Origin of the sequence: Sulfitobacter sp. HNIBRBA3233, from assembly GCF_040149665.1 — a bacterium.
GTDB classification, from domain to species: domain Bacteria; phylum Pseudomonadota; class Alphaproteobacteria; order Rhodobacterales; family Rhodobacteraceae; genus Sulfitobacter; species Sulfitobacter marinivivus.
Genome location: NZ_JBEFLP010000002.1, coordinates 1 through 57,671, shown reverse-complemented (window position 1 = coordinate 57,671; position 57,671 = coordinate 1). Strand labels below are relative to the sequence as shown.

Genomic DNA, 57,671 nt, shown 5'->3' with positions numbered 1-57,671 from the left:
TTTCTATCTTGGCTTCGAGGGCTTTCAGGACTGTTTGGTTCTTGGTCTCCACCATTCGCTCAACGAGTTCCAAAATTCTCTCATCAGCAGCCTTGGCCTGCTGTGCCCATTCCTCACGTTCAGCGCGCGCGAGTTCCAAGCGCCCGTTCCAAGCATCCTTGAACATCGCAATGGCGAGATCGAAGAGCTTCTTGGAAGGTTGAAGGCTCTTCATCATGTCCTCAAAGCCAGCTTCCAACTTCGAACGAGGGACGGACTTGCTTTTCTGACAGCACCCACGCGTCTCGCAGCGATAATAGGCATAGTGCTTGTACTTGCCCTTCGACCAAGCTCCCGTCATGGCGTTCCCGCATTCGCTGCACATCACGAAACCGCGCAAGGGGAAGTCAGCACTAAAGTCGGCGCGAGCAGGACCACGCGCACCTTCGATCAGGTTTTGCCTGATACGCTCGTGTGCGGCGAGACTGATCAGCGGAGCGTGATGGCCGCGCCGGAGCGAGACGCCCCATGTCTTGGCTTGGACGTAGCCCGCATAGATCGGATTGCGCAGTATCTTGGTGATCTTCCATGCCCTGATCTTCCCGTTCGGTTGATCCTTGGGGAACTCGGGCTTGCTTTCGAGAAATCGCTGAACTTCCGCTTGCGAACGGAAGAGACCGTTTGCGTAGCCGTTCAGAGCTTCGCGCAGGCATTCCGCTACGGGCTCGTCTGGAACCAGCAGCTTTCCATGGATACGGTCCGTCGCGAATTTGTACCCGATGGGCGCGTGAAAGACCCAGTAGCCTTTCTCGACGCGTGCCATCATCTTCTGTTTGACTTGCCGCCTGTTTTGCTCACGTTCCAGTTCGCCTTGGGCGGCAATGATCGTTTCAATGAATTTGCCTTCAGGCGTATCTTCAAATGAGAAGTTCAAGCATTCGACACGAGCGCCGCGTTCCGCGAATTCACGCCTCAGCTTGATGTGAAATTCCACATCGCGGGCAAAGCGCTTCAGATCATCGAAGATCACTACGTAGTCTTTATCGCGCTGTGCATCGAGGTAGGCCAGCATACCGCACATCCCTGGCCGCTTCATGAAGTCTCCGCCGCCTGAAGCATCGTCAGGGAAGACCATCTCTACTTCGTAGCCTTTGCTTTCCGCGTACTGGCGGCAGCGGTGTTCCTGGCTATCGAGGCCTGAGCCTGTGAGCTTCTGCTTGGTTGTCGAGACGCGACAATAGATCAGCGCTTTGACTGTCTCGGTTTTGGTTTGTGGGACTCCCATGAATCCTCTCTTTCCCGCCTGCTTCTATGGCGCAGGCGCTTCTTCATCTTGTTGTTTGCATTGATCCAATTGTACTTCAGTGGACTCCGAAAAGCCCGCCTGTTCAAGCTGTGTTCCGGGTTTTCCACAGGCTTGTTGGGCTGGATGAACGCCGAAGCCGAGTTGAACGAAGGCTGTGATGATCGTCCAAAGCGCCTCAATGATTTCTTTCTTTTGTTCGGGCGACAAGGCAGGTTCATCGAGGTAGGCTTGGTAGCGTTCCAGATCGATTTCCAATGAAGGCGTCGAACGTCGGTTGATCGCCGTTTCAATGGCTTCGTTCAGGTCAGATACAGACTTGGCTTCAACATCTTTCACGAACGGGTATCCTTTTCGTGCAAGGACGAAACGACCTGTCGCGTCTGCAAGGATGCGGCGCGCTTGAGCGTGTTTCGTGTTTGAATTTCATCGTGATGGGCATGAAGGCCCGATCACGGTTGGTGCGATGCAGCGTGAAACGCTTGCTGATTGAGGCTTTTGGCCGGAGCACCTAGGTTCATATTACCATGAATTGAGTCCACCAGCCAAATTTCGCCTTAGCGTTCACGGCCTTGGTCGCGGGCTCTCTGCCTCCCTGTTTGCTGCTCTACATACTTGGCGCGTTCCTGATCGCGCATCTGCTGAATGCTCTCATAGGCTTTCTGATCCAGCCTTGCCGCTTTCAAGAGATCACGTTCAGGGATGACGCTTGTATTCTGCCAGTTTCCGTCCTGATCGCGATAGGATCGGCTGCGCTCTGTATTGTAGACGGGGCCGTTGTCAGTCTCTCGCCGCCATATCGCGACCTCAACCGCGCCATCACGGTGCTTCGTGATTGGTCGGCTTGTATCTTCTTGATGATCACTCATCTCGCATTCTCCTCTCTCTTAGTTTGAAGGTTGAGGCCGGTAGCCACTCACGTAGGACCACTGGCCGCTTTCGCGGTACTGCGGCCAATCCCTGAGGCGTCGCGGCACTCTTTCGGTGACGACTTTTCGATGGCGCTGCCCGAAAAACGTGGAGATTTCCACGGTGCCAGGCTTGGAGTGAAACGGATCGCCGAGATAGAGCCCTGCGAGATCGCGCCGCTGCCAATACGGTCGAATTGTCAGGTAGGCGGGCTTTGCCAGTACGCCTGGCATAAAGACAAACGCTTGGCCGTTCTTCTCTCCGAGAATTTCATCGATCCCTCGAAGCTCACGCCCCATCTTAACGGTTTGCTGCGCCAAGCACTCTTGGTGACCGGCTTCCATCATCGTCAGAACGGGATCGCCTTGCCCCAAGATCATCTTGGTGATCGCACTTGATCGGGCAGCTTCGGCGCGCCCAACTGCGGCTTGATCGACATACTCAACGGTCATTCGCCCGAGCTGGCTCTGGATGATCCGTGCCTGTTCGGCGGAGCGTGTCCCCAGATAAATCTGCGTCCCGCAAGAGTTAGGAATGACGGTGCTGGCACCGCGTTTCAGGTTTTCGAGCTGTCGGGTGGATTGCACGACGTATGCGGGGCGAATGCCATAGCCCGCACCAATGGTCGCCAGCGACTCCGCGAGCGGCCAAGCTCCGATGTTTCCGATCTCCTGCAAGACCCAGAACTGAGGTCTAGCAGCTATGGCTCTACGCTTGTGCAGTAGCGCCGTCGAGAAAAGTGTCCGCACAATCGGACCGGACGTTTCGGCATATTCAAGGTCCTCCATGATCGAGACGAGACAAGAAGGACTGCCTTCTTCAGTCAGCATGTCGAACGAAAAATCGAACGGCGGAGATAGGGCTTCGCGAAGTTGGGGATCGAGCATGCAAGCATAGCTCTTAGAGAGTTCACCCTTGATGCCATCCCATCCACCACCCTTGAATTCGCCCGACTGAACCCGCTCTATCAGGGTCGCGACTTCTCGGATTTGCGGCTCGGGTTGAATTGAAATCTCATACTGAAACGACAACCATTCCTCAGTCAGATCGCCGAGTACGGCGACTTTGTCAGCCATGACCGGAAGCGTGACAGGTCCGATTGTCCGAGCATACGTGACGGAAATCGCTACGTTGATCTTCTGCGCCCATTGCTGGAAATAAGCCGCCTTGGGATCGGTTTCGGGCGTCCAGTTGGACGCGAAGACCATCGCGTCTGGCAGGAGCGTCGGAGACTTCGCCTCAAGATGTCCCAAGGCGTCGAACCTATGGGCGGGCATTCCACGCTGTTTTCTTGGGTTGAAGTAATAGGCGTGACGGCCATGACGGACTTGAAGAGCGGCGATTGCTCCATCCTGTCCTTTCCAGTCCAGTAGCACGATGTGGTGATGACCATGTGTCCCGCAAATGCATCCGTCTATCAAAAATGGTTGGACGAGACTGCCCTTCAAACTTCTTGCTCCGCCTGTCACGAGCAATGCACTCTGCTGGTCTGAAAAACACGGACGTCCAGCAGCGTCGTGGCCGATATAGGCTCCTTGCTTCCTGTAGAGGCCTGCTCGCCGACGCATACGCGCATCGGCAAAGCCAGCCGAGCCGAAGCGATCCTGACTGGGATCGATCATGTGAATTCTCTTTTGCGTTTGGTCCCGAGATTTGGGACAAGCGCCGTGGGTGATGTTGCCGCATCGCCCTCGGCCAGGGTTCTGGTTGAGCTAGGGGCGATCTCGCGAAGCATGCTTTGCGAGATCGCTTTTCAAAGCGGCGTCAGATCGATTGCTTCCCGACGAACGCGCCGTAGAAGCCGCCGAGCGAACAAAGCCCAAAGATAGCAATGCCTGCCTGCGACAGACCGCTGCCATCGTAGTTTGCCATTACCAGCAACGTGACATAGCCGAATGCGCAACCGCCAATGAACATGGCCACGCGTTGCGGCAGAGAGTGATATTTGGTCATATTTGCCATAGATTTTCCTTTCCTGATGACCGTGGGGTCAAACTTGGTCGAATCCAAATACGCCGCGAAAGATTCCGCCCGCAGCGAAGGCTCCGATGATAAATGCGACAACTAGGCTGAACTCGAATTCGCCATGCTGCGCGACCAAAGCGGCGATGATCATGCCGACGATGCCGATTGCCAGGTTATTTCGCCGTTCACTTGCGCTAAGGCGTTTTCTTCCTCTCATTGCCTTCGCTCCCTCACTGAACCCAGGACGGGACGCTGCCAAAGAAGGCCGCGACGACGAAGCCGAGGATGATGAGAACGGCGATGCCAGTTCCGAAATCCGGCCCTCGCTTTCGAAATCTTACTCTTGTGATATCCGCCATGGTGTTTCTCCTTTCATGGGTTGAGGTTGTGGCTCAGAAGAGCCGTCTCACGGCCCACACAGAAGCGGTTTGTAGCGCTGCCAAGATGGCGAGCCGCAGGATGACGTATGTCGCGGGGTAGCTTGAAATCTGCATCGCTTTGGAGAGCCACGACGCAGTTTGGTAATCGTACTGAGAAGAAAGTGCGTGCCATACCAATGGCTCAAGTGCCGGATACATGCTTGGCCCAACGAATACGGCACCGCCAAGCGCACCGATGGTCGCAACAGGTCCAAAGGCCGCTTGCAGGCCACCGCCGCGCATTTGAGAAAAGTTCTGCATTCTACCCAGCCCTCACGAATTGCCATTCGAGGGCATGCTGAAGGCAATAATTGCTGCTAGTGAAAACACAACTCCAATTGACTTGGGAGCAGTCAGCGGCTCCTGAAGCCAAAAGAATGCAAAGCATAGTGCCAGTAGTTGAGTCAGGGCGGAGACTACGACGCTCGCGAATGCCACCGAGTTATCTAACAAGGGAAGCATAAACCAATAGCCGCCCGCGAGCGTCAGGAACGCTAATGCCGCATAACGTTGATCACCTGTCTCGATGCCAAATTTGAAAGATATCGTCGTCAAGGCGAAACACGCGGCAGCTGCACTCGCATCGATAAGTCGGGGATCAAGTACGTCCATTTTGACCAGCCTCCATCGGTTCCCGACTCTCATCGGGATTGTCATGGCCGCTGAAGGCGGCTCACTGATTCTGTGTTGATGGGATCATACTGCCCCCATTTTTGGGGGCACGTCAATGCCCCCATTTCTTTGGGCAGGTCTAGTCAGGAATGGTTAGGCGTGGGGCGTAGCCAAGCTCGGTTAGAATATGGGTGGTCTTTTCAATAGAAGCAGTGCCGTTACGAGCGCGAGTGATGTCGTTCTTACCTACGCCAACTTTGGCTGCCGCCTTACGCTCGGAAAGACCCTCCTTAGCCAAAACTACGTCCAACGCACGCGCCATGGCCTCGCGGTTCAACTCCCCTTCAAATATTGGAGCCAACGCGGCCCCATCTAGCTTACTCTCTTCACTCACTGGGTCTGACCTTTCATCGGTCACACCCTCATCTACCTTTGTGCCAATTGTTGCCCTGTCGATTATTTCTCTAGCAACCAAAACTGCCATTGGCGCTGTTGGTGCAGGGCTGACCAAGCGTTCTATCATATCTTCAATGAAAAAAGCAAATTTGGACTCGCTAGATACTTCCATAGAAGGCCACGACTTGCAGAAATCATGAAGTCTTTTTTCAAAGAAGTATTTCGCGATTTCAATCTCCGCTTTGGGTTCTTTGAAATCCATGAACCCTGCTTCCAAGAAGCCTAGTGGCTCGATATCAGCGAGCCTCTGACCAATATGACGGAAAATGACAGAGCTAGGTTCAGACGCCCAAACTTCTATCTCCTCAAGACGATCTTTATGTGAAATCATTATTTTTTCTTTCTGTGATCTCAGACAAAGAGCGGACGGCGAACGCCTCGGTGTGATCACTGTAGCCCACACCATCACTAACACTACTTGGAAGTCCTTTCCAAACGAAGCTGTTCCTCAACTGCGCGGTCTCTTCGCTTTCGTCCTTCCACATCAACTGAAGCATTTCGCCAGCTCCTAAGATCGATGTTCGCCAGATTGAAAACAACAGCTCCGCCTCTCTTATTTCTTTGTCTAGGAGCTCTAGGTGCGCAGGCGCTAGCATTAGCTGTGCTCGGTTGTGAAGGTAGGAAATCCTCGAATACGCCGACGGGTAGCGCTTTCTCCACGCGATATCGTTGAGCAAAGCCTTTTTGGGATCATAGAGAATATCACGAGCCCAAGAAGTTCCATGTATCGTTGTGCGCCCCAAGACGTCATGAATTTCTGACCACATGAAGCCATTAAGAACCTGCCGAAAGAATAGTTTCAAAAGTTTCTCTGAATCTCGTTGGTCTCGAAGTGCACGATAGATGGCGCCAAAAGCGAGTTGGTCGGCGAGAAGCTCGTCTTGCTGGTGTCCAAAGAAATAGCGAAGACGATTGGTGCTTACCGCAACGGTATCTCGCTCCCTGCGGGAGAGTTGCTGGGTGATATGACTCAGTTCGGCCAACCTCACGGGACTCATGGCAAGCGGTTTCTCATCATTGATCCTAGAGCCGTGGCGAAGCGCTATATGAGCGTACTCATGCGCCATCATGAAGCTGAGCAGAAGACGGCACTCATCCAATTCGCCTGCATTCTCCTTTTCATACATGGCATTGGTCAGGCCACTTGTCTGGCATAGGAATGCTCCAATCGCGGCGAAAGTCATATCTCTCGCCAGATCGACATCGAATGAAACCTTCAACTCAGATGAGTCTATCGACCGTTGCCACTCCTCATGGGAAATTCTTGCGCGCAAGTCCTTGCTTGCAGAATTTACTACCCATGCAGTTCTAAGCGCATGTTCAGAAATCAATATGCATGCAACATCAATCTCTTCTTTCTCTATTGGCCTAATAAACGCAACCATACCAAATAAGGACGGCGCGTAGATGTTCGCAAATGGAGTGTCTTCCAACCCCTCGCAAGAAAATTCCAATTCACCGGACTTTTGATATTGTTCGAGGCACTCAAGTACAAAGTGGGAACCTGCGGCTAACTCCTGATAGTCGATTGGCGACTGGAACGGCGTCACGCGCATTGCTTCAAGAGCAAGCTGCGCCTCTTCGCTGTTGCGAGATGACATCTCCGCCATGAAGGCATCAAGGTTTGTCCTTTGCCTCTCGGCAGTTCCAGCCTCAACGTGATTAAGGAAGTCCGCTTGGATGTCTGCAACCAGCTCCCAGGTTTTGGGAGGATGCAGAGTGGACTTCAAAAGTTCGATCACAAATCTAGTGCCCCAAATGACGATCACATGGCAGCCTTGACAGGCCGCCTTCTTGTACCGCTCTCCAACTAGAATTTAAACATGTGCACTGCGACAATCCACCATGGCGATAAGGCGTGGCAACAGACTGCTTCGCGTCTCGGAGTGTCTGAGAGCACACTTCAATGAGGCTTACGGCGGCTCCGTTTGGATGAGACAGCATGGGCGGGTTTCCTCAGTGGCGATTTTGCCTGTGTGAGTTTTGCACCGCACAATTTTCACAGAAGTTTCCGGTTATCTGTCACCCGCAAGATGTGCGGTGTAGTACACCGCAATCTTGGCAAGGGAGCCCGCTGCGCGCTCCCGTTGCATCCCTCCGGCCATGGCTCTTACAGGGTATTGAACCCATCCAGAGCCATCAGAACGTGTCGCCGTTCCATCACTCGCGGGAGACTTCGCTCTCCCTGCACCCATCGATCCCTTCAGGAAGATCAAGGGCTATCGCGCCCCTTGAAACCCACTCGCAGGACTTGGAGAAGTGCCTCTCCACCTGCACCGAACCATGCACGAACGACTGGCCGTTCGATCACCAATCAGGGGAGCCTTCGAGCTCCCCCAATACCCCCATGAGGATTTCATCCAGACCAATTCATGGAGACGATTTCATCGAGACCAGGTAAGGGAGCTTTCGCGCTACCCTTCCTTGGAACCTTCCCTATGACATAGCGGCATTCCACCCCAAGACCCCAAACAAATTGTACAGGGATTGGATGCCGAACAGGGCTTTCACGCCCCGATACCCACGCCAGCTTCACTGAAACCAAACACTTGCGTTTAGATGCGACCTCCTTACCGAAGAGGGATCACGGCAGTTCTGACATTCACCTTGTCAATTTCTTTGGATCAAAGCGAGAGCTGATCAAAAGACACTTAACAGATGTGTATCCATTGGGTACACTTTTCTCGCCATGAAGGATGTTGGTCTCAGAATTAGGTTGCAACGGGAGTTGCGCGAGCGTTTTATCGCCGCGTGCAAGGCGGAAGACAAGCCCGCCGCTCAGGTTCTGCGCGAGTTCATGCGCTCGTATGTCGATGCACACGAGCCTCGAGCACGAAGCCGCCGCTCAACGGTTAACGATAACAAACAATCCAGACTCAATGTTGTCGGCAGCCGGCAGTTTCAGCGCGTGGATATTGAGGACAGCAACAATCGCGAGGGCAGCGCGAAGAAGGATAAGAAGTCATGACGGGGCAAGAGCAACGCGCGGCGTTACAGCGCAAAATCTGGGACATCGCTAATGATGTGCGTGGCTCGGTCGATGGCTGGGACTTCAAGCAGTACGTTCTGGGCACGCTCTTTTATCGTTTCATCAGCGAGAATTTCGCCGCCTATATCGAGGCCGACGATGAAAGTATTGATTATGCAGCTCTATCCAATGACGTAATCACCGATGACATCAAGGACGATGCCATCAAGACTAAGGGCTATTTTATCTACCCCAGCCAGCTGTTCGCCAATTTGGCGAAAGACGCCAACACGAATGACAGCCTGAACACCGATCTGGCGCAAATCTTCGCGGCGATTGAATCATCGGCCAATGGCTACCCATCAGAGCAGGACATCAGAGGCCTTTTCGCCGACTTCGACACGACCAGCACGCGCCTCGGAAATACGGTGACGGAGAAGAACAGCCGATTGGCCAAGGTCCTGAAACGCGTTGCGGAACTCGATTTCGGGGACTTCCACAACAGCCAGATTGATCTGTTCGGCGATGCCTACGAATTCCTGATCTCGAACTACGCCGCCAATGCAGGCAAATCCGGCGGGGAGTTCTTCACCCCACAACACGTCTCAAAACTCATCGCGCAGCTAGCAATGAATGGGCAGGAAAAGGTCAACAAAATTTATGACCCGGCCTGCGGTTCTGGCTCGCTCTTGCTGCAGGCGAAAAAGCACTTTGACGAACATATCATCGAAGAGGGCTTTTTCGGGCAGGAGATCAACCATACCACCTACAACCTCGCCCGCATGAACATGTTTCTGCACAACATCAATTACGACAAGTTCAACATCCAGCGCGGCGACACGCTCACCCACCCCCACTTTCAGGATGACAAGCCCTTCGACGCCATCGTCTCCAACCCTCCCTATTCGGTGAAGTGGATCGGCTCAGACGATCCGACGTTAATCAATGATGACCGCTTCGCGCCCGCAGGCGTGCTCGCCCCGAAATCAAAGGCCGATTTCGCCTTCGTACTACACGCACTCAGCTATCTGTCCGCCAAGGGCCGTGCGGCAATCGTGTGCTTCCCAGGCATTTTCTATCGCGACGGAGCGGAGAAGAAGATCAGGCAATATCTGGTCGATAATAATTACGTCGAGACGGTAATCGCATTAGCCTCGAACCTCTTCTATGGCACGACCATCGCGGTAACGATCTTGGTGCTTGCCAAGAACAAGACTAACACGAACACGCAGTTCATTGATGCTACTGGTGAAGAGTTTTTCAAAAAATCCACCAACACCAATTTAATGACAAATGATCACATCGCGCGTGTGATAGAGGTCTTCGATGCGAAGGAAAACGTGCCACACGTCGCCGCCTCCGTGCCGTATGAGACAATTGTGGAGCGCGGCTATAACCTCTCGGTCAGCTCCTATGTTCAGCCGCGCGACACGCGGGAGATAATCGACATTGATGCGTTAAATGCGGATATCAGCGCCACGGTAGAACGGATCAATCAGCTGCGCGGCGACATCGATGCGATTGTCGCGGAGATCAACGCATGACTGCGGCAGAATTCTTGGAGAAACTGCTGGATGGGGCTCCGGTTGAGTGGGTGCCGTTGGGTGATGTTTGCGTGGTAAAAACTGGGCCGAACATCAACAAGCAGATTATCGCCCAGCGACCGGGACCGTATCCAGTGATCAACAGCGGTCGGGAGCCGCTAGGTTATGTCGATCACTACAATGTAGAAAACGAACCCATAGGCATCGCATCACGCGGAAGCGTCGGCCTTGTGACTTGGACGTCGGGTCGGTTCTTTCGAGGCAATTTAAATTATTCGTGCGCACCCAAAGATCAGGCAAAAGTCGATACACGATTTCTATATCACTTCTTGCTGTTTTCTGACGCTGAGATACAAAGCCTCGCTACGCATCAGGGCATTCCTGCGCTGAATGCGGGCGCGCTCAAAACGCTTCCGGTGCCAATTCCGCCGATGGACACTCAAACGGAGATTGTTCGGATACTTGACAGCTTCACCGAGCTCACAGCCGAACTTTCTGCCGAGCTAACCGCCCGCAAAAAGCAATTTAATTACTACCGCGACCGGCTTCTCAGCTTTGAAGGGGGGAATGTCGAATGGAAACCCTTGGACGAGATTGGTGAGTTCATCCGTGGAAAGCGCTTCACGAAAGCCGATTATGTGGATGAAGGTATCGGCGCGATCCACTATGGCGAAATCTATACTCACTATGGTGTCTTTGCGCACAAAACTCTTTCGAACGTCAGAAGCGATATGGCTGCGTCTTTGCGGTATGCTGAGCCAAATGATGTTGTCATCGCAGGCGTCAGCGAAACAATCGAAGACGTCGGCAAAGCGGTCGCGTGGCTGGGAGAAGAGAAAGTCGCGATCCACGATGATAGCTATGCTTTCCGCCACAACATGAACCCGAAGTTCATCGCATATGCGATGCAAACAGATGCCTTTCATGATCAGAAAGCGCAATACGTTTCGAGCGGCAAGATAAAAAGGCTCCTGATTGATGGGGTTAAAAACGTACGGCTTCCGGTTCCTTACCCGGACGACCCTACTAGGTCTCTCGAGGAACAGACGAGCATTGTCGCAATCCTCGACACGTTCGACACCCTGACGACCTCTTTTTCCGAAGGCCTGCCGCGCGAAATCGAGCTGCGCGAAAAGCAGTACGCCTGGTTCCGCGATCAGCTGCTTAGCTTTCCCAAACCGGACGCGGAGGCTGCGTAAATGGCACAGACACTGACTGAGATCGCCGGAACGCTGCGGGACACCGACAAAAAGGTACAGTTGATCTATGCGTTCAACGCCTCCGGCAAGACGCGCTTATCAGGTGAATTTAGGGAGCTGATTGACCCAAAAACCGAGGAACGGGGCGACGATTATCGACCGAAAGTGCTTTACTACAACGCTTTCACTGAAGACCTGTTCTTCTGGGACAATGACCTGACCGGCGATACCGAACGGAAGCTTCGCATTCATCCGAATGCTTACACGAAATCCGCCTTTGAAGACCTCGGACTCGATACAAGGGTCATCACCGCTTTCCAGCGCTATACCCAACCAAACCTGACGCCACGCTTCAGCCCTGATTTTTCAGAGGTGACCTTCTCGCTTGAACGCGGAACCGACACTAGCACTGGTAATCTGAAAATCTCCAAGGGCGAGGAAAGCAACTTCATTTGGAGCGTCTTCTACTGCTTGCTGGATCAGGTGATCAGCACCCGCAACGTTGCCGAAGTCGATGAGCGTGAGACGGATCAGTTTAATGGTCTCGATTACATCTTCATCGATGACCCAGTCAGCTCACTCGACGAGAACCACCTCATTCAGCTTGCCGTCGATGTCGCCGACCTAATCAAGAGAAGCGAAAGCGCGAACGGTCTGAAGTTCATCATCACGACACACAGCCCGCTATTCTTCAACGTGCTTTTCAATGAGCTGAAGAGCAAAACCTGCTACATGCTGAAACGTCTTGAAGACGGAACCTTTGAGCTAGTCGCGAAGAATGGTGACTCCAACCAGAGCTTTTCTTACCACCTATACCTGAAGCAGACGCTGGAGCAGGCAATCGCGGCTGACAAGATTGAACGCTATCACTTCACCCTGCTGCGTAACCTCTATGAGAAGACGTCGAATTTCTTGGGCTATCCGCGTTGGTCTGAGCTACTGCCAGATGACCAGCAACTTTATTTCAACCGCATCATTCAGTTCACAAGCCATAGCACACTTTCCAGCGAGGCCGTTGCCGAGCCGTCGGCGCAAGAGAAGCAGACGGTGAGGCTACTGCTGGAGCATTTGCGTAGCAATTACAGTTATTGGCAGGAGGAGGCGTCGAGTGACTGAGCAGACTACTCCCATCGCCGAGACCAACCGCTTCATCATTCTCGATAAATATGTTCGCGCCTGGGAAGCGGCGGATAGCTACCAGTCCGAGGCCGATCTTGAGCGTGAGCTGATCCAGGACCTACGCAATCAGGGCTATGAGTATCTGGCCGACCTGAAGTCAACAGACACCATGTTGGCCAATGTGCGTGTGCAGCTGCAGGCGCTCAATGACGTTCAGTTTACCGATAAGGAGTGGGCGCGCTTCGTCGAAACATATTTGGACAAGCCCAGCGACAGCGCGACGGACAAAGCTCGCAAGCTCCATGACGACTACATCTTCGATTTCGTCTTCGATGATGGTCGGATTCAGAACATCTATCTCGTCGACAAGGCCAATGTTTGTCGCAACAAGGTTCAGGTCATAAAGCAGTTCGAGCAGGCCGGAACGCATGCGAACCGCTATGATGTGACGATTCTCGTGAACGGTCTGCCGCTGGTGCAGGTCGAGCTGAAGAAGCGCGGTGTCGCTATCCGCGAGGCCTTCAACCAGATTCACCGCTACAGCAAGGAGAGCTTCAATTCCGAAAGCTCGCTCTACAAATATCTGCAGATCTTTGTGGTCTCCAACGGCACCGACACGCGCTATTTCGCTAACACAACCAAGCGCGACAAGAACAGCTTCGATTTCACGATGAACTGGGCGCAGGCCGATAACAGCCTGATCAAGGACCTGAAGGACTTCACCGCGACCTTCTTCGAGAAGCGAACCTTGCTGAAGGTGTTGCTGGATTTCTCTGTCTTTGATGTCAGCGATACGCTTCTGGTGATGCGCCCCTATCAGATTGCCGCTACTGAACGCATCCTTTGGAAGATCAAAAGCTCATTCGCAGGCAAGGCGACTCAAGGCAAAATATTGGGCAAGCCCGAAAGCGGCGGATACGTCTGGCACACGACTGGCTCAGGCAAGACGCTGACCAGCTTCAAGGCGGCCCGCCTCGCCACCGAACTCGAATTCATCGACAAGGTCTTTTTCGTGGTGGACCGCAAGGACCTCGATTACCAGACCATGAAGGAATATCAGCGCTTCTCTCCGGACAGCGTGAACGGCTCAGACAGTACCGCCGGTCTAAAGCGCAATCTGTCCAAGGACGACAACAAGATCATCGTCACGACGATTCAGAAGCTGAACAATCTGATGAAAGGCGAAGGCGACCTGACCGTCTATAGCCAGCGCGTTGTCTTCATTTTCGATGAGTGTCACCGCAGTCAATTTGGTGAGGCGCAGAAGAACCTCAAACGCAAGTTCAAATCCTTCTGCCAGTTTGGCTTTACAGGCACGCCGATCTTTCCTGAAAATGCTTCGGGTGCGGAGACAACGGCGAGCGTTTTCGGGAGCGAGCTTCACTCCTACGTCATCACCGACGCCATCCGTGATGAAAAGGTGCTGAAGTTCAAGGTCGATTACAACGATGTGCGCCCTCAGTTTAAGGTCATTGAGACCGAACAGGACGAGAAGAAGCTGAGTGCCGCAGAGAACAGGCAGGCCCTTCAGCATCCTCAGCGTATCGGTGAGATTTCCCAGTATATCCTGGACAACTTTCGCCGAAAAACGCATCGACTGTATGGGGACAATAAGGGCTTCAATGCCATGTTTGCCGTCAGCAGTGTCGAGGCGGCAAAACTATATTATGAGAGCCTGAAAAAGCAGCAATCCAACAGCGACAAACCCTTGATGATTGCGACGATCTTTTCGTTCGCGGCCAACGAAGAGCAGGATGCAATCGGCGATATTCCTGACGAGACCTTTGAGGTTTCTGCGCTGAACAGCAGCGCCAAGGAGTTTCTCAGCGCTGCCATCGCTGACTACAATGCTTTTTTCAAAACGAACTTCAGCGTCGATAGCAAAGGCTTCCAGAACTACTACCGTGATCTGGCCAAGCGGGTGAAGTCTAAGGAAGTGGACCTGCTCATCGTGGTGGGTATGTTCCTGACCGGATTCGACGCGCCGACGCTCAACACTCTTTTCGTGGACAAGAATCTGCGCTTTCATGGTCTCATTCAAGCATATTCCCGCACCAACCGCATTTACGACGCGACCAAGTCGTTTGGAAATATCGTCACCTTCCGTGACCTTGAAGAGGCAACTGTCAAAGCGATTACGCTGTTCGGCAATGCGAACACTAAGAACGTAGTCCTAGAAAAAAGCTACTCCGAGTACATGCAGGGCTTTACGGACCATGCGACGGGAGAAGCTAGGCGCGGCTTTATGGATGTCGTGAAGGAGCTTGAAGAGCGTTTTCCCGACCCTTCAACGATTGAAAAGGAGGCCGACAAAAAGGCGTTCGCGAAGCTGTTCGGTGAGTATCTTCGTGTCGAGAATATCCTTCAGAACTACGATGAATTTGCAAGCCTTAGAGAGCTTCAGGAAATCGATCAGAGTGATGCTGAGGCTATTACAGCTTTCAAAGAAGTACATCATCTGACCGATGATGACGTTGAAGTTCTGAAGACTGTCAAAATGCCCGCCGATCGGAAAATCCAGGACTACCGTTCGACCTACAATGATATAAGGGACTGGCTTCGCCGAGAAAAAGCAAGTTCCGAACAGCTCGAGTCAGAAATCGATTGGGACGATGTCGTCTTCGAGGTTGATCTACTGAAATCGCAGGAGATCAATCTTGATTACATTCTTGAGCTCATCTTCGAGCACAACAAAAGGACCAAGAGCAAGTCAGAGCTCGTCGGAGAAGTTCGCCGCGTCATACGCGCCAGTATTGGTAACCGTGCAAAAGAAAGCCTCGTAGTCGATTTCATAAATCATACAAATATTGATAAACTCGGAGATAAAGCCGGGGTGATTGAAGCGTTTTTTGCATTCGCACGGGAAGAACAACGCAGAGAAGCGGAAGAGCTCATTGTCGATGAGAAGCTGAATCCGGACGCCGCTAAGCGATATATCGCAACATCAATTAAACGAGAATATGCTAGCGAAAATGGTACAGAGCTGAACTCGATCCTTCCAAAAATGAGCCCACTCAATCCGCAGTATCTGACCAAGAAACGCGATGTGTTCCAGCGCATCTCCAATTTCGTTGAGAAGTTTAAAGGTGTCGGCGGATCAATTTAGAAGGAAGTTATATTGGACTTTTCCCAATAAAGATCAGAGCGCCTGTTGAAATTAAATTTTTTTCATTCTAAATTTTTTAGTGATTAGATATTTTTTAAATTAATAATTTGCATTCTCATTTTGATGCAAAGGAAAGAAATATTTAGACAGTGCAAAAATCGCGTTCAAAAAATAGCGCACCCTTTAGGTCGGGCTGTCGTGAACCGAGCCCGCAAGCTGTCTCGGCCATTCGGCTTCTATCCCTTGCGCAGTTAAGGCCAGCCCCGAAGTGCTGACGCTTCTTTTTTGTTTAGGGGCTATGCAGCCCCATCCCCCGTCAAGACCAAGCCCTGCGTTGTAACTTCGGGCGAATGCCACGGAACCGTGGCTCGGCTTCGCCTGCGCCCGCACCACTTCCATGCCTTTCGGTCTGGACGGCCGTCCCCCCGCTCATTGGCGCGGGCCTAGTCCGGTTGCATGCGCAACCGACTACCCAAGAAAGAGAAAAGCCAATGAAAAAAGACGTTTATCAGAAAGTGACCGACAAGATTATTGCCGATTTGGAGCAAGGCGAACTGACATGGCTCAAGCCATGGAGCAGCGGAAACCTTGAAGGCAAAATCACCAAGCCATTGCGGCACAACGGCGTGCCCTACAATGGCATCAATATCCTGATGCTTTGGGGTGCCGCTGTCGAGGCAGGTTATCTCTCGCCGTTCTGGATGACCTTCAAACAGGCCAAGGAACTTGGCGCACACGTCAGGAAAGGCGAGCGTGGTAATTTGGTTGTGTACGCCAACACCATCACCAAGACCGAAGAGCAGGACGACGGATCAGAGGAAGAACGGAAAATCCCGTTCATGAAGGGATACAGCGTGTTCAACGTCGAGCAGATCGAAGGCTTGCCCGAGCACTACTATGCGAAGCCCGAGCTGATCACTGATCCCTCAACACGGATCGAAGATGCTGAAGATTTCTTCGGAAACACAGACGCAGACATTCGCCATGGCGGAAACCGCGCATACTATAGCGGCGGCAGCGATCATGTGCAGATGCCGCACTTCGAGACCTTTCGAAGCCCTGAAAGCTACTATGCGACTTTGGCGCATGAGCTGACCCACTGGACGAAGCACAAGAGCCGCCTTGACCGTGAATTCGGACGCAAGAAATGGGGTGACGAAGGCTACGCTCGCGAAGAACTCGTTGCGGAGCTTGGTGCAGCTTTTCTTTGTGCCGATTTGGAACTGACGCCCGAGCCTGGCACTGATCATGCAGCCTATATTCAGAGCTGGCTCAAGGTCTTGAAGGAAGACAAGCGGGCAATTTTCAGCGCCGCCGCCCACGCGCAACGCGCGGCGGACTTCCTCCATCGCTTGCAGCCCATGATCGAGGTGAGCCCGGCGCGGGCCGTTGCCTGAGAAGCGGAAAAAAAAAATCGGTTGGCCTCTCGGCCAACCGCGTTAGTGACTATTTTCTAAACTGTGAGTATAGGCTCCTCAGAGTCCTTGTGCACTACATCTAGTAGATGGTACCATTGTCAAAAAGGGCGAACTCGTGCAAAAACTTTTCGGTAAAGTCATTGAAACTAAAACGTTTTCCGCAGAGGAAAGGGAGGTGTCGCTCGGGCGGAAGTTGCAGGAGCTTAGAGAACTCGCGGGCATGACCCAAAGCGAGTTGGCGAGTAGGATCGGAGCTAGTCGATCTGCCGTTTCTCGTATAGAGAACCGCGCCGATGTTAGCGTTGCCGCACTAAAAAAGTTTGTCTCCGGACTAGGTGCCAGCTTGAGAATCGACGCAAGCTTCGATGCATCGTCGCCCGTCACGTTGCGCATTCGGGAAGCATTCGAAGTTGAGCAAACAAGTGACGATCAGTTGCTGTTTCCGATCTTCGAAGAGGAACCGTTTAGGACTGGCCGCGACGTCGTCCTAAGCATAAAGCCGCAATACTCCGCCCCGATCTTGGACGGAACGAAAACGGTTGAACTTCGGCGCCGCTTTCCGGTTCAGGTGCCGAAGGGAACACTCGTATACATCTATTCAACCAGTCCAATTCGCGCGCTGACCGGCACAGCCCGGATTTTAGGTGTCGAAAAAATCGCATTGGCGGAAATGTGGGACAAGTACTCATCAGTCGCATGCATTGAACGTGCTGACTTTGACGCCTATTTTACAGGCCTTGGTGAAGGTGTGGTCATTAAGCTTGGAAATGTCCATCAACTGGCTCGCGCCATTGGATTGGAGGAGTTGCGGGATCGATTTGAATTTGCCCCGCCGCAGTCATTTGTTTACGCAAACCCATTGTTGCGAGAAGCCTTAAAACATGAGTCATCCTCGCTACCTCATTGATACGAACGTATTCATTGGTCTCGAAGATGATCGTGAAATAGACCCGAATTTCTCGAAGTTCCTGCAACTCGCTTCAAAGAATGGCGTCAAAGTTTTCGTACATGAGGCCGCGAAAGATGACATCGCTAGAGACAAAGACGCAAACCGTAGACGCGTCTCACTAAGCAAATTTGAGAAATTTCCGGCCATTTCCAAAGTGCGTGGCTTGACCGAAGTTCAACTGGTCGAAAAATTCGGTGAACTTCGAAAACCAAACGACATTGTTGATGCAACTCTCCTGCATACCCTCAGCCTTGATGTGGCCGACTTCCTAGTAACGGAAGACCGGAAGCTTCACGAAAGAGCGCGCAAACACGCCCCAGAGCTCTCAGATCGCTTGCTCTTCGTAGCCGATGCTACATCGCTCCTCAGATCGACTTTCGAGCCGGTCGACGTCCCGATCAGATATATCGAGGAAGTCGAGGCGCATACTATCCCGTCCGACGATCCGATATTCGAAAGCTTGCGAAGCGACTACAACGACTTCGATCCATGGTGGAAAAAATGTGTCGTGCAGCAGCGGAAATGCTGGATTGTAACCCGCCACGGCGGTGGTGGAATCGCAGGAATACTAATACGGAAAGACGAAACTGGCGCTGATACGGACGCGACATTACCGGGCCAAAAGATACTGAAGATTTGCACCTTCAAAGTTGGCCCTGAAAATCGCGGTATCAAACTTGGCGAACTCTTGCTTAAGCAAGTGCTGTGGTTTGCTCAAAGCAACGGCTACGATGCCACCTATTTGACAACCTACCCCAAACAAGCCGCACTCATTGAACTGCTCGAGTTCTATGGCTTTCAGCAAACAATAGAACGTTCCGACGGTGAGCTGGTCTACGAGAAGCCCATTTCAACTGCAAGGCTGATTGTCCCGTCGGGCGCGACCATTTTCGACATTCAGCGCTCGAACTACCCCAGGTTTTCGACGGAACCATTCATCAAAGGCTACGGTGTCCCGATCAAGGAAGACTACCATGACGAACTTTTTCCCGAGCTGAAAGATGTCAGGCAAGCAGACATGTTCGAGCATGTGGGCTTGTCAGGTGGCCCGAGCCGCCCCGGCAATACGATCCGAAAAGTATATCTTAGTCGTTCCCCTGCAAATTTGAAGCAGCCCGGCGCAATACTCGTCTTTTACAAGGGCAAATCCAATAGCCCTCCGTCTCAGGCTATCACGGCGATTGGAATCTTAGAAAATATGGAGTTGGCGCACTCAACGAAGGAGCTGATGCAACTTGCGCAGAGGCGGTCTGTTTACAGCGAAGCACAACTCGAAAAATGGGGGGCCACGGAAGATCGACCTGTTAAGGTCATGAACTTCCTCCTCGCAGGGTATTTTGATGATCCTGTCGCGTTGGCAGACCTGCAAAAGATTGGCGTGGTGGGGAAGCATCCGAGCCAGGCGATATTTCAGATCGACCGTGCTCCACTCGAAGCGCTTCTCCAGCGATTAAACCTTGGGTTTGACGTGCTATGAAAACCATCGCATTCGTGGGGATATCCGGTATCGGAAAGTCTACATTTTTGAAAGCTGTCGTAGACGAAACGCCATTCCTGCATTTGGAGGCCAGCAACCTCATCAAGGACGAACTCTCTCTTGTGCGACAGCAAACTCATTCTTCCGAAGACTTGCGAATTGGTGCGGTGCTGGACAACCAAACATTGCTGATCAGGGCATTCAAAAGACATACCGCTGGACAGAACGGCCTAGTAATTCTGGACGGCCACACTGTTGTCGATACTGGATCTGGCCTGCTAAATATCCCCGCGTCGGTCTTTGGTGAAATGAACGTGCAGGCGATACTGTTTCTTCAGGACGACCCAGAAGCGATCCAATCCCGGCGAGCAGCAGACACTTCAAGGGTACGTCCCGTGCGAACGGCCGAAGAGATTCAGAGTCACCAGCAAGCGGCGCTTCTTTCAGCAGCAGACATTGCGCTAGAACTCTCGATTCCGCTGCATGTTGTCACGCACTCGTCGGCGCAGACGGTCATGGATATCCTTTGAAGACACGCCCGACCTATCGAGATCACTCTCAGAAAAACTGTTCGATTTAGGTTTGCGAAAACAACGTCTTTTGGTCGGCAGGCCTGTAGCCAGCCGACCAAGAACTATGGAGCAGGCGTACGGGTCGCTAGTTCCGACTCAATGCCATCAAGGGATGCCAGAGCATTGCTGCGCTCTTGCGATCCGCGTGCTGCAGTCATGAATGCTCGCAATGCCTCAGTGTGAAGCGCGAGCAGTTCAGGTGTGCTGCGTGATGCTGCGTCGAAGCGTGTGATGAGTCTCATCGTTACCTCCTGTTGAGTGTCAGGAGGCCCCGAACCGTTCAGGGCCTTTCGGCCCTCGCACACATCATCAATGGCCCAGTGAAGGCGCTGATGGATCGGGGCTACATGCCAACACATCAATTGGACGGTGCCGCTTGAGAAACGCGTAAACACACTTTCGATGTCAGGAATTTGCGCAGCATGAAGTGACCTTTGCCCGCGCGTGGCTTGCAGCAATTCGCCTGTCCCCCTGACCGAACGCGGATCGCGCATCAATATTCTGCCCGCGCCAGTTCGGCGGTGGCCTCACCCGTGTTGGAAATGACGCGGCGACCGTTTGCCTTCGGTCTCATCGGGGGGCGTTAGCAAGCCAACCCGAACAAAGGAGATCAATCATGGCACGTAACAACACCCAACCCTCGCAAGAGCATTCCCGCGAGTTCCGCGCACCGGAATTTCTGGCGTGGCACGTCACCCAGAAAGGTGAAAAATCCTACTGGAACAAAGTCGGCGCAGCCTGGGTGCATAGGGACGAAAAGGGCTACACGCTTCAGCTCGAATCCTTGCCCGTCGGCGGTCGCATCGTTCTTCGTCAGCCGCTCGATGACGCCGACGACAACGCAGCGGGGCGCTCATGAGCGCTCCCGTCACACCCAAAAAGTATCGCGTCGATCCCGCACGCCTTGCCTCCGGCACATGGTGCCACACGCGAGATAGACTGATCGGCGAAGGCGATATCAGCGCATCCTACAGTGCCGACAAAATCGGCTTGGAAGGAAAGGTTCGAAAGCCGTTTGCGTGGCAGAACGCTCTATGGGTCTGCACCGGCATGCGCTTGATGGAATCAAACCGTTATGCCGAAGCCTATCGACTTGTCCCTGAACGCTTCTTCAACGGTGAGCCAACGACCTATCAAGAGGTCGCTTGTCTACCAGCCGCCGAGAGGTTCAAGCCCGAAGGCTTCTACCACGGCATGCGTGTCCGACACGGCAAGCAGAACTTCATCCTCGTCGGGCCGTGCGCGTCCTTCGTTCCCAAGTCGAACAGCGAAGTTCCCAAACAGGCAGACCTATTCGATGCACTTTGACGAAGAGCGCCGCGCTTTTCTGCAGCGCCTTTGTTCTTCTTTTGTTCTTGACTCATCGGTTTTGTTTTTGATTGAATATCGCGATGTGGAACGCGACCAAAAACGAAGTCCCGAGATATCAGATCGATGCCGAGCATATGCGCGTCTTGGAAGAGGCCGTTCAGAATTGCGAGGAAGACTTCGATGTTCGCTCCGCAGCCGTCTACGCAGCGCTAGACCATTTTCAGGCGGATAGCGTCAGCACTTGGGGCTTCACATTGTTCCGACAGGGTCTCGAAGACTGGCAACCCCCCGCGCTGCACGAAGGGCTTCGTCTCATAAAACAGCATATCGGCTACGTTGATCATCGCACCTCAGGCTAGCGTTCGAACTCCGGCCCCCTGTCAGGATCGTCGCGTTTGCGCTCTCGTAGGCGGCGCAATCGCTCTTGGTTTTGGTCTTTTTGGTTTGTCGACTTGGCAGCCTTAGCGCGGAGTTCTTTCAAGCGGTCCTGGGTTGAAACCAAGCGCTCTTTGGAAATTTCTTTCTGCTTTGAGACATAGGCATCTTTCGTGGTTTCCCGTGCAGCGAAATTGTCCCTTACGTGATCACGCAGAATCAATACATGCTTCTTTGGCACCTCCAACTCGCTGGCCGCCTTCATAGCGCTTCTGACAGGTGTGAAGACCTTCTTGGCCAAAGGCTCCAACCCGCGCCGCATGAGCCTGTAGTTCGTTCGGTCATGGTGCAACCCCCGCAGCACGGCAGCGTGACGGCTACGTTCAGCCTTGATCTGTGCCTGTAGGGATTGGCGTTCTCTCAGTTGCTCGAACACAAGGGCTTGGCGTTGCTCGCGGTCGCGCTGAAGTGCCCAGACGGCTTCCATCTGGTTTTGCTTTTCCAGAGCGGCGCGTTTGCCTGTCACGCGATCCAAAAGGCCGCGTAGGCCTATTCGGAATCGTGCAGCGCGGTCTTTCGCTTCTTGGTCAGCGCGGGCTTGCTGCCCCGAGTCCAGCCTGCTGCGCTCATCGGAATGCTGAGCTTTCATGGCTAAACGGCGTTCGTTCAGGCCCGACAAGTTTTTCTGCGTGTCAGCCTGCGCCTTCGCAACATGCGACGCGATCTTTGGCAGGATGTCTTTCGCAATGCGTTGGCGGGTCTCTTCAACGCTCCCCAATTCTGAAGGCTTGCCGAGGCGTTGGGTAATGTCCTTTGACTTCTTGCCGATGGCACGAGGGATTGAGATTACTTCACCTTCGAAGGTAACGGCGACATGGCCGCGCTTATCTCCCCGCGCCAAATAGAGCCCGCGTTCTTCGAGCGCGTGCGAGAATGCCCGACGCGTGTCCGAGATTGCCCAGGCCTCTTGGATGTCTGCCTTTAGCTCGCCTGCATGCCGACCGACACGTTTGGCTTGTTGCCATTCTGCCAAGGTGAAGTTGCGCGGGTCGCGATCCTTGGCGTTGGTGAAACCCTTCGGCAACTGCCAGCCGTGTTCGAGATAGAGCTGCTTTGAGACTTCCATCAGCTTGTTCTTGAAAAAGGGAAGCGGCTTTGCCGTCATTGTCTCGGCTTCGATCCGGCTCCACACAGCATGGCAATGCCGTCGTCCTTCTTTTTCATGAAAGATGATCACGCGGGGCTGGTCCGTAAGCCCGTGCTTTTCTTCGATGGCCGCAATCGCTTGCTCGAAGGTTTCAACGCGCACGTTTTCTGTTTCGGGTGGATTGAGGCTGACCGAGAACAGGAACTGCTTGCACTTCGTTCCCTTGGAAATTGCCTCTGCTTCCCGCAATGCGCCAACAACATCTTCAGACATGAAACCGCGAATGTCGTGCAACTCGACATGCTCGTTTTCTTCTGTCTTCAGGAGATGAAGCCCGAGCTGCTTTGCGCCGCCTCGTTGTGAGCCTTTCAGGATCATGACGGCTCCACATCGGTACGATGGCCGAGCGCGCGAAGAAGCTCACGGCGAATCAGCGCCACGTCGGCGCATGCGCGCCGAATGTCGCGTTCCGTATCGGGCATCATTGGCAAAGTGCCAAGATTTGCAGCTTTGGCGAGCTGGTTCAAATTGTTGGCGATCCGCGATTGCCCGAGCATCGCCAATACCTGGGCGAGCCGCTGCTCATCTTTGATCGGGCGACGCTTACGGGCTCGTGCCCTCTTGGTGCCTGCGCCTTTGCCGTCAAAGACCTTGCGCTTGATGTATGAGCCCAAAGGTTCGTTTCCCGCCAGTTCCTCCAAGTGGGCACGTTCTTCAAAGGTTAGGCGTAGTGAAAACGGCGGCGGCTTCTTGCTGCGCTGCGAAGTCCCTAAGTCTCTGTTATTTCTATCCGAAGTGCTCATCATCGCACCTCAGATCGTTCAGATCATGTTGTGCGAGATGTTCCTCCCAGATGAGCAAGGTATCGAAGAGAGTGTTCAAACAATCTCTATCGAGCTGCACCATCCCCCGCACAAGTGTTGCCCCAAGCCAAACCGTGAGGCTGTTGCCCTCAGGCTGTCTTGCCGCGTGGCGCGATCGGCCACTGAAAGTTTACTTGTGCATGAATCGTTGCACCTTCCCGTTGCATTGGCCTAGCCTGTCGATACCACTCATACGGGTGGCACTTAGGGAGGAAAATATGAAACATATAAGAACCGGCCTTCTTGCCGGAGCAGCGGCATTGGCCATCAGCGCCATGGGAGTCTCCGCCGAAAACCTGCCGCGCGGCGATGCCGCGGCACTGGGTTTCGACACGGAGCAACTGGCGGTGATGGACAAGACCTTTGGCGCGCTGGTCGACAAGGGAATGACACCCGGTGCGATCATCATGCTGATCCGTGACGGGCAGATCGCGCATCTGTCGACCATGGGCAATCGCACGCCCGATGGCGAGCCGATGACAGAGGACACGATTTTCCGCATCTATTCGATGACAAAGCCGATCACCACGGTCGCCGCGATGATGCTGGTCGAGGAAGGCCGCCTGATCCTGAGCGCGCCCGTGGCCACCTATCTGCCCGCCTACAAGGACCTGACAGTTGCAACGGGCGAAAAGGATGCCGAAGGCAATCCGGTGACCCGGCCCGCAAACGGCACGATGACGGTGCTGGACCTGATGCGCCATACCTCGGGGCTGACCTATGGGTTTTTCGGTGCTGGCCCCGCGCGCGAAGCCTATAACGCCGCCGGCGTAAGCTCGCAGGACAATACCGGTATCGAACAGGCGAACCTGCTTGCCACTCTGCCGCTGGAGCATGATCCGGGCACGACATGGGAATACTCCCGATCGACCGATGTCCTCGGCGCGGTGGTCGAGGCCGTTTCGGGCCAGACCCTCGAAAAATTCATGACCGCGCGCATTTTCGAGCCGCTCGGCATGACCGACACTGCATTCTACGTCGACGACGAAGCCGATCATGCGCGCATCGCGGAGCCCTTCGAGGATCAGGCGAAAATCGGTGATCGCGGGGTTTTCGATCCGCGGGTACGCAAGCCCAACCAGTCCGGCGGTGGCGGCCTGATGTCGACGGTACACGACTATTCCAAGTTCGCGCAGATGATGCTCAACGGGGGCGAGTTGAACGGCACGCGCCTGCTGTCGCCCAAGTCGGTGCAGCTGATGACCTCGGATCACACCGGCAATATCAAACCGGGTAAATACTACCTGCCCGGCCCCGGCTACGGATTCGGCCTCGGGTATGCCGTGCGGATGGAGGACGGAAACGCCCCGTCCTACGGCACGGACGGAGAATTCAACTGGGGGGGTGCTGCCGGAACGGCCTATATCACCGATCCCGAAGAAGAGCTGATCGCGCTGCTGATGATCCAGTCACCGGCCAATCGCGGACCGTTGCGGGTGATTTTCCGCAATCTCTTCTATCCGACAATCGCGGAAAGCCGCGCGGAAGACTAAAGCCCTGCGCGACACGCGCCGCCCGGATTTGGTCCGGGCGGCGCGTCACTGTTCGTGTCTCAGCCGAGGCTGCGCAGAAGCTCGGGCGAGGGCGTGCCCGTCGGCGGCAGGCCGCGGCTGGACTGGTAGGCCCGAATCGCCTCTATGCTGTTGGGCCCGATCACCCCGTCGGCACCGCCGGTGTCGAAGCCGCGCGCGGTCAGCCGTTGCTGCAATGCGATCCGATCGTCTTTCGTCAGCCCGTTGGCATCGGGCGGGAAACTGGCGCGCAAGGGCCCTGCCCCGCCGATCCGGTCGGCCAGATGGCCCACGCCGATCGCATAGGCATCCGAGTTATTATAACGTTTGATGACACCGAAGTTGCGGGTGACCGCAAAGCGCGGACCGCCGGGCTGGGGCTGCAACGTCCCGCTCGGATCCTCTCCGCCCCAGCGCACACCACGGCTCCACCCGTTCTTTTCCAGATAGGCCGCCGTAGAGGCCAAGGCATCGGTCGGATCTTCGGACCAGATATCGCGGCGCCCGTCACCGGTGAAATCGACTGCAAAAGCCTGGTACGAGGTGGGGATGAACTGCGTATGGCCCATGGCACCCGCCCAAGATCCGGTCATGCGGGAGGGTGTGATATCCCCGTTCTGCAGGATCTTGAGTGCCGCAATCAGCTGCTTTTCGAAGAATGCGCCGCGGCGCCCATCGAAGGCCAGCGTCGATGTCGCGGAAATCACCGGCACATCGCCGCGCCGTTCGCCAAAGAAGCTTTCGAGACCCCAGATCGCGCAGATGATCTCGGCCTGAACGCCGTAGCGGGATTCGAGCGTGCGAAGCGTCCCGTTGTGGCGGGCAAATGCGGCGCGCCCCTTGCTGATCCGCTCGTCCGAGGCAGCGATGGCAAGGTAATCCTCAAGGCTGCGCTTGAATTCGGTCTGGTTGCGGTCGCGCTTGACGCATCCGGGCAGGTATCCGGTTCCGCGGAATGCCGCGCTCAGGGTTGACTGCGAGATACCGCTGGATGCGGCACGGCCGCGAAAATTCGCGACCCACGCGTCATAGGCCGCATTGGGCACCGGGCGCAGGTCCGCAGGCAGCCCACCGCTGTCCGCGCCGGTCTGTCCGGGGGCGGTCAGCCCACCGCCACATGCCGAAAGTCCGAGCGCCGCAAGGCCCGCACCAAAGTGTCTTCGTGTGATCCGCATATCTCTGCCCGTTTTTTGAGAGGTGTTTTGCGGACATGCTATCGGATCGCAGCGGCAAGGCAACAGAGGCTTCAGCCCCATGCGGACCTCTGCCGATGCGGCGTATCAATCCTGCGTTGCGCCGGACTGGTAAAGCGGCACCGTCGACATCGACATCTTCGCCGATCCGTTCTGAACATCGCGCGCGTGGCTGATGTAGATCAGTGTCTGGTGCTTCTCGTCAAAGATGCGTTTGACGCGCAATGTCTTGAAAATGATCGAACGCCGTTCGCGGAACACGTCTTCGCCATCCGGGCTGCGGTCGATATCGCCGATGGTGATGGGCCCTGTCTGCCGGCAGGAGATCGACGAATTCGACGGGTCCTCGAACCAGTTCCCCTTCTGCAAACGGTCGATCAGGCCGCGCTCGAAATAGGTGATGTGGCAGGTGACCCCTTCGACTTCCGGATCTTCGAGCGCTTCGATGATCAGGTCATTGCCCAGCCAGTCCACATCGACTTCGCCCACGACCTCGGCGCCGGCGGCGCCAGCGACAAGGGAACCGCACAGAAGCGGCAACAGGAATTTGCGTATCATGCCGACAAACGTCACCCGTGGGCGGCAGGTTCCGCAAAAAGTGAAAATTTGTCGCAGCCGCTTCGCGCTTGCGGGAAAAAGAGCGGAACATTATAAGAACATCATGTCCAGACTCACCCTCAAAGAAAAGCTCGCCTTGCTGAGCGATGCGGCGAAATACGACGCGTCCTGCGCCTCTTCGGGCACCAGCAAGCGCAGCTCGGCGGATGGAAAGGGCCTTGGCAGTACGGAAGGATCCGGCATTTGCCACGCCTACGCGCCCGACGGGCGCTGCATCAGCCTGCTCAAGATCCTGATGACGAATTTCTGCATCTACGACTGTGCCTATTGCATCAACCGGGTCAGCTCGAACGTGGCGCGGGCGCGGTTCACGGTCGAAGAAGTCGTGCATCTGACCACCGAATTCTACAGGCGCAATTATATCGAGGGGCTGTTCCTGTCCTCGGGGATCATCAAATCGCCGGACGATACGATGGCCGATATGGTGCGCATCGCGCGCGAACTGAGGCAGGTGCACAACTTCCGTGGCTATATCCACCTCAAGACGATCCCCGATGCCTCCCCCCAGCTGATCGAGGAAGCGGGACTGCTGGCGGACCGGCTGTCGATGAACATCGAGCTGCCGACCGACAGCGGCATCAAGACCTATGCGCCGGAAAAGAACCCCGACGAGATCCGCCGCGCCATGGGCAAGGTCGAATTGCGCAAGCAGGCCGCGAAAGAGCGTAGCCATACCGGACGCCGCGCGCCGAAATTTGCCCCTGCGGGTCAATCCACGCAGGTGATCGTCGGCGCGGACGGGGCCGATGACGCGACGATCCTGCAAAGTTCAACGCGGCTTTACAGCTCTTACAAGCTCAAGCGGGTGTATTATTCGGCCTTCTCCCCGATCCCCGACAGCACCGCCGCGCTGCCGTTGATCAAGCCGCCCTTGCAGCGCGAACACCGCCTGTATCAGGCCGACTGGCTGCTGCGGTTCTACGGGTACGGGGCGGATGAAATCGCTTCGGCCTCGAACGGCGGCATGCTGGATCTGGAGATCGATCCCAAGCTGAGCTGGGCATTGGCAAACCGCCACGCATTCCCGGTTGATGTGAACCGCGCGGGCAGGGACATGCTGCTGCGCGTGCCCGGCTTCGGGACGAAATCGGTCGGGCGGATCCTTGCGGCGCGGCGCAACGGATCCTTGGGTTTCGGGGATCTGAAGCGGATCGGCGCATTGGTCCAGAAAGCCAAGCCTTTCATCGTGACCCGCGACTGGTCGCCCGGCAGCCTGACGGACGCGGCAAACCTGCGGGCGCGTTTCGCGCCCCCGCCCGAACAGTTGAGCCTTTTGTGATCTACGCGCCGCGGCTGCCCCGGCTGGGCACGTTCGACGCATGGCGCGCGGCGGCCCGCGCCTTGGCCAGTAACGACATCCCGCCCGAACAGGTGGATTGGGGGATGGAGGACGCGGAGGCGGGCCTCTTCGCGCGGGAGGGTCGGCCGCTTCCCGCGCCGCGCGCGATGACGGTACCCAAGGACTTTGTTCCGCTCGCCAGACTGCTCTGCGCAAGCCGCTCTGCGGGGGCCCATGATCTGCTCTACCGGTTGCTGCTGCGCTGTCGCGATACGCCGCGCCTGTTGACCAACCGCGCGGATGCAGACGTGCAGCGCGCCGAAGAGTTGGTCAAGAATATCCGCCGCGACATGCACAAGATGAAAGCCTTCGTGCGCTTTCGCGAAGTCACCCCGGCGGGCAGCAACCGCCGGCAATTTCTCAGCTGGTTCGAACCCGATCACCGGATCGAAGAGCTGATCGCGGGATTCTTCACGCGGCGTTTCGGGGACATGGACTGGGTCATCGTGACGCCCGAAATCACCATGCGGTTTCAGGCTGGCGATATGACGTTCGAGACGGTCGCCTCGGACCGGTTGGACCTGTCGGACGAGACCGAAGAGCTGTGGAAAACCTACTACGCGCATATCTTCAATCCCGCGCGCCTCAAGATAAAGGCGATGCAATCGGAGATGCCCAAGAAATACTGGAAGAACCTGCCCGAAGCGTCGCTGATACCCGACCTGATCGCGGGGGCGGAAGCCCGCGTGGCCGAGATGCGCGCGCAGGCCCCCACGCTGGCGCCGGCCCGCGCGGGCCGCATTCTGGACCGTCTGCCGGAACGCGAGGCGGACGCGGCCCTGCACGCCTGCACCCGGTGCCCGCTGGCGGCCTCGGCCACGCAGGCGGTGCCGGGCGAAGGGCCTGCGGACGCGGCACTGATGATCGTTGGCGAACAGCCCGGCGACCGTGAGGATCTGGCAGGGCGCCCCTTTGTCGGACCGGCAGGGCAGCTTTTCGATGCGGTTCTGGAGGGGATCGGTCTGGATCGCCGCGCGGCCTATGTCACCAATGCGGTCAAGCATTTCAAGTTCACGCCGCGCGGCAAAAGGCGCATCCACCAAAGCCCCAACCGATCCGAGATCGAAGCCTGCCGTTTCTGGCTGACACGCGAGATCGCGCAGGTGTCGCCCGTGCTGGTCGTGGCCATGGGTGCCACCGCCGCCGAGGCGTTGACCGGAGACGGCGCAAAGCTGATGCAACGGCGCGGCAGGGTCGAACGGGGCCGCGACGGGCTGCCCGTTCTAGTCACCCTGCACCCGTCGGCTGTCCTGCGCGCAGCAGATCCCGCAGCGATGCGCGCGCTGCTGGCCCAGGACCTCGCAAAGGCCAAAGAACTACTGAACGCGGCAGAGGCGTTTGGCCCGCCCGCCTGACGCCAAGATCAGATGATGTCGAGCTCCCAGATCGAGACCTGACCGTCCTCGAAGACGAAATATTCGATGTCGCGCAGGCTATCGACACCGCCCGCGCCCGTGGCAAAGACCGTCTTGCTGCCTACGCGCGCAAGCGTGGTGTCGGCAATATTGCCGTCAAAGATCGCGTAGTCCGATCCGTCCCCGCCGTTGATCGTGTCGTTGCCGGCGCCGCCCTTGATGTAGTCGACCCCGCCATAGCCGAACAGAATATCGTCGCCCGCCAGCCCGTTCAGCTGGTTGCGCGCATTCGATCCGGTCAGCGTGTCGTCAAAGCGTGACCCGACAAGGTTCTCGATCTCGAAATAGAGGTCGCGCGCCGCCCAGCCCTGGCTGCCATAGCCCGTTTCCTCTCCGGCGATCCGCGCGCCGTTGCGCAGGCTGGCGGTCACAGCACCGGGGGCGTTGAAATAGGTGACCGTATCGTCGCCGTCGCCGCCGAAGTACCGCTCGCGCCCGCCATCGGAGGACACGAACCAGTCGTAATCGCCCAGCCCCCGGAAATCGTTCTGGCCATCGTCGCCAAAGAACACATCCTGACGCCCCGACCCCGTGATCCGCTCGACGCTGGCCAAGGACAGGCCCTTGGCCAGATTGGTGTTGGCGGATGGATCGGACAGGTCAAGGTAGATCCCCGATGCCGTCACCCCAGAAAGCGACGGATCGCCGAAGACATCCGCGATGGTGTTATCCGCATCGCTTTCCCATTCGACGAAGCTGATCATATCCTGCCCCGTGCCGCCGTCGATGGTGTCGCCACCGGAGGTGGCAATGAACCAGTCATAATCGCCAAGGCCGCGCAGCTGGTTTGCCCCCGCATCGCCGCGGATGTAGTCGGCAAAGATCGTTCCGGTCACCCGTTCGACATCGTTCAGTACGATCACGTCGGTGCCTTCCGGCCCACGGGCGGAGTTTGCCTCCAGATCGATCGTCAGGCGGTATTCCAGCGCCGCACCTTTCTTGGCGAGGTCGCTGAAAGAGACCATGTCGTTGCCGTCTCCTCCGTGGACCGTATCGTTGCCGCCACCGGGGTTGATCCAGTCGGACCCGCCCAGCGCCAAAATCTCTTCCGAGGCGCGCGAGCCATAGATCGTCTCGCCGGCGTCGGTCATGGAAAACGGCCGCGAGGGCAGCAGATCGGGCAGACGCTCGGGGTCGAGGCCACGGTAGGATTCGCTGTCAGCAGAGGTCCATGTCTCGATGTATTCGACATTGCGCATCAGCAAGGAATAGCTCTGGTCGCCCGGCGCTTCGGGCGACGAGACGCCCAGCATGCCCAGCAGAATGCCGCCATCTACACGTTCGGCTGTGGTGAATTTGCTGTAGATCAGGTTTTCGACAACGTCGGTGCTGTCACCTCCGTCAAAGACATCATTCGACCCGAGTGCCAGGCGCCGCACGTCCAGCCGGTCGCTGCCGCTTCCGCCGTAGAAAACGTTGTTGCCAGAGCGCGGGCCGAAGTCGAGGCTGTCGTTGCCGCCATTGCCATAGATCGTGTCATTCCCGCCGCGTGGATACAAAACCTCGCCCCGATCCGACCCCACGATCAGCTCGTCCGCGTCGGTCCCGATTTGCGGGAACCGGTTTATGATCATCCAGTCGTCATCTTCGATCCATTTGCGGGCGCCGGTTTCGGACACGGGTTGGTCGAAGGTCAGCCAGACCTGCGAGCGGTTGTAGAGATCGGCTTCCGGTGCGCGAAACAACAGCGGCACGCGCAGGTATTTCTGATCTTCGGGCGTCGCCGCCGCATCCGTTTCGCTCAGCGCCACCGGGCGGAACGCGGTTCTGTCAGCATCACCGCTGTCGCTGTATTCGTACTGCGCAACGTCGCTATCGGTTGGCTGAAAATAGTCACGGCCCACGAAAGTCGAGAATTCGCCTAGCCAGTCATCGGAACTGTAGCCGCGGCTGGGATAGCCCGGATAGGACGCCTGATCCCAGAGCATCCCGGTCGCATCGGTTTCGTCATAAAAGCCGTTTTGCCGCCATGCGCTCAAGTCGAGCGCGATGCGGTCCCCTTCGTCAGGGTTGAAATCGAGGATCTCGACATCGTCCATATCGGGGCGCAGCACGAAAATATCAGCCCCCGGCCCCCCGCGCAGATGGTTGGTGCCGTAACGCGGAAGTCCTGCCCCCGCTTCGAGGACCGGATCGTAAAAAGCCCGCCGGACCGTATCGACACCGGCGGTCAGGATGTCATCGCCCGCACCGCCGTCCAACAGATTGACGGCTCCGGTGCTGGCGTGATCGATAGCAAGACTGTCGTCGTCGTCGGTTCCCTGAAGCCAGATGTTGCGCCGCACCACGGTCTCGCCGGTGTTCGTGACCTCAAGGAAACTGGTCCGATCAAGGTCGCCGGCTTCGAGGGGCCGGTAAGGCCGCTCATCCAGCGTGATTTCGACCGGAACAAGTGCGCTTGAGAATTTCAGATCACCGGCGGAAAGGCTGGTGGATGTCGTTGCAACCTCGACATCCGTTTCGCCGTCGCCGTCCGTGTCGATCGAGATCACGCCGCCGTCGATCGCGAAGCTTGCCAGCCCAAGCTGCTGCGCGGTCGGACCGGCCTTGGCCAGCGGGCCCAGCGCGGACAGATCGATAATGTCGCCCTCGGCCGCGTTGAAATCGCGGATGATCGCGCGGCCCTGAGCGCCAAATGCCAATGCGAAGGTATCCGCATCGCCGCCGCCCGTCGCCATATCTGCGTCGTTCAGCCCCAGAAGGGTATCCGCACCGGCGCCCCCGAAAAGGCTGTCGGCCCCAAGACCGCCGTCCAGAATATCGTTGCCCGACCCACCCAAGAGGCTGTCGTTGCCGGTGCCGCCCTCGATCCGGTCGTCGCCTGCACTGCCTGCGATCGTATCGTTCCCGCCGCCACCGGTAATGACATCGCGACCGGATGTGCCGCTGACGCTGTCGTTGCCCAGCCCGCGGGAATCGGCGAAATCGAACTCCTGCAACTGCACCTGCCAGTCGCCCGTGTTGCCGAAGGGAGAGGTGACCTCGAGCCACGCAGGTCCGGTCGCGAAGGCCTCGTAGATGAACCAGTCGGGCGTGGCGACCATCAGGGGCGCGATGGAGTTCATGAGCCGCATGGATACGACTTCGCTGTGACCATCGTTGTAATGTGCCGTCCCGAGATAAAATTTTCCCTTGGTCAGCCCTTCCTCAACAAGAAACCAGTCGCCTTCACCGAAGGGGGCCACACGGGAATCGAACGGATACTCCTGCCAGCTGCCTTCAACGATTTCGCCGAATTCCAGTGTGCTGGGTGTCAGGGTGTTGTCGCCATGGTCGTCCGGGCTCCAGACCTGAACGTTGAAATCGACAGGGGGTAAATTGCTGCCGTAGCGGTCCAGATAGCCGTTGCTGGGGGCAAGCGTGCGAATGCCGATGGTGGCCGCGATCTCCTCTCCCGGAGCAAGATCGCGGTCGAGCAGTTCGTCGACCTCCATGTCGAAGACGGCGCGATAATGGCGCTCGTCCCCCACGAGACGGATGTCGGAATTGACCGAGATCGGGACTTCGCTTCCTTCGTAAAGCACGTAGAGCTCGAAACGGTTCTCGTACCAGTCATGGTCAGGAACGGTCGGAGAATCGATCACGACATCGTAGTTGAAGCCAGCCCTGAGCGTGACGTTGAACTGCGCCTCCGCTTCGACATAGTTGCCATCGTCGTCAAAGTAGTCCGCCAACGAGCCCTCGGCGCGCGTCTCGTCACTGACCCGGCTTGCTATTTTGTCGTCGCCGGGCAGATCAATCGGGATCAGCGGCACATCCATGGGCGGGATGTAATCGGTTCGATCCCCTTCCAGCACCGTGATGAAATAGAACCGTTCGGACGCGGGGAGGAGGGAAAAGTCGATCCGGCCATCGTACTCCGCAACCCAGTTTTCGAATTTGACGGCACCGCGGAAAAGCCCGCCATCGACCAGCGTCGTCAGCAAGGCCGGATTGGACCACGGACTTGCATAAGGGTTTCCATCGAGCGGGAAGGCAAAAAAGGAGCCTTCGGGACGAATGAAGGGATCCACGCCGTCGATATCGGAATAGCCCGGACGCGGCTGGCTCAGCGCGTCCTCGACCAGCGGATTGGCCGCTGTCAGAAGGATCGTGTACTCCGTCAGCGGCTCCGTTTCGAACGAAAAGAAATCATATTCGGGGTAGCCGAAATTTTCCTGCGCATCCAGTTCCGCCTGCGAGATCGGGACGGCGATCGTTTCCCCCACGGTCAGCTTGTATTCGGTGGATGGGCTGTCGGCAATTCCGTCGTAAATTCTGGGCATCGGGTGGCTCGTGTCTTGCAGGTTGGGGCAGTGCGCGATTGCCCTCGAGAAGGCCAAAGGCGTGATTTTCCTGAACAGAGTGCGAAAAGCATCCGTGACGGGTCAACCTTTGGAGGCGAGGTTAACAGAAATCCCATGCGAAGGCTGACCGAAGGGCCACGCTTTCGCGCAGGGGTAGCAGAGGCTACTGCGGCTTGGGTGCAAGGTAGGTCTGCTCAAAATATTCGATCACGGATTGCACAGGGCGGGCTATCTGCGATCCCTTGCGCCACGCCAGGCCCACATCCATCGACGGGATCGCCAGTTCGGTCGTGGCAGTGCCGATGCGCCGCCCTTCCAGCGACCACGGGCGGTACACCATATCCGACAGGATCGTGACCCCCTGCCCGTTCGCGACCATCGAGCGGACCGCCTCGACCGACGATGTGCGCAGCGTGACGTTCGGCTGAAAACCGCTGCGCGCCCAGTAGCGCATGGTCGTATGGGCTGCCTCGTCCACGGTCAGCATGATGTATTCCTGCTGCGCGATCTCCTCGAAGGTGGCCCGCCCGCGCCGGATGAATTCGTGTCCGTTCGCAGCCCAGAGCCTGCGCGACGAGCTCATCAGCGTCTGGGTCTCGATCTCGGGGTTGTTGATGTTGGAGGTCAGCACAACGGCCAGATCGAAGCGGTTCGACAGCAACCCCTCTTCGATGCTTTCGCGGTTCAGCTCGCTCATGCGGATGCCCAAGTTCGGGAAAAGCTGCTTCAGCCGGTCCAGATGCGGTGGCAGGAAATACCCCAGCACGGTGTAGGTCGCCGCGATCGAGATCGTCCCCTTCACCGGCGACTGTTTTTGCGCGACCCGTTTCGCGTGGTCCAGCTTTTCCAGCACCTCGCGCGCGGACGCGAGGAAATCGCGCCCTGCCTCTGTCATCTCCATCCCCTGCGACGACCGCAGGAACAACGCCGCCCCAAGCTCGGCCTCAAGCTCCTTGATCGCGCTGGTCACAGCGGATTGGGAGATCGACAGTTCGGTCGCGGCACGGCTGACCTGACCGGATTCGGCGGTGGCGACGAAGAATTTCAAGTGTCTGAAGTTCATGGACACAGGTTAAACGGATTTCTTGAAGGGTGGTATCTGTTTTTTTGATACTCAAACCGGTCAAGAATGCGGCAGATTGGCGTGTTTCAAGGGATTTTTCCCGTTATGGTTGGAAATCAGGCATCTAAAAATCAGATAATGCCAATTCCGAAATCAATATTTTACAATTTGCGCCGTTGCGTCACTCTGAGCAGGATAGACGAGAGAAGGCGAAAACACATGATGGAAATTGTCGACCTTAACTGTGACATGGGCGAAGGCTTTGGCCAGTGGGTGCTGAGCGAAGCGCCGGACGAAGATATCATGGCCCTTATCAGCTCTGCCAATATCGCGGCGGGATTTCACGCGGGCGATCCGAACACGATGGACCGCGTCATCAAACTTGCACATGACTACGGGGTCGGGCTGGGCGCGCATCCGGGCTTCAACGACATTCAGGGGTTCGGCCGCCGCGCGATCAACACAACGCCCGAAGAGCTGGTGAACGACATCGTCTACCAGATCGGGGCGATCCGTGAGTTCGGCCGCCGCTATGGCGCGTCCCTCCAGCACGTCAAACCCCATGGCGCCCTTTACATGGAAGCCGCCAAGAGCGAGGAGCTGTCGCGCCAGATCATCGACATGATGCAAAAGACCTGCGGCGACACGATCCTGTTTTGCATGGAGTCCTCCGAAACCTACCGCATCGGCAAGCAATCCGGCTATCCGGTCGTGCGCGAATTCTATGCCGACCGCGACTACGACAACTCCGGTTCGATTGTTTTCGCCCGTCAGGTCGGCCGCCCCGACCCGCAGGCCATCGCCGACAAATGCGTGAAGGCCTGCACCACAGGCAAGGTTACAACCGTCGAAGGCGACGAAATCGACATCGGTTTCGAATCCATCTGCTTTCACTCCGACACGCCCGGCGCCCTCGAGATGGGAAAGGCGATCCGCAAGGGTCTGACCGACGCAGGCATTACCATCGCTTCGGCCGCCACCGTACTGGCGCAGAAATCCTAAAGAAAAAAGGACACCACCCCATGGCTGACATACAATCTCCGCTTCCCGGTACTTTCTACCACAAACCCTCTCCCGAAGAGGATCCGTTCAAGTCCAAGGGCGACGCAGTCGCTGTCGGTGACGTGATCGGATTGGTCGAAGTGATGAAGACCTTCATCGAGGTCAAGGCCGAGGCCGCAGGTACCTTCGGCGGCTACGTCGCCGATAACGAAAGCCCGGTGACAGCAGGCGCGACCCTCGCGACACTGGACGACTGAACATGGCCATTTCACGCCTCTTCATCGCGAACCGTGGCGAGATTGCCGTCCGCATCATCCGCGCCGCCAAGGAACTCGGGATCACCACGATCCAGGGGTACTCCGAAGGCGACGCCGACATGCTGGCTGTGAAACAGGCGGACGAGAGCGTCTGCATCGGCCCCGCCGCATCCAAGGACAGCTATCTCAAGATCGACGCCGTTATGGACGCGATCAAGAGCAGCAACGCAGATGCGGTGCACCCCGGCTACGGCTTCCTTTCTGAAAGCCCCGAATTCGCACGGCGGGTCGAAGCCGCAGGTGTGACCTTCATCGGGCCCAGCGCGGCGACGATCGAACGGATGGGCGACAAGGTCGAAGCCCGCCGCGCCGCAGAGGCGGCAGGCGTTCCCGTGGTGCCCGGATCCGACGGACGGGTCGAAACCGTGGACGCGGCGGCAAAGATCGCCGAAGAGGTCGGCTATCCCGTCATGATCAAGGCCGCCGCAGGCGGTGGCGGGCGCGGTATCCGCGTCGCCGACACGGAAGCCGAGCTGCGCAAACTTGCGCCGCAAGCCCAGCAGGAAGCCGCAGCGGCCTTCGGCGACGGCGGGCTCTACCTTGAACGGGCGGTCCGGTCCCCGCGCCATATCGAGGTGCAGATTCTGGGCGACGGGACAAACGCCGTGCATTGCTTTGAACGCGAGTGTTCCCTGCAACGCCGCCGCCAGAAGGTTTGGGAAGAAGCCGGTGCCGATTGTCTTGACGAGCAAACCCGCGCAGCGCTCTGTGCGTCGGCTGTCGCGCTGGCAAAGGACGTGAATTATCGCGGCGCGGGCACGCTGGAGTATCTCTACGATTCCGCGACCAACGAATTCTTCTTCATCGAGATGAACACCCGCATTCAGGTCGAACATCCCGTCAGCGAGATGATTACCGGCGTTGATCTGGTGCAGGAAATGATCCGCGTGTGCGGCGGCGAGAGCCTGAGCGTGACGCAGGACCAGATCGTGCGCAACGGTCACGCCATCGAGGTGCGGATCAACGCCGAGGATCCGACCATGCAGTTCATGCCCTTTCCCGGCAAACTGGAATCGATGCACGTCCCCGAGGGTGACGGCATCCGGTTCGATCATTTCCTCTACGAAGGATACCAGATCCCGCCTTTCTACGACTCGCTGCTGGGCAAGATCATCGTCCATGCGCCGGACCGCGCGCAGGCGATCGACAAGCTGAAATCGGTTTTGGAGCAGGTCGAACTGAAGGGGCTGAACACGACGATCCCGCTGCATCTGGCGCTGGCGGACGATCCGGACGTGCGCGCCGGTGATTTCCATACCCAATGGCTGGAGCCATGGCTGGAAGCGGGCAACCTGACGAACCAACAGACAACAGGAGGTGCATCGTGAAGACACGTTACACATACGGGGGCGACGAGCATGTCTACGTCGAGATGGACGAGGAGATGTCGCTCGACGCGTTCTTCAAGTCGCTCTCGATGAGCAATGCCGTACGCGAGGCCGACATTCCCGGCGTGACCGAAATCTGCCCCGCCAACGCATCCTTTCAGGTCAAGTTCGACCCGGATGTGACACATCCCGATGATATGCTCGCGCGGATCAAGGAGTTGGAAAGCAAGGCCGAGAATGCCGAGAAACGTCTGAGCACGCGGATCATCGAAATCCCGGTCTACTATCAGGATCCATGGACACACGACTGCGTCATGCGGTTCCGTGAGCGTCACCAGGACCCCAGCGGCACCGATCTGGACTACGCCGCGCGGATCAACGGGTTCGACAGTGTCGAAGCCTTCATCGAGGCGCACCATTCACAGCCGTGGTTCGTTTCCATGGTGGGTTTCGTGGCCGGTCTGCCGTTCCTCTACCAACTGGTGGAGCGCGATAAGCAGTTGCAGGTGCCCAAATATCTGCGCCCACGGACGGACACACCGAAACATACCGTCGGCTATGGCGGCTGTTTCTCCTGCGTCTACTCCGTGCGCGGGGCGGGCGGGTACCAGATGTTCGGCATCACACCGATGCCGATCTTCGATCCCGAACAGAAGGTCAGCTATCTCAAGGATTTCATGGTCTTCTTCAAACCCGGCGACATCGTGAAATGGAAACCCATCGACCGCGCGGAATACGACCGCATCGTCGAGGCGGTAGAGAAAGACGAGTACACGCCGCGCATTGCCGAGGTCGAGTTCGATCTCGAGGATTTCAACGCCGATATGGCGGGCACCAACAAGAAACTGATGGAGGCTCTCGATGGCGCTTAAGATCAACAAACCCGGTCTGTCCACGTCCATTCAGGATCTCGGACGCCCCGGATATTTTCACCTTGGCATCCCGATCGGCGGCGCGATGGACCGTCTGTCCATGCGCGCGGCCAACCTGCTGGTCGGCAACCCCGAAGACGCCGCAGGGCTGGAAGCCGTGTTCATGGGCCCCGAGATCGAGTTTACCGAAGACGCCGTCGTGGCCGTTACCGGTGCCGATCTGCCGATGACGCTCGACGGTGAGCCGCGCGACAGCTGGAGCTCTTTCGAGGTCAAGGCAGGTCAGACACTGGCGTTCGGGTTCCTCAAGACCGGCGCGCGGGCCTATATCGCCGTGTCGGGCGGTATTGCGACCGAACCGGACCTCGACAGCCGATCGACCTATCCGATCGGCGCTTTGGGCGGCATTGAAGGCCGCGCCATTGCCGAGGGCGATGTGATCCCCGTGGGCAAAGGTGTGGGCAAGCCGGGCCAAAGCATTCCGAAGAACCTGTGGCGCCTTCCCTCCAGCCCTGCGGAGCTGCGCGTTCTGCCCGGTCTCTACTGGAACCGGCTGACAGATGCGGCGGGCGAAGGCTTCTTCGAGGATGAATGGACCGTTGCAGCCGAAGCCGACCGCATGGGCGTTCGGTTCAAGGGCGGGCGTCCGCTGGAATTCGTCGAGCGCGAACAACCCTTCGGCGCCGGTGCCGATCCGTCGAACATCGTCGACGGGTGCTATTCCTACGGCTCCATTCAGGTGCCCGGCGGGACAGAACCCATCGTGCTGCACCGCGACGCGGTATCGGGCGGCGGGTATTTCACCCTTGGCGCGATCATCTCCGCCGACATGGACCTGATCGGGCAGTTGCAACCCAACACCCCCGTGAAGTTCATCAAGGTCGACATGGATCAGGCCTTGGCCGCCCGCAAGGAACGCCAGTCCGTACTGGACAGCATTCGCAAAGAGCTTGCCTGAAAGCGGATAAAGCCGGGCAAATGCCCCGATGAGACCGCTGACAGGGAAGCGTCACGGACTTTACATGACAGAAACACCTGCGCTGGCCGCCACGATCCCCGTGACGGCCAGCGCAATCTTATTCGGGGCGACCGGAACAGGCGGGTCGAAAATGCCGGGCTTGGCGCATTCTCCCTCATGCCTGTGCTGAATGGATAGAACCGCGCGCAGGTCACTTCGCATTTGCAGATGGTGCGTATGATCTGCTTCGGATCCTTGCAGCCATTTCTGACCGGACCCACCAGCGGATGATGCGGAGCAGCCCCTGAACAGAGCCACCCGCAAGGATAAAGCGGCGCAGGATGTCCTGCGCCGCCTTGGTTTCAGCAAATGCTGACAGCGGGCTTGCGTGCTTCGGGGACGTCGTAACGGTCGAGCATCATTACCTTGTGCCACGCGGCCACGAAATCCTTGACCAGCCGTGCCTCGCCATCCGCACCGCTGTAGAGTTCGGCAACCTGACGCAACTCGCTGTTGGAGCCGAAGATCAGATCACAGCGCGTGGCGCTGAAGGCTTTCTCGCCACTGTCGCGGTGCACCAGATCGAAGGTCTGTTCGCCTTCGCCGACGGGCTTCCATTCGTAGTCCATCGACACCAGCACCTTGAAGAAATCGTTGCTGAGCGTGCCCGGGCGGTCGGTGAACACACCGTAGTCCGAGCCGTCGAAGTTCTGGTCGAGCACCCGCAGACCACCGGTAAGCGCCGTCCATTCGGGCGCGGTCAGCGTCAGCAGTGCCGCACGGTCCAGGAATAGATGCTCAAGCGGGACGCCGAAGCGGACATCGGGATTGTGATAGTTCCGGAACCCGTCCGCGACCGGTTGCAGGTAATCCATCTGCTCGGGGTCCGTCATCTCGTCCGTGGCGTCGGTCCGGCCCGGAACGAACGGCACCTTCAGATCATAACCGCCGTCGCGTGCGGCTTTCTCGACCGCGGCACAGCCCCCGAGTACGATGAGATCGGCCATGGAGACAGACTTGCCCTCGAACGCGCTGCTGTCAAAATCCGCCTTCACCTGCTCGAGCTTCGCAATCACCCGCGAGAGTTGCTCAGGCGCGTTGACGGCCCAGCCTTTGAGCGGATGCAGACGAAGCCGCGCACCGTTGGCGCCACCGCGCTTGTCGCTGTCGCGGTAGGTTGAGGCGGCAGCCCAGGCCGTCGCCACCAGCTCGCGCACCGGCAGGCCTGTCGCGAGGATCTTGTCCTTCAGCGCGGAGATGTCATCCTCGTCGATCAGTGCATGGTCAAGCTCGGGCAGCGGATCCTGCCAGATGAAATCGGGGCCGATATCCGGACCGAGGTAGCGCGACTTGGGCCCCATATCGCGGTGGATCAGCTTGTGCCACGCTTTCGAGAATGCCTCGGTGAAGGCATCGAAATCATTCAGGAACTTTTCGCAAATCTCGCGGTAGGCCGGATCCTCGATGAGGGCGATGTCCGACGTCATCATCATCAGATCGTTCATCTGGCCTTCGACGTGGGCATCGGGTGTTTTCGGCGCGTTGGGGTCTTTCGGCGTCCATTGCAGGGCGCCTGCGGGCGAGCGTTTCTGCTCCCATTCGAACTTGAACAGGTTCTCGAGATAGCTGTTGTCCCACTTCGTCGGATCGGGCGTCCAGGATCCTTCGATACCGTTGGTCATCGTGTACTGGCCAAATCCGGTGCCGTTGGGGTTCTGCCAGCCCATTCCCATCGCCTGGATCGGCGCGCCCTCGGGGGCGGGGCCAATCTTGTCAGGGCTGGTCATGCCGTGGCTTTTGCCAAATGCGTGGCCACCGGCGATCAGGGCGACGGTTTCCTCGTCGTTCATCGCCATGCGGCTGAATGTTTCGCGGATGTCACGGGCGGATTCGAGCGCGTTGCCGTTGCCGTTGGGGCCTTCGGGATCGACATAGATCAGCGACTGGTGCGATGCCGCCAGCGGGTTCTCGAGGTCGTAGTGGTCCTCGTCCACGGCACCTTCCCAGCGCAGCGTTCTGGTGACCATCTGGTCGGGGTGGCCTTCCTGCGGACCGGCGGGCGTTTCGCCCACGCGCTTGCCGTTCCAGCCTTCGGGCCCCCAGTATGTCGCACGGTCTGCTTCCCATGCATCGACGCGGCCAAAGGCGAACCCCTGAAGCGGCAGGCCCATATCCTCAAGTGCGACGGTCCCCGCCAGCGCGATCAGATCGGCCCAGCTGAGGGCGGCACCGTATTTCTGCTTGATCGGCAGCAGCAGGCGCCGCGATTTGTCCGTGTTGCCATTGTCCCACCACGAGTTGATCGGCGCGAACCGCTGCATCCCCTGCCCGGCGCCGCCGCGTCCGTCGGCGATCCGGTAGGTGCCGGCAGAGTGCCACGTCATCCGCACCATCTGCGGACCGTAGTTGTCGTAATCTGCAGGCCACCACGCAACCGGCGTGTGCAGGAAGGACCGGATATCCTCCTTGAGCGCATCGACATCCATGTCCGCCACCGCGGCGGCCATATCGAAATCACTGCCCAGCGGATTTGCCTGCACGGGGTTCTGGTGCAAAATCTCGACCTTCAGGCGGTTCGGCCACCAGTGGTCCAACTGTGGCTCCGAACCTGCGGCACCGCCAACGCGGGTGCCCCTGAACGGGCACGCGCCCTGTGTGGCTTCCATACGGGTCGTGATTTTCGGGGTGTTCATCGGCAGTCTCCAAGATCGATTTGTCCGAAGGCGCAGCGCGTGCCAGATGCGCGGGCCCTTTGATGTCGTTGAGCGTTTGCCGTCCGTTAGCCGGACATGCGTGCGCCACCGGGCAAGTAGTTGACCGGTGAGAACCTAACCCCCGCAAGGCGGCTGAGTTCCCCCCAGCGACAAAGATCATTGCCAAAAGGGTTAAAATCCACGACGCTGATCGCATTCTTTACAAGTGATTTTTATGAGTGCGCGCGCCTTTAGCTCCAGGTCAGAAGGATTTTTCGAGATGCACACCGAGATAGAATTTCACCCACTTACCGATAAGGCCGGATTTTGCGAGGGTCCGGTGGCGATGCCGGATGGCACGCTGATCTTCGTGGATATCGAAGGCCAGACGCTGTCGCGGCTGACCACCGACAACAAGGTCGAGACGATCGTCCCGCTGGAAGGCGGGCCCAACGGCGTTGCCATCGGAAAGGACGGCGCGGCCTATGTTTGCAACAATGGCGGCGTCTATACCTTTGTCGAAATCGCGCCGGGTGTGAAAATCCCCAGTCCGCACAGGCCCAATTACACCATCGGATCGATCCAGCGCGTCGATCTCGACACGCGGGAGGTGGAAACGCTCTACGACGAAGGCGACGACTACAAGCTGATCGCACCGGATGACATCGTCTTTGACAGCCACGGCGGCTTCTATTTCACCGACACGGGGCTCGAGGACAAGGAAGCGATCCACAAGGGCGCGCTTTACTATGCGCAACCGGACGGCAGCGCGATCAATTTCGTGGCCCAGATCCCCACCGCGAACGGTGTCGGCCTGTCACCGGATGGCAAGACGATCTATGTCTCCGACACGATTTTCGGGCGGCTCTGGGCGCTCGAGGTCACGGCGCCCGGCAAGGTCAAAGAGACCAATTTGCCGGGAATGCCGGGCGTCGCGCTGCAAACGCTGCCGGGCTGCAAAAGCATGACAGGGTTCCAGTGGCTCGACAGTCTGGCGGTCGAGGCGGGCGGCAACATCTGCGTGGGTACGATCTTCAACGGTGGTATCACGGTCTTTGCCCCCGACGGCAGCTACAGCCATGTCCCTCTGGAAGATCCCTTTACCACCAATCTGTGTTTCGGGGGCGCGGACATGCGTGACGTCTGGATCACCGCGTCCAGCACCGGCACGATCTACAAATGCCGCTGGCCGAGGCCGGGTTTGCAGCTTGAGTATCAGGAACTGCCTCCGGCGGGCTGAACCGCGACGGGGCCGGATCAAGAGTACCGCATTAACGATTTTCATCTTTCACAAAGAAATCGCGTGACCGCCCCGAAGGGCTGCACGCCGCCAATGGATCGGGGGGCACATTGGACGCCATAGATGACAGCGAGATTGCCGAAAGAATTGTTGATGAACTGGCGCGCCCGGACGGCAGCCCGGCATTGAGGCCTGTCCACTCGATAGGGATCGGGGCTGTCGGATATTTCAATCCGTCACGGGTGGCCCAAGACTACTGCACTGCCGCGCATTTCAAACGCCATAGCGAGACAAAGGTATCGCTGCGGTTTTCGAACGGGTCGGGGTCGGCCACGGTCCGCGACGGATGGTCCGACGTGCGCGGCTTGGCCGTGCGCTTTCATCTGCCCGACAAGACCGACACCGATCTGGTCGCCATGACCCTGCCGGAATTCTTCACCCCCACCCCCGAGACGTTTCTGGATTTTACCATTCGGGCCAAGCCGAAGCCGGTTGTCTGGCAATCCCCCTGGCGCAAGATCCTCGATATGCTGCGCCTGATCCCGCCTGCGCCTGACCCGTACCCGGGTGAAAAGATCAGCCCGAATATGGGCGCCATCGCTTACGCGAATGAACATAAATCCGCGCAGCTCAGCACGTTCGAGGCCGCCTCTATCGGCGCGCCGACGAGCTATGCGCGGGCGGCCTACCATGCGGTGCACACGTTTTTCGTGACCGGCACGGACGGCACACGCAGACCGGTGCGTTTCTCGTGGCAGCCCATCGCTGGTGTGAAACGCACCGATCCGACCAAGCCGCCACGCGACCGCTACCTTCAGGACGAATTGCGCCAGCGGCTGGAAAACGAGCCAGCGCGGTTTTCGCTGATGATGATGATCGGGGAGAACGGCGACGCGTTCGAGGATTCGACCAAACCGTGGCCCCCACACCGCATACGCGTGATGATGGGAACGCTGACCATCACCGGGGTGCCAAAGGATCAGGAAACCTTTGGCGAGCGGATCAGCTTCAACCCGTGGCTGCTGACGAAGGGGATCGAGCCTTCGGGCGATCCGGTCCTGCACCTGCGCCGCCATGCCTACAACTATTCAAGCAAGAAGCGCGGCGGCATCGCCTGCCCCTTCACGAAAGGGCATATGGATGACTGAACAGGGTGGATGGTTCAACGACTGGGTAAACGCACTTCCCAGCAAGCGCTGGTTCATGTGGCTGTCGCGATATGTAGTCGTGCCCTACTGGTGCTGGCGCGATCCCAAGCCCAAGCTGCCGGGCGGACCGCGCCAGTCCCAGCAGCCCAGCGAAAGCCTGCAACGCATGATGAACCTTATCATGCCACTGAAGGATACGTCCCCGCTGGGCCGCGCCAAGGCGGTTCTGGCCATCGCGCAGAACGTCGACGAAATCTTTGCGGGCCTCGACAATGTGGGAACGGTCCACACCGCGCGCTTCCTGCTGCTGGGGGATTCGATCTGCATGATCTCGGTCTACGACGGTGATTTCAGCAACTACATCCGCGACTTCATCGAAACCATCGGAACGGTCTTCGACGAGGTGATTACGCTGGTCGAAGGAGGCGACAAGATGATCCCGACCACCGAACACGTCGAGGAATTCATCGACTGGGTGCATGCCCACGACCTGTGGCAGGCCACCGATTTCCCGACCGATCTTTTCGCGCTTCAGGATGCGGCCAAGGGGCTGCCCGCGGACACGCCCGCGCATGAGTTGATGACGCTGCCGCGCGAATTGATCCTGCAGTTGCACGCAAACCCCAACATCTCGCTCGGCGGGGGCTACCGGTCCTATCCCGGTTTCTCTGCTGCGCAAGTGCGGGCCAAGTTCGGAGTGGGATGGTAATGGAGCACCCCGATTACGCAGACATCCAGGGCAATATCCTGCGCGGATACCGCCGCCATCTGGTCCGGCACCTGATGCTTGAAGTCACCGATGCCAAGGCCGCCCGCAGGTTTCTGGCGCTCGCGGCGGACGGCGGTGGCGACGGTGTCCCTGCCATCACACCCGACGAAGACTGGGGCGAGGGGAAACCGCCGTCGTGTTTCAACATCGGCATCACCTGCGCCGGCCTGCGCGCGCTTGGCGTGGGGCAGAACCACATCGCGACATTCCCGACGGAATTTGTAGAAGGCATGACAAAGCGTGCCGCGAAACTGGGCGACACCGGCACCAGCGCTCCCGAGCACTGGCCCGCCCCTTTCGACGATCCGGACCGGCTGCATATCGTCGCGTCGATCTACGCCGATGTCGAAAACGAGATCGCGAAGGTCCATGCGCAGGTCGAAAAGGCGTTTACCGTTCTGGGCCAGCGGGACGGTGCGGGACTGGGGGAGGACAAGGTATTCTTCGGCTATACCGACAACATCTCGCAGCCGCGCTTTCGCTGGGTCAAGGATCCCTCGATGGACGGAGTGGACGAGCCGATCGACCCGCTGGGCACGATCCTTCTGGGCTATCCGACCCGCATGGAGGACATGCGGTTCACCGTCCCCAGCCCGCAAGCCTTGGGGCTGAACGGCAGTTTCAACGCGTTTCGCGTGCTGTCGCAGGACGTACCCGCCTACGAGGATTTCCTGACCCATGCGGCAGAGGTGATCGACGCACACCCCGACGGTCAGCGCCTGCTGCCGAAAGGGGGCGAGACGAAAGTCGGCAAGGGGCTGACCCGCAGGCAGGCGCTGCGCGAAATCGTTGCCGCGCAGATGTGCGGCCGCTGGCGCAACGGGGTGCCCTACCAAAGCTCACCCGACACGATGGAGCCTGTCCCGGCCGTCAACCGGACCAATTTCGACTACAAGGAATTTCCGAGATGCCCGGCGGGCGCGCACATGCGCCGCGCCAACCCGCGCGGGGGCGCGATCGTCCAGCGGATTGCCAGCTATACGCGCAGACTGGTGCGTCGCGGGATGCCCTACGGCCCGAAATGGGACCCCGACGACCCCGAGACCCGAAACGCCGAACGCGGATTGCTGGGCAATTTCATCGGCGCCAACCCCGGCGCGCAGTTCGAGGCTGTGATGTGCGACTGGATCAACCTTGGCCTGCAAAATCCGGTCATTACCGGCACCAACGATCCGCTTCTGGGCGCGAACGACCCGGTAACGAACGGATTTGACGTGGTTCTGGCCGATGGCAGCGCGATCACCGTACCGCAGTTGCCCCGTCTGGTGCACGTGCGCGGGGGGGCCTACACCTTCCTGCCCAGCCTGCCGGCGATCCGGTATCTGGCAGGTCTGGGCGCCTAGGCGTCCAGATCCGCCAGCGCGGTTTCGATCCGGGTCAACATGCCCGAAGACCCAGACGGGGCCACGATCCGGCGCGCCTCTTCCAAATGGGCGCGGGCGCGGTCCTTCTTTTTCTTGATCTTGCACAACAGGCCGAGGATCATTTCCGCGCGCCCGATCTGGTGACCTTCCGGGTCGAACATCGGATTGGCACGCACCGTTTCCACCATCCGCGTGATGTCGCGCCCCCCGAACAGAATGACCTTGGAAAGCGCGCCGATGTTGCGCAGCATTACAGCGGGCGATGCATCGCCTTCGCCCGCCAGTATCGCCAGATAGACATCGCACAGGAACAACCTGTACCAGTCGGCACCTACCTTGAAGCCCTCGCGCTCGCGCTGCGCGATGCTGTCCTCGATATGCTTCAAACCTTCGGCGATCCGCCCGTCGATGACCTTGGCAATGCCGAGCATGGTAAAGGTGGTGGACATGAACAGCGTCCAGCCGCGTTCCGAACATCGGTCGCAATAGGCCTGCACCTCTTGCGCCGCGCCGGGTTTTTCAAGCGGGATCAGAGGTGCGTAATAGGCGGTTTCCGCGATTGTCGTCTCGAAGGGGACGCGCGACAGGCGCCGTGCCTCCTGCGAGATGTCGAATGCCATCTGGTAATTGTCGCTGGCCAGAGCGATCAGCGCCTTCATACCCGTCCCGTAACCCAGCGCGCGCGGGTCGTTCTTTTGTGTGCCGAGCTCGATCATCCGGTCGGCGGCGGCCTGCGCAGCCTGGGCCTGCCCGCGGCAGACGGCATTCCATCCGATATGAGCGTGGAAAAAGTTATGGAGATAGGCGTCGTCGCTATCGGCAAGCAGGGCCTCGGCCTCGGCGCGGCGCGCCTCGAATGTCTCGCGCGGCAAGTGGCCGGTGTAGCATGACACGGCCATTTCGCTGACCAGCGCGTAAATGAGCGACGGCGCATCGCCCACCCGCTGAGCCATCGCCGAAAGCTGCCGTTCGACCGCCAGCGCATCCAAGTAGCGGCCGTTCCAGATCAGGCAGCACAGGTAGTGGTGCAGAAAACGGACATGGCTGGCGCTATCGCCCTGCTGCTTGAGAAAGTTTTCGACGCGGTCGGCCAGTTCCAGCATCCGGTTCACGCGCAGCGAGATATTGGCGCACATCGCATAGTCGGCGAGCATATCCGCAAATGCCTGCTCCGAGGCGCAGTCCGGGTCACGCTCGTAGAGCGCCAGCGCCGAGGCGAAATAGCGGTTTGCCTCTTCCAGCGAATACACCCCGAGGCTGCGCGCCCCGGCAAGCGCGGCATAGCGGAAGGCAAGATCGTCGCGGTCGGTCTGCGCGTAGTGGTAGGCCAGCGTATCCGCGCTGTCGCTCAGCCGGGCGGCGCTGCGCGCCTCGATCGCCTTGGCAATCCCGAGGTGCAAGGCGGATTTACGTTCGGACAGAAGGCTTTGATAGACGGTGTCGCGCAACAGCACATGCTTGAACCGGAAATCCGATGTATCGCCCTCGCGGTAGACCACGTCGAGCGCTTGAAGCCGTTGCAGGGATGCCGCGATGTCGACGGACCCTTCGGCCACGCCGGTCAACAGCCCCGGATCGAAGCGCCTGCCGACCACGGCGGCGGCCTGAAGCAGCCTGCGGTCCGCTTCGTCAAGGCGGTCGACACGCGCGGTCAAAAGCCCCTGCATGTTGACGGGCAGCCCGCTGCGGCCCCGCTCGGCGTCGAACCACACCTCGCCGTCATTGACCCGCAAAGCGCCTTCGTTCGAGAGATACGCAACGATTTCTTCCCCGAAAAGCGGGTTGCCGCCTGCCCGCTCTGCCACCTGCTGCACCAGCGCGGGCGGAACGCTCTCCACCCCCAGACGCGCCCGCACGATGCTGCCGATCGCGTCCTGCGCAAGCGGTTGCAGCGGCAGCGATGTCACTGCCGGGCTGTCGTTCCAGTCCGGAATATATTCGGGACGGCGGGGCAGGATCACCATCAGGTTCGGCTGCCGGGCTTCCGTGATGAGGCGGCGCAACAGGCCCTCGGAGGCGGTATCGATCCAGTGGATATCCTCGATCTGCAGGATCACCAGCGCGTTGCGGCAGTTGTGCGCCAGAAGCGCCGGGAACAGATCGCGCGTCCGCAGACCGATCAGAACACCGTCAAGACCATCGAGCGCGCCTTCCGGTGGCTCGAGCCCCAGAAGGTTCATCAAAAGCCCGAGATTTTCATCGGAATACAGATGCGCCGCGCGCAGACCCTTCGACAGTTTCTCGGCAATCCTGTCCGGGCTGTCGCTGTCGTCGATCCGGAAAGACCGTCGCGTAATCTCCAGAAACGGGAAGAAGGGGATCTGCTGGCCGTCCGCCGCGCAATGGCCGGTCAGCATCAGCTTGTCGCGTGCCTGCGGACTGTTGAGAAATTCGTAGACCAGCCGCGTCTTGCCCAGCCCCGGCTCCGCGACCAGATCGACAACGCTCAACTGGCTCTCGGCCTTCTCCAGCGCGTCGAAAAACACGCCAAGCTCATCCTCGCGACCGACATAGGTGCTGAGCCCCTGCGCGACCGATGCATCAAACCGCGTGGCGCTTTCAGCGATGCTTTTGAGAACCCACAGCTTTTGGTCGCCCGACACACCCTTGATGTCGTGTTCGCCGTGAAATTCGGTTTCGACCAGCCACTCGACCAGGCGCCGGGTGTCGTCGCAGATCAGGCACCCCCCCGACGGCGCAAGAGACTGGATCCGCGAGGCCAGATTGACGGTTTTGCCGACGGCGGTCAGTTCCGAGTTGTCGCCTTCGACCGATGCCATGACGGCGGTGCCCGAGCTGACGCCCACCCGCAACTGGGGCCGCACACCGAAGCGCCGTTCAAGATCGGCGGCGCGGGCGGCAAATTCGACATGAATTGCGAGGGCCGCGCGGCACGCCCGCAAGGCGGAATCCTCCATCGCCTCGGGAAGACCGAACACCGCCATGATACTGTCACCGGCAAAGGACCGCACGGTACCGCCGCGCGCGCGCACGACGGCAGTCAACGTGTCATAGATCATCTTCGTGAAGGCGACAGCGCGTTCTTCGCCCAGATCCTCGACGATGGCCGTATAGCCGACCATGTCGGTAAACAAGACGGAGACCTGACGTCTGTCACCCTGCCGCGAAGGCTGGTGCATGACTAATCCCCCAGATTGCCCCGAACCAACGCTTCCAACACGGTCCGGCCAGATTTTTATACACCATCACCGGCGCGACTGCCAGCGCGCAGCGTAGGGGGCCGGGTGTCGTGCCCAAAACACCGCACAGCCGTAAATCGCTTTGCCGAAACGCGTTGCCCCCTTAGGATCGAGGTCGAAACCGATGTGGGACACGATTGGATACGTCATCGAACGCACGCTGTTTTCATTTATCTGGAGATACTCCAAATGGGCTCAGCTGCGGCTTCTTTTGGTGACGCTGCTTTTGTTTCCGCTTTTGTATCTCACGCTCGAGCTGCCCAAACGGATCATCAACGACGCGATCGGGGCGAATGCGTCCACTGTGCCGGTACTGGGCGTCGAAGTCGGACAGATCACCTATCTGATGCTGTTGTGCGCTGTATTTCTGGGCGCGGTGCTGGGGCACGGTCTGTTGAAAATGCGGATCAACACGATGAAGGGCGTTCTGTCCGAACGCCTATTGCGGCGCTTTCGCTACACGCTGATCGAACGGATCCTGCGCTTTCCCGCCCCCTATTTCGAACGCACCAGTCAGGGCGAGCTGGTCAGCATGGTTACATCCGAAGCCGAACCCATGGGCGGGCTGATGGGCGATGCTGTGGCGCAACCGGTTTTGCAGGCAGGACAGATGCTGACGATCCTGGGCTTTCTCTTCGCGCAAAACCCTGTCTTCGGGCTTGCCGCCTCGGCGCTGATCCCCTTGCAGGCGTGGCTGATCCCGAAGCTGCAACGCCAGATCAACCTGATGAACAAGGAACGTGTCATCGAAGTGCGCGCGCTGGCCGCCGAGATCGGCGAGACGGCGGCGGGCGCTGCGACCCTGCGGCTGAACGGCGGGTGGCGCTACCGGCTGGCCATGATCTCGGACCGGCTGGGGCGTTTGTTCGACATCCGCTTCCGGCTTTACCGCAAGAAGTTCTTCATGAAATTCGTGAACAATTTCATCGGGCAGATGACACCGTTCTTTTTCTACTCGCTGGGTGGCTACCTCGTGATCCGTGGCGACATCACGGTGGGCGCCCTTGTCGCGGCCCTCGCCGCCTACAAGGATCTGTCGAGCCCGTGGAAAGAGCTTCTGGCCTATTACAACCAGACTGCCGATATGGCGGTGCGCTGGGAGACGGTCACCGAACGCTTTGCCCCCGACAACATGGTCGCCGCCGATTTGCTGGAGGGTCTGCCGACCGACCTGCCCCGCCTTGCGGGCGATATCGCGCTCCAGTCGGTGACGGTGCGCGACCCGGACGGCACGATTGTCCTTGAGGATCTGAACGCGACCCTGCCCGCCGCCAGCACGATTGCCATCACCGCCGCCAGCGAAGAGGACCGCCGCGCGCTGACGGCGCTTCTGACACGCGAGGTTCTGTCGACCTCCGGCACGATCACGATGGCCGGTCACGATCTGCGAAGCCTGCATCAGGCGACGATCGCGCGCAGGATCGGGCACGCCAGCGCCACGCCGGTGATGTTTCGCGGCAAGATGGCCGAGAACGTCAACATGGCCCTGCGCACCGGCCCGCAGGGTCCGGCCCCGGACACGGCGCGCGCCGAAGAAAGCGCACTGACCGGCAACAGTACCGATCCACTGGCGGCGGTCTGGCTGGACGCGGGGGCCGCAGGCATGACCGACGAGGCGGAATTGCAAGACTGGTGGACGCGGCTGGTTGCGGGCACCGGGCTGGACGCGCCGCTGTTCGGGCGTGCGATCGAGCTTGACCTTGATCCCGACCAGCACCCGGACCTGGCGCAGGCGGTCGTGAAACTTCGGGCAGATGTGCAAAGATCGGTCATAGACGCCGGGCTGGACAAGGACGTGAGCTTCTTCGACGAAAACCGCTATAATCTGGCGTTGCCAGTCGCGGAAAATCTTTTGTTCGCAATGCCTTTGCAGCCCCTGTCGGCGCAGGTGCTTCTGGATCACCCGTCTTTCCTGTCACTGCTCAAAGAGCTGAACCTTGAACATGATCTGCTGCTTCTGTCCGCCGATCTGGTCGAATTTCTCACCCGTATCTTCGGCATCGATGGCACCGATCATCCCCTGTTTCTGAAGCTCGGGCTGGATCCCGGCGCGTTCGAGACGGCGCTGTCGCATCTGCCGACCCTGCGGCGCGGCGGCGCGCTCACGCGCGATCAGGTCGCCCAGTTGCTGGCGGTGCCACTGGTCGTACCCGCCGCAAAGATCGGGCCGAGCTTCCCCGCGGGGATCATCGAAAAGGTGCTGGAGATCCGCAAGACGCACGGCGCGCACCTGCGCCGCAATACCGACAGCCTGTTCGCCCCGCTGTCGGCGGATCAACCGATCCGTGGTCTTTCGGTTCTGGAAAATACGCTGTTCGGCAAGCTGATGCCGGGCGCACAAACAGATGCTCTGACCCGTGTCGCCGAGAAACAGTTGCACGCCGCCGGGCTGCAGGGGGCCCTTCTGCGGCAGTTGTTCGATCTTCCGCTCAGCCTTGGGGGCAGTAATCTGCCTGCCACGCTGGTCGAGCCGCTGTCGCTCTGCCGCGCGACGATCAAGCGGCCCGATCTGTTGATCCTCGACGGCGCAATGGCGAGCTTTGATGCCAGCCTGCGCGAAACCCTCCACCACCGGCTGCACCGGCTGTTGCCCGAAGCGATCATTCTGACCATCGCGCCCGAGGTGCCCGACCCCGAGGATTTCGACCACCATTTCGTCCTGCAAAACGGCCGTCTTTCTGCCATGGACGAAGACATGGACGAGACCGGCGATGCCACTGCCAGCGCGGATCTGGCGCGGAAAATCAGGGCGCTGGAGCGGACGCATCTGTTCACCGGCCTGAAGACGCGGCAACTGCGTCTGCTGGCGTTTGGCGCGCGCTGGCACAATGCAAAAGCGGGCGAAACCATCTTTCGCCAGGGCGACGCGCCGACCATGGGGGCTTTCGTGATCCTGGAAGGGACGGTTGAAATGATTGCCCACGCAGAGGACGGATCGGAGCAGCTGGTCACGACGTCAGGACCGGGCGATATCGTCGGTGAACTGGCACTGATCCGGCAGGTGCCCCGCGCGCTCGACATGCGCGCGCGCAGCGACATCACCTGCCTGCGCATCGGGGCCGAGGAATTCATAGCGGTGGTCCAGAACGATGCCTCCACGGCCTACAAGCTGATGCAGGTGATCGCGGGCTACGTCTGACGGGGGCAGTCGCGTTTGCAGCGGCGCCCCCGGACAAGACGGCGCGGGCCGCAGGAATGCGTTCACCCCTCAACCGCAATGCTTAACGGGTTCTGAATCTTCAATGCACGGGACCACTTAGCAGGTTTTTGCGATGTGCGACTTGCCGCCGCAGGCCAAAGCCCCACCCTTCCCTCACAGGTTGTTTTTATCGTCGAAAGGCAGGGTTATGTCCAAAGTTCCTCCAGATTTGCGCCGTCCGGGCGTGTCGCGCCGTGGATTTCTACAAGGCAGTTCGGTCGTAGCGGGATCGCTCGGCATGGCTGTGGGTGCGGCGCAGGCCCAAGAGGCACCGGCCTCTGCCGATGCGCGCACGATCACGCTGACAGTCAACGGCAAGGCCCGCCATCTGTCGGTCGAGCCGCGCACAACGCTGGTCGAGGCCCTGCGCGACACCCTCGGGCTGACGGGCACGAAGATCGGATGCAATCAGGGCCAATGCGGTGCCTGTACCGTGCTGCTCGACGGCACGCGGGTCAATTCCTGCCTGACACTGGCAGTCATGGCCGAAGGATCTGAAGTCGTTACCGTCGAAGGTCTGGCCGATCCGACGGGCGATCTGCATCCGATGCAAACCGCCTTTGCCGAAAATGATGCGTTTCAGTGCGGTTATTGCACCCCCGGACAGATCCTGTCGGCCATCGCCTGCATCGACGAGGGGCACGCGACGGACGCTGCCGAAATTCGCGAGTACATGAGCGGCAACCTGTGCCGTTGCGGTGCCTACCTGAACATCGTGGCCGCCGTCGAGCAGGTCCGCGACGCGCAGAAAGGGTGAACCGATGAAGAGTTTTACATACACCAAGGCTGACAGCCTGCCTGCCGCCAGCGACGCCGCCGCGACTGCCGGGACACGGATCATCGCCGGCGGCACGACGATGGTCGATCTGATGAAGATCGGTGTGATCGGGCCGGACGCATTGGTCGATATCACCGGTCTTGACGCGCTCGACGGCTACGAGGTTACGGCGGACCAGTTGCGTTTTGGCGCCCTGTCGAAAATGGGCACGGTCGGCGCGGACGCGCAGGTGGTCGAAGCCTGCCCCGCCCTTTCGGAATCCCTGTGGAAAGCGGCAAGCCCGCAGTTGCGCAATGCCGCGACGCTGGGTGGCAACATCCTGCAACACACCCGCTGCCCCTACTTCCGCGACACCGCTTATGCGCAATGCAACAAGCGCACCCCCGGCAGCGGTTGTGCCGCTCTCAGCGGTGGCGAGACGACGCTGCACGCGATCCTCGGCGGTTCGTCGGCCTGTGTGGCGATGTACCCCGGTGATTTCGCGCAAGCGCTGATCGCCTTTGACGCGGTGGTCGAGACACGGGGTCCCGGTGGCACGCGGACCATCCCCTTCGCGGACCTTCACCTGCTGCCCGCCGACACGCCACAGACGGAAACAGTGCTTGAACCGGGCGAGATCGTGACAGCGATTGTCGTGCCGATCATCCCTGCCATGGCCAACAGCACCTACCTGAAGGCACGGGACCGCGAAAGCTATGCCTTCGCTTCCGCCTCGGCAGCCGTCGGGATCGAAATGGACGGCGAGACCGTGCGCGACGCGCGGATCGCCCTTGGCGGTGTGGCTTCGGTTCCGTGGCGCGCAAAGGCGGCCGAGGATAGCCTGAAAGGCAAACCGCTTACCGAAGAGGCCGCGCGCGAAGCGGGGCGTATCGCGTTCGAGGACGCAGAGCCGCTCGAAGGGTCGGCCTACAAGATTGCGCTGGGGGCCGACGTGGTCGCTGGCGCGCTCATGGAAGTGAAATCGCGCATCGGAGGCCAGAACTGATGGCACAGACAATCAACACCGAAGTCACCCGTACCGACGCACGCCGCAAGGTGACGGGGACGGCCACCTACGCCGCCGACGTCCTTCCCGCGGGCATGCTGCACGGCGCGCTGGCCTGTTCTTCCATCGCTCTGGGCACTGTCACCGCGATCGATACCTCCAAGGCTGAAGCGGAGGAAGGCGTTGTCGCCGTCTATACGCACGAGACGCTGCCGGACTATAAAACCGTGAAAGGCTTTTACGCCGGCGGGCCCGGCTCGGCCTCTTTCTGGCCGATGGAAGGGACGGAAATCCGCTATGCCGGACAGCCCTTGGCCTATGTCGTGGCAGAAAATGCCGCCGCGGCACGCCGTGCCGCCGATCTGGTCGAGGTGCAATACGACCAGGGCGATGCCGCGATCCACATGGACAGCGAAAACAGCTTTGTCGTTGGTGCGGGCGAAGACAGCGAAGGCATGGTGCTGACCAAGGGGGATCTGCAATCGGGGCTGGATGCCGCAGCGCAAAGCGTCGACATGACGTTCACCACTCCGTTCCAGCACCACAATCCGATGGAAATGTTTTCAGCTACTGCCGAATGGCGCGGGGACCGGCTGACGGTCTGGATGCCGTCGCAGTCTGTCCGTACTTTGCGTGCAGGAATCGCAGGCGCCTATGGCCTGCCGGAAACCAGCGTGCGCGTGATCTCTCCCTTCGTGGGAGGGGCCTTCGGCGCCAAGGCCGGGATCACTCCCTACGCGATGCTGACAATCGCCGCGGCAAAAGGCGTAGGCGCGCCCGTTCGTTTGGTCGTCAGCCGCCCGCAGATGTACACCGTCGCCACGTTCCGTCCCGAAACGCAGCAGAAATTCCGGCTGGGCGCCACTGCGGACGGAAAACTGACGGCGTTCGAGCATATCGAGATCGGCCAGACCTCGCAGTTCGACGACGTGGTCAACCCTGGTACACACATCACCCGCGCGATGTACGCCTGCCCGAATATCCACACCGAACAGCGCCTGTCCCGTTCGGACACCAACACCGGCGGCTTCATGCGCGCCCCGAACGAGATGCAGACCTTCTTCGCCATGGAATCAGCGATGGACGAACTGGCATGGAAGCTGGGGATGGATCCGGTCGAACTACGCCGCGCGAACGATACCCAGACCCACCCGACCGACGGGGTTCCGTTCTCGTCGCGCCACCTGATGGAAAGCTACGACGCGATCGCGCAAAGCTTCGGTTGGGCAGACCGCGCCACCGGGATCGGCGAGATGCGCGATGGGGACTGGCTGGTTGGTTACGGCTGCGCGACGGCGACCTATCCCACCAACATCCTCGCGTCCAATGCACGGGTCCGGATGCACGGAAACGGCTCTGCCTATATCGAGCTTGCCGCCCATGATGTGGGCACGGGCACCTATACCATCATGGCGCAGATCGCCGCCGCCCGCCTTGGGCTGGAGGTCAGCGCCGTCGACGTTGTCATGGGCGAGGCCGACATGCCGGTTGCCCCGCTTTCCGGCGGATCGACCACTGCTGCCTCTGCCGGGTCTGCCGTGCATGATGCCTGTATGAAGATCGCGGAACGCGTGGCCCTGCGGGTCACCGGCATGTCGGACGGGCCGTTGGCCGGTGTCGACCCCGCTACCGTCACGCTTGAGGACGGCACCCTTGTCGCAGCGGGCGGCGCACGCCAGAGCCTGCAGGAGGCGCTTGCGATGCTGCCCGAAGGCGAGGTCGAAATGATCGGCGAATTCCGTCATAAGGCGATGACCCCGCAGCAGGTCGCGACCACCTTCGCCGGCGGCTATGGAACAGCCGGTCCCGTGACGCCGGAGCGGGCGATGTTTGCCTTCGGGGCGGAAATGGCGGAGGTCCGTATCCATAGATACACCCATGAGATCCGGGTTCCGCGCCTCCACGGTGCATTTGCGGCGGGGACATGGCTGAACCGCAAGACGGCACACAGCCAGCTGATGGGCGGCATGGTCTGGGGGATCGGATCGGCGCTGCACGAGGTGACCGAGACCGACAGGGCCCGCGGCCGTTTCCTGAACGCCAACATCGCCGAATATCTGGTGCCGGTGAACGCCGATATTCGCGAGATCCGCGTGGAGATGCTGGAAGAGCAGGACGACTACGTCAATCCGCTCGGCGTCAAAGGCATCGGCGAATTGGGCATCGTCGGTACAGCAGCCGCGATCGGCAACGCCGTCTACCACGCGACGGGCAAGCGGCTGACATCGCTGCCGATGCGTATCAGCGATCTGGTATCGTCCTGAAATAAGAACCGGGCCGGCCTGACGGGCCGGTCCATCCTTCCGGCCTTGGGTGACCGAAGGTATGCGGAAGTAGCAGCCCAGATCGCGCATCCCGGATTGGTCTTTGCGAAATCCGCGCTTCTGTTTCTCTCACTATCCGATCAAGCTGAGTTTCCAGCGTTGCTCTGGTGGGCCCATTGTCAAGCCGAGGAGCTTGGAAGGTCATCCATTATTCGCGCTAGATCTGTTTGTGAAAAACCAGTCGCGTTGGGAAACCGGATCGGTTGAGACACTCGCTTGCCGAACTTCATCGAAACCCCACGAGCCAGAATTTCGACCTTCTGATCACGATGAGGGCCCGCTGGAAATGCTCAAAACAGCGCGTTGAAGCAACATCACCATCGTTACTTATCCGGTGTGTGTTGTTCGGCGGGCGATCAGCTCGATTTTATAGTTTAA

The 57,671-nt window shown here is 58.6% G+C and carries 46 protein-coding genes and 1 pseudogene; 28 read left to right on the top strand and 19 right to left on the bottom strand.

Annotation, left to right across the window (positions count from 1 at the left end; genetic code table 11):
• Window positions 1-271: 271 nt before the first annotated feature.
• The 11 genes and pseudogenes from ABMC89_RS19035 to ABMC89_RS13450 form a co-directional block, all read right to left on the bottom strand.
• Window positions 272-1,264, bottom strand: a pseudogene (locus ABMC89_RS19035) (recombinase family protein); the annotation flags it as partial.
• Between the two features lie 24 nt (window positions 1,265-1,288).
• Complete coding sequence (locus ABMC89_RS13495; protein ID WP_349568765.1) at window positions 1,289-1,621, bottom strand: hypothetical protein; 333 nt, start codon at window positions 1,619-1,621, stop codon at window positions 1,289-1,291.
• Window positions 1,622-1,839: 218 nt separating this feature from the next.
• Entirely contained in the window at window positions 1,840-2,151 is a 312-nt protein-coding gene (locus tag ABMC89_RS13490; protein WP_349568763.1) for a hypothetical protein, read from the bottom strand.
• A gap of 18 nt (window positions 2,152-2,169) precedes the next feature.
• Entirely contained in the window at window positions 2,170-3,813 is a 1,644-nt protein-coding gene (locus ABMC89_RS13485; protein WP_349568760.1) for a type IV secretory system conjugative DNA transfer family protein, read from the bottom strand.
• A 142-nt stretch (window positions 3,814-3,955) separates the two neighbouring features.
• Entirely contained in the window at window positions 3,956-4,153 is a 198-nt protein-coding gene (locus tag ABMC89_RS13480; protein ID WP_349568758.1) for a hypothetical protein, read from the bottom strand.
• Between the two features lie 28 nt (window positions 4,154-4,181).
• Entirely contained in the window at window positions 4,182-4,373 is a 192-nt protein-coding gene (locus tag ABMC89_RS13475) for a hypothetical protein (RefSeq protein ID WP_349568756.1), read from the bottom strand.
• 13 nt (window positions 4,374-4,386) lie between these two features.
• Complete coding sequence (locus ABMC89_RS13470; RefSeq protein ID WP_349568754.1) at window positions 4,387-4,515, bottom strand: hypothetical protein; 129 nt, start codon at window positions 4,513-4,515, stop codon at window positions 4,387-4,389.
• Between the two features lie 33 nt (window positions 4,516-4,548).
• The gene (locus ABMC89_RS13465) at window positions 4,549-4,836 is read right to left on the bottom strand and encodes a hypothetical protein (RefSeq protein ID WP_349568752.1); all 288 of its coding nucleotides are present in this window, start codon (window positions 4,834-4,836) and stop codon (window positions 4,549-4,551) included.
• 12 nt (window positions 4,837-4,848) lie between these two features.
• Window positions 4,849-5,187 (bottom strand): hypothetical protein, encoded by a 339-nt coding sequence (locus tag ABMC89_RS13460; protein ID WP_349568750.1) that lies wholly within the window; start codon window positions 5,185-5,187, stop codon window positions 4,849-4,851.
• Between the two features lie 139 nt (window positions 5,188-5,326).
• A complete protein-coding gene (locus tag ABMC89_RS13455; protein WP_349568748.1) occupies window positions 5,327-5,974 on the bottom strand; it encodes a hypothetical protein in 648 nt (215 codons plus the stop codon).
• Complete coding sequence (locus ABMC89_RS13450; protein WP_349568746.1) at window positions 5,961-7,385, bottom strand: M48 family metalloprotease; 1,425 nt, start codon at window positions 7,383-7,385, stop codon at window positions 5,961-5,963. The genes ABMC89_RS13455 and ABMC89_RS13450 overlap by 14 nt, the downstream gene beginning before the upstream one ends.
• Before the next feature lie 947 nt (window positions 7,386-8,332).
• Here ABMC89_RS13450 and ABMC89_RS13445 point away from each other — a divergent pair.
• The 12 genes from ABMC89_RS13445 to ABMC89_RS13390 all read left to right on the top strand — a co-directional run bounded on the left by ABMC89_RS13445 (window position 8,333) and on the right by ABMC89_RS13390 (window position 21,665).
• Window positions 8,333-8,611, top strand: coding sequence for a hypothetical protein (locus tag ABMC89_RS13445; RefSeq protein WP_349568744.1), 279 nt, complete (start codon window positions 8,333-8,335; stop codon window positions 8,609-8,611).
• Window positions 8,608-10,155 carry a type I restriction-modification system subunit M gene (locus tag ABMC89_RS13440; protein ID WP_349568742.1) on the top strand — a complete coding sequence of 516 codons (1,548 nt, stop codon included), beginning with the start codon at window positions 8,608-8,610 and terminating at the stop codon, window positions 10,153-10,155. Before ABMC89_RS13445 ends, ABMC89_RS13440 begins: the two co-directional genes overlap by 4 nt.
• Window positions 10,152-11,354: a restriction endonuclease subunit S gene (locus ABMC89_RS13435; RefSeq protein WP_349568740.1), complete on the top strand. Its 1,203-nt coding sequence runs from the start codon at window positions 10,152-10,154 to the stop codon at window positions 11,352-11,354. Before ABMC89_RS13440 ends, ABMC89_RS13435 begins: the two co-directional genes overlap by 4 nt.
• A complete protein-coding gene (locus tag ABMC89_RS13430; protein ID WP_349568738.1) occupies window positions 11,355-12,470 on the top strand; it encodes a hypothetical protein in 1,116 nt (371 codons plus the stop codon).
• Window positions 12,463-15,579, top strand: coding sequence for an HsdR family type I site-specific deoxyribonuclease (locus tag ABMC89_RS13425; RefSeq protein WP_349568736.1), 3,117 nt, complete (start codon window positions 12,463-12,465; stop codon window positions 15,577-15,579). The genes ABMC89_RS13430 and ABMC89_RS13425 overlap by 8 nt, the downstream gene beginning before the upstream one ends.
• A 491-nt stretch (window positions 15,580-16,070) precedes the next feature.
• Complete coding sequence (locus tag ABMC89_RS13420; RefSeq protein ID WP_349568734.1) at window positions 16,071-16,976, top strand: ArdC family protein; 906 nt, start codon at window positions 16,071-16,073, stop codon at window positions 16,974-16,976.
• A gap of 136 nt (window positions 16,977-17,112) precedes the next feature.
• Window positions 17,113-17,904: a helix-turn-helix domain-containing protein gene (locus ABMC89_RS13415; RefSeq protein WP_349568732.1), complete on the top strand. Its 792-nt coding sequence runs from the start codon at window positions 17,113-17,115 to the stop codon at window positions 17,902-17,904.
• The gene (locus ABMC89_RS13410) at window positions 17,879-19,423 is read left to right on the top strand and encodes a GNAT family N-acetyltransferase (RefSeq protein WP_349568731.1); all 1,545 of its coding nucleotides are present in this window, start codon (window positions 17,879-17,881) and stop codon (window positions 19,421-19,423) included. The genes ABMC89_RS13415 and ABMC89_RS13410 overlap by 26 nt, the downstream gene beginning before the upstream one ends.
• Complete coding sequence (locus ABMC89_RS13405; protein WP_349568729.1) at window positions 19,420-19,953, top strand: ATP-binding protein; 534 nt, start codon at window positions 19,420-19,422, stop codon at window positions 19,951-19,953. Before ABMC89_RS13410 ends, ABMC89_RS13405 begins: the two co-directional genes overlap by 4 nt.
• 658 nt (window positions 19,954-20,611) lie before the next feature.
• Window positions 20,612-20,854: a hypothetical protein gene (locus ABMC89_RS13400; protein ID WP_349568727.1), complete on the top strand. Its 243-nt coding sequence runs from the start codon at window positions 20,612-20,614 to the stop codon at window positions 20,852-20,854.
• On the top strand, window positions 20,851-21,303 hold the full coding sequence (locus tag ABMC89_RS13395; RefSeq protein WP_349568725.1) for a hypothetical protein: 453 nt from the start codon (window positions 20,851-20,853) through the stop codon (window positions 21,301-21,303). Before ABMC89_RS13400 ends, ABMC89_RS13395 begins: the two co-directional genes overlap by 4 nt.
• An 83-nt stretch (window positions 21,304-21,386) precedes the next feature.
• Window positions 21,387-21,665, top strand: coding sequence for a hypothetical protein (locus ABMC89_RS13390; protein WP_349568723.1), 279 nt, complete (start codon window positions 21,387-21,389; stop codon window positions 21,663-21,665).
• On the opposite strand, the gene ABMC89_RS13385 is transcribed toward ABMC89_RS13390, so the two are convergent.
• Together ABMC89_RS13385 and mobC are read right to left on the bottom strand one after the other, a co-directional pair.
• Window positions 21,662-23,206, bottom strand: coding sequence for a relaxase/mobilization nuclease domain-containing protein (locus ABMC89_RS13385; protein WP_349568721.1), 1,545 nt, complete (start codon window positions 23,204-23,206; stop codon window positions 21,662-21,664). The two genes, ABMC89_RS13390 and ABMC89_RS13385, sit on opposite strands and share 4 nt — an antisense overlap.
• Entirely contained in the window at window positions 23,203-23,631 is a 429-nt protein-coding gene (mobC, locus tag ABMC89_RS13380) for a plasmid mobilization relaxosome protein MobC (protein ID WP_349568718.1), read from the bottom strand. Before mobC ends, ABMC89_RS13385 begins: the two co-directional genes overlap by 4 nt.
• Window positions 23,632-23,909: 278 nt before the next feature.
• Between mobC and ABMC89_RS13375 the strand changes: the two genes are divergently transcribed.
• Window positions 23,910-25,184 carry a serine hydrolase domain-containing protein gene (locus tag ABMC89_RS13375; RefSeq protein ID WP_349568716.1) on the top strand — a complete coding sequence of 425 codons (1,275 nt, stop codon included), beginning with the start codon at window positions 23,910-23,912 and terminating at the stop codon, window positions 25,182-25,184.
• A gap of 59 nt (window positions 25,185-25,243) precedes the next feature.
• Here the strand turns inward: ABMC89_RS13375 and ABMC89_RS13370 are convergent, their stop codons facing one another.
• Entirely contained in the window at window positions 25,244-26,377 is a 1,134-nt protein-coding gene (locus ABMC89_RS13370) for a lytic murein transglycosylase (protein ID WP_349568714.1), read from the bottom strand.
• Between the two features lie 105 nt (window positions 26,378-26,482).
• Window positions 26,483-26,953 (bottom strand): CreA family protein, encoded by a 471-nt coding sequence (locus tag ABMC89_RS13365; protein WP_349568712.1) that lies wholly within the window; start codon window positions 26,951-26,953, stop codon window positions 26,483-26,485.
• A 103-nt stretch (window positions 26,954-27,056) separates the two neighbouring features.
• On the opposite strand from ABMC89_RS13365, the gene ABMC89_RS13360 reads away from it, so the two are divergent.
• Together ABMC89_RS13360 and ABMC89_RS13355 are read left to right on the top strand one after the other, a co-directional pair.
• The gene (locus ABMC89_RS13360; protein ID WP_349568710.1) at window positions 27,057-28,292 is read left to right on the top strand and encodes a putative DNA modification/repair radical SAM protein; all 1,236 of its coding nucleotides are present in this window, start codon (window positions 27,057-27,059) and stop codon (window positions 28,290-28,292) included.
• Complete coding sequence (locus ABMC89_RS13355; RefSeq protein WP_349568708.1) at window positions 28,289-29,707, top strand: UdgX family uracil-DNA binding protein; 1,419 nt, start codon at window positions 28,289-28,291, stop codon at window positions 29,705-29,707. The genes ABMC89_RS13360 and ABMC89_RS13355 overlap by 4 nt, the downstream gene beginning before the upstream one ends.
• 8 nt (window positions 29,708-29,715) lie before the next feature.
• On the opposite strand, the gene ABMC89_RS13350 is transcribed toward ABMC89_RS13355, so the two are convergent.
• Window positions 29,716-34,032, bottom strand: coding sequence for a calcium-binding protein (locus ABMC89_RS13350; protein WP_349568706.1), 4,317 nt, complete (start codon window positions 34,030-34,032; stop codon window positions 29,716-29,718).
• A 184-nt stretch (window positions 34,033-34,216) separates the two neighbouring features.
• Window positions 34,217-35,116 carry a LysR family transcriptional regulator gene (locus ABMC89_RS13345; protein WP_349568704.1) on the bottom strand — a complete coding sequence of 300 codons (900 nt, stop codon included), beginning with the start codon at window positions 35,114-35,116 and terminating at the stop codon, window positions 34,217-34,219.
• 219 nt (window positions 35,117-35,335) lie between these two features.
• On the opposite strand from ABMC89_RS13345, the gene ABMC89_RS13340 reads away from it, so the two are divergent.
• Genes ABMC89_RS13340 through ABMC89_RS13320 form a run of 5 tightly spaced genes read left to right on the top strand, consistent with a single transcriptional unit; the run spans window position 35,336 to window position 39,593 of the window.
• On the top strand, window positions 35,336-36,118 hold the full coding sequence (locus tag ABMC89_RS13340) for a 5-oxoprolinase subunit PxpA (protein ID WP_349568702.1): 783 nt from the start codon (window positions 35,336-35,338) through the stop codon (window positions 36,116-36,118).
• Between the two features lie 20 nt (window positions 36,119-36,138).
• The gene (locus ABMC89_RS13335; protein ID WP_349568700.1) at window positions 36,139-36,375 is read left to right on the top strand and encodes an acetyl-CoA carboxylase; all 237 of its coding nucleotides are present in this window, start codon (window positions 36,139-36,141) and stop codon (window positions 36,373-36,375) included.
• Window positions 36,376-36,377: 2 nt separating this feature from the next.
• The gene (locus tag ABMC89_RS13330) at window positions 36,378-37,763 is read left to right on the top strand and encodes an acetyl-CoA carboxylase biotin carboxylase subunit (protein ID WP_349568698.1); all 1,386 of its coding nucleotides are present in this window, start codon (window positions 36,378-36,380) and stop codon (window positions 37,761-37,763) included.
• Window positions 37,760-38,635, top strand: a complete 876-nt coding sequence (locus ABMC89_RS13325) for a 5-oxoprolinase subunit B family protein (protein ID WP_349568696.1) — start codon at window positions 37,760-37,762, stop codon at window positions 38,633-38,635. The genes ABMC89_RS13330 and ABMC89_RS13325 overlap by 4 nt, the downstream gene beginning before the upstream one ends.
• Window positions 38,625-39,593 (top strand): 5-oxoprolinase subunit C family protein, encoded by a 969-nt coding sequence (locus ABMC89_RS13320; protein ID WP_349568694.1) that lies wholly within the window; start codon window positions 38,625-38,627, stop codon window positions 39,591-39,593. The genes ABMC89_RS13325 and ABMC89_RS13320 overlap by 11 nt, the downstream gene beginning before the upstream one ends.
• A gap of 362 nt (window positions 39,594-39,955) precedes the next feature.
• On the opposite strand, the gene katG is transcribed toward ABMC89_RS13320, so the two are convergent.
• On the bottom strand, window positions 39,956-42,286 hold the full coding sequence (gene katG / locus ABMC89_RS13315; RefSeq protein ID WP_349568692.1) for a catalase/peroxidase HPI: 2,331 nt from the start codon (window positions 42,284-42,286) through the stop codon (window positions 39,956-39,958).
• A 280-nt stretch (window positions 42,287-42,566) separates the two neighbouring features.
• Between katG and ABMC89_RS13310 the strand changes: the two genes are divergently transcribed.
• From ABMC89_RS13310 to ABMC89_RS13295, 4 genes are all read left to right on the top strand, one after another.
• A complete protein-coding gene (locus ABMC89_RS13310) occupies window positions 42,567-43,526 on the top strand; it encodes an SMP-30/gluconolactonase/LRE family protein (protein WP_349568690.1) in 960 nt (319 codons plus the stop codon).
• Window positions 43,527-43,636: 110 nt separating this feature from the next.
• Entirely contained in the window at window positions 43,637-44,674 is a 1,038-nt protein-coding gene (locus ABMC89_RS13305; protein WP_349568688.1) for a catalase, read from the top strand.
• Window positions 44,667-45,383: a hypothetical protein gene (locus tag ABMC89_RS13300; protein WP_349568686.1), complete on the top strand. Its 717-nt coding sequence runs from the start codon at window positions 44,667-44,669 to the stop codon at window positions 45,381-45,383. Before ABMC89_RS13305 ends, ABMC89_RS13300 begins: the two co-directional genes overlap by 8 nt.
• Window positions 45,383-46,786 (top strand): hypothetical protein, encoded by a 1,404-nt coding sequence (locus ABMC89_RS13295; RefSeq protein WP_349568684.1) that lies wholly within the window; start codon window positions 45,383-45,385, stop codon window positions 46,784-46,786. The genes ABMC89_RS13300 and ABMC89_RS13295 overlap by 1 nt, the downstream gene beginning before the upstream one ends.
• Here ABMC89_RS13295 and ABMC89_RS13290 read toward each other — a convergent pair.
• Complete coding sequence (locus ABMC89_RS13290; protein ID WP_349568682.1) at window positions 46,783-49,947, bottom strand: ATP-binding protein; 3,165 nt, start codon at window positions 49,945-49,947, stop codon at window positions 46,783-46,785. The genes ABMC89_RS13295 and ABMC89_RS13290 overlap by 4 nt on opposite strands.
• A 184-nt stretch (window positions 49,948-50,131) precedes the next feature.
• Here ABMC89_RS13290 and ABMC89_RS13285 point away from each other — a divergent pair, with 184 nt between their 5' ends.
• From ABMC89_RS13285 to ABMC89_RS13270, 4 genes are all read left to right on the top strand, one after another.
• Entirely contained in the window at window positions 50,132-53,146 is a 3,015-nt protein-coding gene (locus ABMC89_RS13285) for an ABC transporter transmembrane domain-containing protein (RefSeq protein WP_349568680.1), read from the top strand.
• 208 nt (window positions 53,147-53,354) lie between these two features.
• Window positions 53,355-53,963 carry a (2Fe-2S)-binding protein gene (locus ABMC89_RS13280; protein ID WP_349568678.1) on the top strand — a complete coding sequence of 203 codons (609 nt, stop codon included), beginning with the start codon at window positions 53,355-53,357 and terminating at the stop codon, window positions 53,961-53,963.
• Between the two features lie 4 nt (window positions 53,964-53,967).
• The gene (locus tag ABMC89_RS13275) at window positions 53,968-54,969 is read left to right on the top strand and encodes an FAD binding domain-containing protein (RefSeq protein ID WP_349568676.1); all 1,002 of its coding nucleotides are present in this window, start codon (window positions 53,968-53,970) and stop codon (window positions 54,967-54,969) included.
• Complete coding sequence (locus ABMC89_RS13270; RefSeq protein ID WP_349568674.1) at window positions 54,969-57,233, top strand: xanthine dehydrogenase family protein molybdopterin-binding subunit; 2,265 nt, start codon at window positions 54,969-54,971, stop codon at window positions 57,231-57,233. Before ABMC89_RS13275 ends, ABMC89_RS13270 begins: the two co-directional genes overlap by 1 nt.
• Window positions 57,234-57,671: the final 438 nt, after the last annotated feature.

Bases quoted from the DNA above. Each gene is read 5' to 3' on its own strand.
- ABMC89_RS13395 (WP_349568725.1), top strand. From the start codon at position 20,851: ATGAGCGCTCCCGTCACACCCAAAAAGTATCGCGTCGATCCCGCACGC.
- katG (WP_349568692.1), bottom strand. From the start codon at position 42,286: ATGAACACCCCGAAAATCACGACCCGTATGGAAGCCACACAGGGCGCG.
- ABMC89_RS13420 (WP_349568734.1), top strand. From the start codon at position 16,071: ATGAAAAAAGACGTTTATCAGAAAGTGACCGACAAGATTATTGCCGAT.
- ABMC89_RS13445 (WP_349568744.1), top strand. From the start codon at position 8,333: ATGAAGGATGTTGGTCTCAGAATTAGGTTGCAACGGGAGTTGCGCGAG.
- ABMC89_RS13350 (WP_349568706.1), bottom strand. From the start codon at position 34,032: ATGCCCAGAATTTACGACGGAATTGCCGACAGCCCATCCACCGAATAC.
- ABMC89_RS13310 (WP_349568690.1), top strand. From the start codon at position 42,567: ATGCACACCGAGATAGAATTTCACCCACTTACCGATAAGGCCGGATTT.
- ABMC89_RS13320 (WP_349568694.1), top strand. From the start codon at position 38,625: ATGGCGCTTAAGATCAACAAACCCGGTCTGTCCACGTCCATTCAGGAT.
- ABMC89_RS13280 (WP_349568678.1), top strand. From the start codon at position 53,355: ATGTCCAAAGTTCCTCCAGATTTGCGCCGTCCGGGCGTGTCGCGCCGT.
- ABMC89_RS13460 (WP_349568750.1), bottom strand. From the start codon at position 5,187: ATGGACGTACTTGATCCCCGACTTATCGATGCGAGTGCAGCTGCCGCG.
- ABMC89_RS13275 (WP_349568676.1), top strand. From the start codon at position 53,968: ATGAAGAGTTTTACATACACCAAGGCTGACAGCCTGCCTGCCGCCAGC.
- ABMC89_RS13455 (WP_349568748.1), bottom strand. From the start codon at position 5,974: ATGATTTCACATAAAGATCGTCTTGAGGAGATAGAAGTTTGGGCGTCT.
- ABMC89_RS13340 (WP_349568702.1), top strand. From the start codon at position 35,336: ATGATGGAAATTGTCGACCTTAACTGTGACATGGGCGAAGGCTTTGGC.
- ABMC89_RS13385 (WP_349568721.1), bottom strand. From the start codon at position 23,206: ATGATCCTGAAAGGCTCACAACGAGGCGGCGCAAAGCAGCTCGGGCTT.
- ABMC89_RS13410 (WP_349568731.1), top strand. From the start codon at position 17,879: ATGAGTCATCCTCGCTACCTCATTGATACGAACGTATTCATTGGTCTC.
- ABMC89_RS13480 (WP_349568758.1), bottom strand. From the start codon at position 4,153: ATGGCAAATATGACCAAATATCACTCTCTGCCGCAACGCGTGGCCATG.
- ABMC89_RS13470 (WP_349568754.1), bottom strand. From the start codon at position 4,515: ATGGCGGATATCACAAGAGTAAGATTTCGAAAGCGAGGGCCGGATTTC.
- ABMC89_RS13270 (WP_349568674.1), top strand. From the start codon at position 54,969: ATGGCACAGACAATCAACACCGAAGTCACCCGTACCGACGCACGCCGC.
- ABMC89_RS13490 (WP_349568763.1), bottom strand. From the start codon at position 2,151: ATGAGTGATCATCAAGAAGATACAAGCCGACCAATCACGAAGCACCGT.
- ABMC89_RS13330 (WP_349568698.1), top strand. From the start codon at position 36,378: ATGGCCATTTCACGCCTCTTCATCGCGAACCGTGGCGAGATTGCCGTC.
- ABMC89_RS13400 (WP_349568727.1), top strand. From the start codon at position 20,612: ATGGCACGTAACAACACCCAACCCTCGCAAGAGCATTCCCGCGAGTTC.
- ABMC89_RS13440 (WP_349568742.1), top strand. From the start codon at position 8,608: ATGACGGGGCAAGAGCAACGCGCGGCGTTACAGCGCAAAATCTGGGAC.
- ABMC89_RS13360 (WP_349568710.1), top strand. From the start codon at position 27,057: ATGTCCAGACTCACCCTCAAAGAAAAGCTCGCCTTGCTGAGCGATGCG.
- ABMC89_RS13405 (WP_349568729.1), top strand. From the start codon at position 19,420: ATGAAAACCATCGCATTCGTGGGGATATCCGGTATCGGAAAGTCTACA.
- ABMC89_RS13435 (WP_349568740.1), top strand. From the start codon at position 10,152: ATGACTGCGGCAGAATTCTTGGAGAAACTGCTGGATGGGGCTCCGGTT.
- ABMC89_RS13465 (WP_349568752.1), bottom strand. From the start codon at position 4,836: ATGCAGAACTTTTCTCAAATGCGCGGCGGTGGCCTGCAAGCGGCCTTT.
- ABMC89_RS13345 (WP_349568704.1), bottom strand. From the start codon at position 35,116: ATGAACTTCAGACACTTGAAATTCTTCGTCGCCACCGCCGAATCCGGT.
- ABMC89_RS13375 (WP_349568716.1), top strand. From the start codon at position 23,910: ATGAAACATATAAGAACCGGCCTTCTTGCCGGAGCAGCGGCATTGGCC.
- ABMC89_RS13290 (WP_349568682.1), bottom strand. From the start codon at position 49,947: ATGCACCAGCCTTCGCGGCAGGGTGACAGACGTCAGGTCTCCGTCTTG.
- ABMC89_RS13485 (WP_349568760.1), bottom strand. From the start codon at position 3,813: ATGATCGATCCCAGTCAGGATCGCTTCGGCTCGGCTGGCTTTGCCGAT.
- ABMC89_RS13285 (WP_349568680.1), top strand. From the start codon at position 50,132: ATGTGGGACACGATTGGATACGTCATCGAACGCACGCTGTTTTCATTT.
- ABMC89_RS13335 (WP_349568700.1), top strand. From the start codon at position 36,139: ATGGCTGACATACAATCTCCGCTTCCCGGTACTTTCTACCACAAACCC.
- ABMC89_RS13475 (WP_349568756.1), bottom strand. From the start codon at position 4,373: ATGAGAGGAAGAAAACGCCTTAGCGCAAGTGAACGGCGAAATAACCTG.
- ABMC89_RS13300 (WP_349568686.1), top strand. From the start codon at position 44,667: ATGACTGAACAGGGTGGATGGTTCAACGACTGGGTAAACGCACTTCCC.
- ABMC89_RS13295 (WP_349568684.1), top strand. From the start codon at position 45,383: ATGGAGCACCCCGATTACGCAGACATCCAGGGCAATATCCTGCGCGGA.
- ABMC89_RS13365 (WP_349568712.1), bottom strand. From the start codon at position 26,953: ATGATACGCAAATTCCTGTTGCCGCTTCTGTGCGGTTCCCTTGTCGCT.
- ABMC89_RS13430 (WP_349568738.1), top strand. From the start codon at position 11,355: ATGGCACAGACACTGACTGAGATCGCCGGAACGCTGCGGGACACCGAC.
- mobC (WP_349568718.1), bottom strand. From the start codon at position 23,631: ATGAGCACTTCGGATAGAAATAACAGAGACTTAGGGACTTCGCAGCGC.
- ABMC89_RS13370 (WP_349568714.1), bottom strand. From the start codon at position 26,377: ATGCGGATCACACGAAGACACTTTGGTGCGGGCCTTGCGGCGCTCGGA.
- ABMC89_RS13390 (WP_349568723.1), top strand. From the start codon at position 21,387: ATGTGGAACGCGACCAAAAACGAAGTCCCGAGATATCAGATCGATGCC.